Here is a 57,671-nt window from a genome sequence, read left to right on the forward strand (position 1 = left end):
GGAGCCCGCACCAATCCGCTTCGCCGGCTGGGTCTCCATGCAGAAAAACTCCTCTTCCGCCATCCCCAGACCCAGTCTGTGCTGGATTTTTCTGTTCCGCCGCCGGCCCTCTTTTTATCTGCGAAGCTCTATACATAGTTCCCCTTAGGCTTTTTATTTGTTAAAATAAGATGCCAGTAAGCATTTAAAGGGATTTCCCTTTAAAATCCCATAATATTGTAGTAGAGTGAAGTATGGAGGTATGTTGATGAAAAAGCTAAATTGTTTTGTATTTCTTTTTGTGGTTTTTGCAAGCGGCTTGCTGTCTGCCCAATCAAACAATCAACCAGATCAGCGGGTAGCGGACATGCTTAAAACCATGAATATAGACTATGTTATTACCGATAACGGCAACTTTGAAATAGAGTACGAACTTGCTTCTGGCAGAACTCAGTATGTCTTTATCATGTCAGAGACCCAAAAGTACCGCGGTATGGAAGTGCGGGAAGTATGGTCTAACGCAGGGGTGCTCGATGAAGACCCCGAGGTAGATCTTCTTTATGAGCTTATGCAAGAATCGGGAAGCAATAAAATCGGTGCCTGGGCGCTGGAAGAAAACGACGAAGGGATCCTTTTATATTATTCAATAAAAGCACCGGTCTCCCATACGGTGGAAGACCTGCGCCAACTTATCGCCTTCGCCGCCGAGGTAGCCGACAGCCAAGAATCGTATCTTTTTGAGGACGATGTGAATTGAGTCCTTTTAATCCTTCCAGGGGAAGATAAAGCTGCGGAGGGAACGGGTGCCGGTCTTTTCCCGGTCCTCTGCCAACAGCTCTTCCCAGGGAATGTGCCGGCGGTCTGCTTCCGGGTGGGCTTCGAGCCAGTCGTATTTAAGGAGTCTGAGCCTCAATGCTTCGTCAAGAAAGAGGAGTATACCCGCTGGCCCCGGTGCGAGAAAGGCAAGAAAAAACGAGAGCACGAGCAGCACCGTGTTGTGCAGGAAAAGAAAAATACTAAACAGGGGATTATCAAAAAAGAGAATAAAGCTTTTTTTCAGTATCTTTCCAGCCTTGTGATCCAGCCGAGCCCGGATTGGCAGCAGATACTGGAAGGTCATCAACAGGATAACAAGGGTCCAGAACACCAGTGATGCGGCAAAGAGGCCGACCATGGTCCCCAGTTTGGCGTAAAAGGGGAGGGCAATGTAAGCTAAAAGCAGCCAGAAGGCCGCAACTGCGCTGAGAAGCAAGGCTGTGGGGATAGCCTTTTTTATATTGGCAAAAAAATCAGCGAATCCAAAGGAGCTATAATCGGAAATACTTTTTACCGAAAGGGCCGTTGCCGTAAGGTAGACCACACACCAGAAACTTCCGAGAATAATTACAAGCAAAGCTACAAACGGTACATCTGCAAGTACTGTTGGGAGCAATATAGGAATTGCAGCAGAAAGGACAAAGCCCAAATTCACCAGGGCAATCCTAAAAAGGTTATCCCAGAGGTCGAAAAAGGTTTTCTTAATAAGGAATCCGATCATGGCTATACTATACGAAACAAGACTTAATTGGTCCAGCACTCATTGACCAAGAAGGCGACGCTGAGTACAATTTGATTAAGAAAGATTTTCAGGGTCGGGTGAGTTCATCAGTTTGATGGATAATTCCCTACCGGCGGTATAGCCCGCGACTTGACTGTTTCTGCGAAACAGCCAACTGAACCGGTGAAACTCCGGTGCCGACGGTACAGTCCGGATGAAAGAAAATCGAGGGAAAGAAGGTGCCGGCCGGACCTTCACTGTTGCCCATCGTTTTTTCGAGCAAATGATGCCCTGGATATCCTCCGGGGCTTTTTTTATGCCCTGGAATGTATATCCCATTTCGGAGGTTCCTCATGTTAGATACTAGAAAAGCACACGAAAAAGCACACTACAGTCTGCCTGAGGTGTTGTCGCAGACGCTCAACTCGCCGCAGTTGCCGCTAACGTCCAACTCGCTGCGGGCATCCCAGTCAAGACGAGTTTTTACTTGTTTGCTTGCTAGTTTCTTGCTGCTTTTTAGTTCCGTTATGACCTTTGCAGGCGGTGCTGCGGATAGTACCGGTAGAGGTAGTACAACAGGGACTGCATCCCAGTCAGGGCAGAAGACTAAATCCTTGGTAATCTTTGTGCCCGGTGTGGTTTCTGGAAGTCCCATATACGAAATGCTTGTCTCTGGTGTCAAAAAAGCGGTAGACGAAAAAGGCGGAGCAAATCTTAAAGTGGTAGAAGGTGGCTTTAACCAGGCTGAATGGGAATCCAAAATGACGAGCCTGGCCGCGAGCGGTGCCTATGATCTCATCATTTCGTCTAATCCGGCCATGCCTGCTATCTGCAAAGCTGTGGCCGATAAATTCCCCAAACAGCAGTTTTTGCTCTTTGACGGTCAGCTTGCGGGAAATACCCAAATCTATACGCTCCGGTATAACCAGCGGGAGCAGGCTTTCCTTGCAGGATATCTGGCAGCCCTGGTAGCAAAACAGAGTGGATCGGCCAAAAAGCTTGGTCTTGTGGCTGGGCAGGAATATCCTGCAATGAATGAAATTATTCTTCCTGGATTCCTCCAGGGAGCCCGTATGGTGGACTCTGGGTTCTCTGTAGACTTCCGTGTGGTTGGCAACTGGTACGATGCGGCGAAGGGGAGTGACCTGGCGGCCAGCATGATTCGAGAAGGCGCCACGGTTATACTTCCCATCGCAGGAGGAGCAAACCAAGGTGTTGTGCAGGCTGCTGCAGATGGGAATGCAAAGGTCGTCTGGTTTGATGTAAACGGCTACAGTATTAAACCCGGCGTGGTTGTGGGCAGTGCTATACTCAAGCAGGATAGGGCCGCGTATGAAAAGACCAAACTGTATTTGGAAGGTACCCTTCCTTTTGGTAAAGCCGAACTGGTTGGTGTTGCCGATGGCTATGTGGATTTTATTGATGATGATCCGGCTTATATCGCTGCCGTCAGTGAGGCTGTCCGAAAACAACAGGCCGAAATGGTTGCCCAGTTCCGGTCCGGCAAATTTTCGCTCCTAGAAAACGGAAAGGAAATCAGGAAGTAAGGCATGGAAATTCGCCTGCGGAATGTGTCCAAATATTTTCCCGCCAACGGGGTTCAAGCCCTGAATGGTGCCGATTTTGACCTAACGGATGGGGAAATCCATGCCCTGATTGGAGAAAACGGTGCAGGAAAATCGACCTTAATGCACATTCTCGCAGGTCACCTGGAGATGACCACCGGGGAGCTCCATATTGATGAAATCCCCTGCCGGTTCAGCCGGCCGGCGGAGGCTCTGCAGTTTGGGATTGGGATTGTTCGCCAGCATCCGGTCCTTGCACCGGGCCTGAAACTCTGGGAAGATGCGTTGCTGGGGCTCCCTGATCCGCCCCTTTTCCCCCTGGACAGGCGGAAGGGCCTTGGCCGCTTTCAGGAACTCTCTGACCGCTGGGGCTTTGACCTGGATGGAAATGCTAAGACCGAAAATCTTACCATAAGCCAGCGGCAAAAGGCTTCTATTTTAACACTTTTACTGCATCAAGCCCGGTGTATTATTTTGGACGAGCCGACCGCTGTCCTCACCCCCATAGAAACTGAGCGGCTCTTCACCTTGCTGCGAAAACTGAAAAGTGACGGCAAGGCTATTGTGCTTATTTCCCACAAACTGGATGAAATCCTTTCGGTAGCTGACCGAATTACGGTGCTCCGTTTGGGGCGTACGGTGGCAAGCATGCCCAGATCTCGCACCAGTGAGGCAGAACTCACTTCTTATATGTTTGGCCAGGACAAGGGGGATTCCCTGGATCTCCATAATACGAGCTTGGCAGCTGGCCGGCATACAGCTCGCATAAACTCTAACCAGGAACCACTGCTGCACGTGACGAATCTTTCGTCGGCTCAAAAAGATTCGGCAAGTCTCCGGGATCTCAGTTTTTCCGTATTTCCTGGAGAAGTCTATGGTATTGCGGGAGTCCGGGACAGCGGGCTTGAAACCCTGGAACTTGCGCTTACCGGATTTATCGCTCCCCAAGATGGCCACATCACGCTCAATGGAATTCCCGTACAGGGACGGGGGGCCCTTGCCTTCCGGCAAGCTGGCGCTGCCTATGTGAGCGCTGACCGTCTCGGTAAGGCTCTTGCTTTACGATTACCCATAATCGATTCCCTCATTGTTCATTCCCATAGGCGGTTTGTTAAAAAATGGCCTTTTATACCTGAGCTTTTGGATAAGCGGGCTATCAGAAATTGGGCTGCCGAGCTTTTCAGAATCAGCGGGATTCAAGGCCGTTTTGAAAGCCCCGCGGAAACCTTTTCTGGCGGCCAACTTCAGCGGCTCATTTTAGCCAGAGAATTTGCCGAGGAGCCATCGCTCATGGTTTTGGCCGAACCAGGCTGGGGGCTAGATGCATCAGGAAAGGCTCTGCTCTATGACCGGCTCTCTGATTATTTAAGACGGGGGGGAACGGTAGTTCTTTTTTCTACCGATGTGGATGAACTCCTGATGCTCTCCTCTAGAATTATGGTACTTCACGATGGCTATAATGTGTTGGAACTGCAGCTGCCTGAGGACTATGACCAACGGCTTTCACTGAAAAAACAAATATCCGCTGCTATGGTGGGGACTGGAGGTGTAGCTGCATGAAACGTGGCATGAAACAACATGGTACCAACCGGACAAGAGCCCTTTTGAGTGCAATGATTCCGCTGGGGGGCAGCCTTTTAATTGTAGGCATTATTATAATGGCTACCACTGAAGATCCGGGAAAAACACTTATCGATTTCTTTGCTGGTCCCTGGTCGTCTCCCTGGTTTATCGGTAATACCTTGGATCTGACAGCCCTACTTGCGGTGAGCGCTCTTGGAATTGCCCTTTCTTTTAAAGGGGGAACTTTTAATTTAGGAGGGGAGGGGCAAATGTATATCGGAGGCCTTGGTGCTTCGGTGGTGCTGCTTTCAGCCTCGTCTGTTCCTGGTCCCCTTATGCTGCTTATCGCAGCACTGGTAAGTATTTTTCTGGGTGCCCTTATGGGGGGAATATCTGGTCTCCTCAAACGTTTGGTTAAAGCAGATGAACTGATTACCAGTTTTTTATTGTCTGCAGCTCTGACTCCGGTAGCAGATTTTATCATCGCTGGTCCCTTGCGAGACAAGGCTGGAAATTTACTTGCTAGCCCGCGATTTGTTCAGGATCGGATTTTACTCAGACTTTTACCCCCATCGAATCTTTCTGTTTCTCTGCTTTTTGCAATTCTGTTGATATTTGCTTCCTATGTGTTGCTGTACAGAACTCCCGCTGGGTACCGTTTCCGGATTGCCGGTGCACATCCTGAGTTTGCCCATTTTGGAGGTTTTCCTGCTCCTCCATACTGGACGTATAGTATGGCTATTTCTGGTGCCTTACATGGGCTTACAGGCTTTTTTGCGGTAGCCGGAACCTATGGCCTTTGTCATCAGGGATTCCCCGGTGGTTTAGGTTGGAGTGGTATTGCGGTAGCTCTGATCGGCCGAAATGAGCCGCTGGGACTATTTCCCGCAGCTCTCATATTTGCTTGGCTTAAAGCTGGTTCTGACCGGATGCTCCTTGCTTCGTCCCTGCAGGTTGAGACTTCCGCTTTTGTGCAGGCTGTGATCATGTTGTTAGTGACTATAAGGATGCGAAAATGATACAGGACCTCTTGGTTTCTTCGGTTCCCCTTGTGCTTGCTTCCCTTGGCGGGCTTATAAGCGATTTTTCTGGATATCTTGCGGTGTTTCTAGAAGGAACGCTTAGTCTTGGGGCGTTTTTGGTATGGCTTATTGGGGTGCAAACCGGATCCCTTGCGACAGGATTTATCATAACCATCATTATCACCGGTTTAATTGGCTGGCTGCTTTCCCGCTTTATTGCCCTGACTGGAGCCAACCCTTTTATAGCAGCCCTTGCAGTCAATGTGGGCTCCCAGGGTCTCACAGAAACGCTCTCGGTGCTCTTTTTTAATACCAAGGGGGTGCTTCGTGATCCTCGTTTTCCTTCGGCTGATGGAATGTTGTTTTTCTGGATTGCTCTGATTTTAATAGGGACTGCCTCTTTTATTGTCTACCGCACACCCTTTGGTTTAAGGCTGAGGGCTTCTGGCAGAAGTCCCCAGGTTTTATTATATCGGGGGATAGATCCCCTTCGATACCGGGATATTGCTTGGACCTTGGCAGCCATGCTTGCGGCCTTTGCGGGCGGTGTTTTAACGATAAAAATTGGAGCTTATGCACCTGGGGGAACTACTGGCCAGGGGTGGATTGCCCTTGTCATTGTGTATTTGGGGTTCAGGCGAGTGTGGGGGGTAGCACTGGCAGCAATCGTATTTACATTTATTCAATTCCTCGGAATTGAAGCCCAAGCTGCGCTTGCTATTCCATCAACCCTTTTACTGGGGCTTCCTTCTCTGCTCGCCCTCAGCTTATATATTCTCTCTCAAGTATTGAGAAAAGAGTAAACAGAGTCGATAATTCATTAAAGCCGATGAAAACATCCTTGGATCTCCTGACCAGTCTGAGTCCTGCTCTTGTTTTTGCAACCGGTGGTTTTTTTCTCGCTCTACTCCTTTTTATCTTCCGTGCTGTTTTTGGAAGACGAATCCGAGGGCTTCGGCATATTGCCTTTGCGGATCTTATTATATCTCTCGCATTAGTTGGGCTTGTGAGTCTCGATTCGTCCTCTGAAACTGTGGGCTCTTTTATTTTATATCCTTTTTTGCTTTATGGTATTGCGCTCATTGGCTCCGGCTACGGTATTTTTTTTAACGAGTCCTTTAAATATAAGCTGTTGCTGTATATTCCAGTAATCCTTCTCCCTTTTTTAGAGTTTCTTTTTCTGTTACTTCGAACCCCTGTTTGGGTTAACCATGTGCTGTTATCTGGTTTTGTCAGTGTAGAGTTTTTGATAAGCGGGCTCATCATCATCCGCGAAGGACTATTGGTAAGAAATCATGTTGTAAAACCCCTTGCCTTAAATCAGACGGCTCTTGCTTCTGTTGTGGGATCTGTTTGTATAGCGGTAAGTTTTGTGTATGTGCTTCGTGCTGCGGGTTTTCTGTTCTCCGATTCTTATACAAGCATCCTTTTTATAATGACCGTAGCAGGTATATTGTTCAGCTTTGGTATTCTTATTCTGGGGGGAATTAAGCTTCAGGAAGAGCTTGCCCGCCGGGAGCTCAAACTTACTCAAGAACAGTATGATGTGCTTGTCCGAACAATTATCGATACGGTGCCGCAGGCGGTCATTTTAAAAAACAGACAGTCGGTTTTTGTGTTTGTTAATTCCTATTTTGCCATGCTTCATAATAAAAAGCCTGAGGATCTTGTGGGCCTTACCGATGCGGACCTGTACCCTCCGGAACTGGCTCAAAAGTACCGAGCGGATGACAGAATTGTGATGGAAAGCCGCTTGAGCCGAAGTTATATCGAAGAACATGTGCAGGGCGGTGATCGAACCTGGGTAGAAACGATAAAAACCCCTGTTCTGGATGCTTCGGGAGAAGTGACCGGTGTGCTTGTTATGTTCATCGATATAACATCCCGTATCCGGACCCAGGAGGCTCTGAAAGAAAGTGAATTAAAATATCGGGAGCTGAACGAACAGCTCGAAAAACGGGTAGAGGAGCGTTCCAGGGGCTTGCGGGAAGCAAAACGGGATCTGGACCTCTTTTTTGAAGTAACCCTGGACTATTTGTGTATCATCAATATGAACGGCTATTTTCAAAAGGTAAGCAAATCTTGGGTTAACGATACGGGCTGGCCGGAGCACGAGCTTGTGGGCGTATCCTTGTTTCAGTTTATGTATGCAGAAGATAGGGAGAGGGTGATAGAGGCTGCAAGAATGCTTGTCTCTGGAGTTCCTCTTAAGGATTTCCATATCCGGTTTAAGCGGGCCGACGGCAGCTGGATGATGCTTTCATTGTCCGCCGTAGGAGTTCCAGAGCGGAACCTGGTGATCGCCGCAGGGCATGATATAACCCAGCAGCTTGAAATAGAAGAACGGCTCCGGCAGGCCAGGATTGATGCTGAACAGGCGAGCAAGGCAAAAAGCCAGTTTATTGCCACCATGAGCCATGAGCTGCGCACACCGCTTAACGCAGTGCTTGGATACAGTTCTCTGCTAGAACCTTATATTCAGGATGAAAAGGGGCTTCGTTACCTGAAATCTATTGGCACCGCTGGCCGCTCCCTTTTGGCTATCATTAACGATATTCTTGATCTTACCAAGGCTGAGTCAGGACGGATTGAACTGGTGCCAATGCCCTTTGAAATACGGCTCCTGGCGGATGAATTGCTGGACATTTTTAGGTTTAATGCGGAAGAAAAGGGGCTCCTTGTTCAGATCCAGGTAACCGAAGCGGTTCCGAAAACTATTATGCTTGATCAAAACCGGCTAAGACAAATTCTCGTTAATCTGGTGGGGAATGCCATTAAATTTACCGATTCCGGTTCGGTGAGCCTTTTTATCGATGCAAAGCCGGAAGCAAGCTCTTCCCGGGTGCACCTTATTATGGAAGTGACCGATACGGGTATAGGTATTTCGGAAGAATTCCGGGCCCACCTTTTTGATCCCTTTACCCAGCAGGATTTTAATATTGCCCGTAAATACGGCGGTACCGGTTTAGGCTTAGCGATTTCTAAACGGCTTTTAGATCTTATGGGCGGAACGATTCACTGCGAGGCTCCAGAGCAGGGCGGAACTCGTTTCTGGATAGATATCCCCCAGGTTCCCGCCTCGGGCTCTGACGTACACTATTTTGTGAATTTCGGTCAGGGATTTGAGGAAAAAATTGAAACCGATCAAGACATGGTTCCTGTGGTGCAGCATCTGGATGCGTCCCTTACCTTGCTTATTGTTGGAACATCGGAAAATCGGAGGAGCTGGCTTAAGGAACTCTTGCAGGGGAAACATGTTAATGTGTATGAGGCTTCTCTGGATTCAGCCCAAACATACCCAATACAACAGGTAAACGGCATTATTTTTGACTTTCCTTCTGGCAAAAATCAGATTGAAGACGGTCGTGAGCTCATTAAAAAGTGGGTTCAAATGTATAAAACACCACTTTTGGTTATCAGCCATGCTAAAAAATCCGCCGTTGACCATGAAAATCTTTTGGGTGTTTTGAGTATTGGCGGTCTCGATTATGTTCAGGAACCAATAGATCCGGAAGAACTCTGGCTCAGGCTCATGAACCAAATTGAACTAAAGGGAAGCCGAACACGAATAGCCGCAGTGAACCGCGTATTGACCGAGACAACGAGCAGACTGCAGCAGTTATCGGTACAGGTGGATAAACTGGTCTCTATCGATGAGCTTACGGGGCTAGCCAACCGAAAAACCCTCTGGCGCTGGCTGGTGCAGGAAATTGGCCATGCAAAAGAAAAGAAGACAAGTCTAGCCGTTATGATGGGCGACATTGATCATCTCAAGCAGATCAACGATATGTACGGCCAGGGGCTGGGGGATCAGGCTGTGGTAGAATGCGCCCATCGTTTTGTTCGAGCGCTAGAGCCTCATGTCCTTATTGGTAGATGGTCAGGCGAAGAATTTCTTGCTATTCTAGGAGCATCAGATAAGGTGACTCCCGATGAGCACCTTGCGTGGGCAACAAGGCAGGCAGAAGAAGTGCGCGCCCAGGTAGTAGGGGAACCTCTTATTATTGGCAGGGAGCGAATCAACCTGTCCATATCAATCGGGCTTTGTCTTGTTGTTTGCGATGGCCCGAAAGATGACGAAAAACTGGCTTCTTCCCTGCTTAGGATGGTAGATGATGCTCTGTTCAGGGCAAAAACACGGGGCCGCAACCATGTAGAAGCCCTCAAGTTTATTCATCAGAGCGAGATGCAAGATCCTCCCACCGAAGGGTCTTCTCCTCGATAAGGGCGAGCACTGCGGTATATCGTTTCTGCGCTTCTACGGCAGCTTTTCCGTCTTTGATGAGTCCGCCATCGGGGGCAGCAAAAGACGCTTCCAACGCCGCTTTTTCATTTTCGAGAGCTTCTATTTCTGTTAAAAGCCGGTTGAGCTCCTGTTTTTCCTTAAACGTCAATTTAGTCGTTAGTTTATCTTTTTGATTTGCCCCGCTGCGCCGGTTTTCTTTCTCGATTTTATTACTCGGTGCAAGGTTTGTTGTTTTCTGCAGATTTTTCTGCCCTTCCTTCTCTTGGTTGGCCTGTTGGTCTCTCCACGTGCCGTAGGTGCCCACAAAGGATGTGATATTCCCCTGACCGTCAAATATCCAGAGCTTGTCTGTTGTGCCTTCCAGAAAGGCTCGGTCGTGGGAAACAATAATGATGCTGCCTCTAAACCGGCTCAGGAAGTCTTCGAGTAAGGCGATGGTATCTATATCAATATCGTTAGTGGGTTCATCAAACAGAAGCACATTAGGACTGGCGATGAGTAGTCGTACAAGCTGCAGTCGTCGTCGTTCGCCCCCTGAAAGTTTTTCTATCCGTTGAGACTGCATGGGCCGGGGATAACCAAAACGTTCAAGGAACTGTTCTGCCGTCAGTTCTGTCCCGTCATCAAAGGAAATCCGTTCTGCCGCTTTCTGCACATAATCCAAAATACTAGTCTGGCCGTTCATGGCCGCACCGGTTTGATCAAAATATCCGATAGCTACCGTTTCTCCCCGGATAATAGCGCCGCTGTCAGGATCGGCGGTGCCCGCAATAAGGTTAAGAAGGGTACTCTTGCCGCTGCCATTCGGCCCTATGATCCCGATACGCTCTCCTGCAGATATGGTATAGGAAAAGTTTTTTATAATTGGGCGACCCTCAAAGGATTTGTTCACCTGTTGTATTTCCAAAACTTTGCCCCCAAGCCGGCGTTGGGCTGTACGGAACGTTTCCGTTTGAGGGGAAGAAGCTTCCGGCCGGCCTTGGACAAGGTCCCGGATCCGTTCTTTGCGCTTTTTGTCCTTTCCGCCCCGAGCTTTGGGACCCCGTTTGAGCCATTCCAGTTCGACCCGTAAAATAGATTCCCGCCGACGTTCTCGGGCTGCATCCATAAGGTCCCGTTCTTCCAGCCGTTCCAGGTATTCGCTGTAGTCCCCCGGATATTTGGATACCCCCTGGCGGTCTATATCGATAATGACATTGCATACCGCGTCCAGGAACCAGCTGTCATGGGTAACCAGTACAAAGGCCTTGCCGGTTTGGATGAGTTTTTGTTCGAGCCATTCGATAGTATCTATGTCCAGGTGGTTGGTCGGTTCATCAAGCAAAAGAAGATCCGCATCGCTTGCAAGGCAGCGTACCAGGGCTACTTTTTTTACCATGCCGCCCGAAAGGGTCTCCATAGGGAGGCTGAGGTCCCTGATATCTAATTCAGAAAGGAGGGATGTAAAACGGTGTTCTACTGTGTAGCCGCCCCGTTCTTCCATTTCATGGTTCAAGGCGGTGATGAGTTCCGGTGTACTATGCGGATCCTGCAAGGCCCGTTCATAACGGTCAACAAGCTGAACCAAGGGATCGGCCGAACGGAATAGAAAGTCCCTGATACGATCCCCGTCATTCCATTTCGGGACCTGATCCAGTACGCTGACAAAGAGGTTCTTTTTTCTAATAATAGTTCCCCGGTCAGGTTCCAGATTCCCTGAAATTATTTTAAGAAGGGTAGACTTGCCTGCCCCATTGGGGCCTACAAAGCCGATATGTTCTTCCGGTTCTATGCTGAATGATACATTGGTAAATAGGGGTGTTTCCCCGACGGTTTTGCTAATCGAATCCAGTGAAATGAGCGCCATGCTTTAGTTATATCAGAAATTAATTATCTCGACAGGGGGGGATAATGTGCAGGGCTTGTGGTTGACCTGGGCTTAAGGGTGTCCTGACTGTCGCTTTTATATGGCCTGTGGGCGGTCAAGGACTTGTTTTTTGGCACCGCTTCCCTGGCTTCTGGAAAAAAGAACGTTTCCGATGTATAGTAACACCATGACTATTGACGATCCTGCGGTGGCAGTAAATCTTAAAGAACTTTCCCGAACTCTAGCGGCAGCATCGGATCCACAGCTTATAGAAGATTTTTTGAGAAGCCTTCTTACTCCATCTGAAACAGCGGACATTGCCGCCCGCTGGGCGCTGGTTAAGGCCTTAGACAACAAGGTCCCCCAGCGGGAAATTGCACGGGAGCTGGGGCTTTCGCTCTGTAAAATTACCCGGGGCTCCCGGGAGCTTAAAAAGCCTGATTCACCCTTCAGGAAAATGCTGCATATAACAGACCAGTTAGACCGGCAGGCTTGAAAAGTCCACGGCCTCTGTTGTAATCAGAGCGTGCCGACCTGAAATGATTTGCGGAAAAGTATCCGTCTGCCCCGTTCAAGCCAGACCACTACAATAGCAAGAACAAAGCGGGGCACCACTGCCCAGAAGAGGGGAACCCCTATGGCCATAAAGAGGAGCGTATCCTCCAGCAAGGAGTGGCTTACGCCCACATGGTGGTTAAAAAGGTCTCCCTCGGAAAGACTCAGTTTCCCAGACTCGACCCGTTCAATCATAATGGCCGACCCATAGGCCAGGCCAATGATGTTTGCCACGATCCACAGGAACCCAGTCGATGGCGGAAGCCCCAGAAGCCGCATAAAAGGCCCGGTGATGTTTCCCAAAAGCTCAAGGATGCCAAATTCTTCCATCACTTTTTGAGCTGCCATAAGAAGGCTTACGATGATGGCAATTTTTAATATCAACTGTCCCATCTGTATGGCCCATTGCTTAAGAATCTCTGGAATTTCCTGCAAACTCAGCGCCGCAGGCGGAGCTAGTTCTGCAGAAAGCCCCTGCATTTTGCTTGCCCCAAAGGCCGCAGGAAGGATATAATTCAAGATAAAAGCCGCTGCCAGGGCCGTGAAGATTCTGAGAAATACCATTTTGGTTGCCGATGACCCGGTTTTTCGCATCACCGTGCATTCCACAATCAGGTTGTGGGCGATGAGACACATGACTGCTAAAATGGTTATCTCCCGCAGGGAAAGCTGCAAGGTTCCAATAACGGCGATGGCAGAATAAATGTTGAGCAGAATGGCGCTTAAAAAAACTAAGGAGCTTTCGCCGGGCAGGCCCACAAAGTGCATGATGGGATCAAGCAGCCGGGATGCGGTAAAAAGTAAACCGGTTTTCTCGAGGGCCAAAACAAAGAGTGAAACGGGAACCATAATGGAGAGTAAAAACCGGATCGTGTGCAGAGAGGGTTTCCATGCCCGGCCTAGGGCTGAAAAAAAACGATGGACAACAGATTTTTGATCCATGGCTTGTATTAAGCGCCGAATATCGGCGAATTGTCAAGGTTGTTTTGACCTAAGAGGAGCAAAGGATAGTAAAATGGGAACTTTAAGCCGCATAACAGAGGGAAGACTCGGGTATGGCTTTGTAGAAAAGGACTATATCCCTGAAGGGTGCGATGAATACTGGCAAAGAAATCAGCAGGTCGGAGATTATGCAAAAAAGTGGCGGAAATTGCGGGCCGATGAAATAGCTATTCTTGTAAAAAACAATAACATCTGTGCAAACTGGGACGATTTCTTGGTAAGCGATCCCTTTAATCCCCATCTTATTCGCAACTCTCAATTTTACGGCCTTGTCCGCCTTGGTGCGGTCAGGGAAAACTTGCTCCAGTACCATGACTACAAAATTCCCGCCGGCATACGGGACAGTACCATCATCTCCTGCGACATCGGTGACGACTGCGCCATACAAAATTGCCCCTACATTTCCCATTATATCATCGGCAACCAGGTGATTCTGAGCCGGGTCGATGAAATTCAGGTGTCTAACCATGCAAAGTTCGGTAACGGCATACTGACCCCCGGAGAAAGTGAGGATATACGGATCTGGATTGATGTGATGAACGAGGCTGGCGGCCGCTCTATCCTTCCCTTTAAGGATATGATCAGCGCCGATGCCTACCTCTGGGCTGCCTATCGGGACGATGTTGAACTTGTTGCAAGGCTCAAGGAAATTACCCAGAATCAATATGGAGCAGGCAGGGGGCGTTACGGCACCATAGGTTCCTGGACCGTGATAAAGGGCTGCGGCATTATTAAGGATGTGGCTATCGGTGACTGTGCTTATATCAAAGGAGCCAACAAGCTTAAAAATCTGACCATACTCTCCAGCGAAGATGAACCCACCCAGATTGGAGAGGGTGTTGAACTGGTGAATGGTATTATCGGTTATGGCTGTCATGTGTTTTATGGCTGCAAGGCGGTCCGCTTTGTCATGGGACGGAACAGCAACCTCAAATACGGTGCCCGGCTTATTCATTCTGTCTTGGGGGATAACTCCACCGTCTCATGCTGCGAAATGCTTAACAACCTTGTCTTCCCGGCACATGAACAGCACCATAATAATTCGTTTCTGATAGCTAGCTTGATTCAAGGACAGTCTAATATAGCGGCAGGGGCAACCATTGGGTCTAACCATAACAGCCGGGCAAACGACGGCGAAATTCGGGCAGGCAGAGGTTTTTGGCCCGGCCTCTCGGTGACGCTGAAACATCCGAGCCGCTTTGCATCCTATGTGTTGATCGCCAAGGGCGACTACCCCTATGAGCTTGATATTCCGCTTCCGTTCTCGTTGGTAAACCATGATGTTGCCCGGGACCGGCTGGAAATTATGCCAGCCTATTTCTGGATGTACAACATGTATGCTCTGGAGCGGAACGCGTGGAAAGCAGTGAGCAGGGATAAACGGGTGATAAAGATCCAAAAAATAGAAACCGATTATCTTGCCCCTGATACGGCGGAAGAAATAATCCATGCCATGGAGCTTTTGGAACTCTGGACCGGCAAGGCTGCTGTGCTGAGGGGCGGTGAAAATCCAGAGACTTATACTGAAGAGGCTCTAAGCCAGTTCGGACTGAGTCTTCTTGCTTCCGCTGAAAACCGGATGAGCGGCCTTGATGTCTTTGCTGAGGGCCTTGAACGGCACAAACGGCCCGCCCTGGTGCTTAAACCCCGCAAGGCCTGGCGGGCCTATAACCGGATGCTCCGCTATTATGCCCTTAAATCACTGCTTGCCTATGCGGAACTCCATGCCGATGTCTGTCCGCGCGATCTATTTGCTGGATTGGACCAGGAGTACCGGAATAATGGAGCAAAACGGGAAAGGCTGTGGGTAAACCTGGGCGGCCAAATCGCTCCGGCTTCTCGGGTAGATGCCTTGCGGCAGGATATTAGAGAAAAAAAACTCACGAGCTGGGACGCTATTCATGATCGGTATGAAGCGATGGCCCAGTGGTATATCAAGGACGCTGCGCTCCATGCATGGGTGGTACTCTTAGAGCTTCCGCCTCTGGATGGCGAAGATCCCTTGAGCGCCGCAAGGCTCCTGGATGGGTCTGGTATGACTGCTCTCATTGACCAAGGCCGTGAAACCCGGCGTTGGATAGAGTCAGAGGTGTATAAAAGCCGTGCCAAGGACTGGCGGGACCAGTTCCGCAAAATCACCTTCCGCAATGATGATGAGATGATCGCGGTTCTCGGCCGGGTGGAAGACAACCCCTTTATCAAAATGGCTCAAAAAGCGACCGAGAACTTTATCAAGCGGCTCGATACCTTAGAACAGAGGCTGACCAACGCTGCTTCTAAGCCTCGTTCAGAATAGCCTCTGCCACGCGGATGCCGTCCATCGCCGCGGACATAATACCCCCCGCGTAGCCAGCCCCTTCTCCTGCCGGGTATAGCCCCCTTATCGGGGACTGGCAGGCCCCGTCCCGCAGTATCCGAATGGGGCTTGAGGTCCTTGTTTCTACCCCGGTAAGGAGGGCATCTTTCCTGTCAAAACCTGCAATAGATTTACCGAAGCGGTTTATGCCTTCCGCGATTCCGTTGGAAACAAAGGCCGGGAGACAGCGGTGCAGATTTGCCAGGCTCCAGCCCCTAGTGGCGCTTGGTTTAATTGCTCCAAGGGCGGTGCTGGGTCTATCTTCAAGAAAATCACTCCACAACTGTACCGGTAAAGCATAGGTTCGGCCAGCAATATCATAGGCGGCCTGTTCCCATTTTCTCTGAAACTCAACACCACCAAGGAGACCCGGAAACCCAAAGTCGTGGGGACTTACGGCTACTACAATGGCCGCGTTTGCGTTTGTTCCATCCCGGGCAAAGTCGCTCATTCCGTTGCAAACCACGCCGCCAGGTTCCGAACTTGCGTTTACCACGGTTCCTCCGGGACACATACAAAAGCTGTATACACCCCGGTCATCACTGGTGCGGGCCGCAAGTTTGTAGTCCGCCACCGGCAGGGCTGGATGCTTCCAAAAGCGGCCAAATTGGGAGCGGGATATCATTTCCTGAGGATGTTCAATCCTGATCCCTATTGCAAAGGATTTTTGTTCCATGGGAACACCACGTTTTTCAAGCATGGCAAAGGTATCTCGGGAACTGTGCCCGATTGCCAGAACCAGGGTGTCAATATCAATCCATTCAGTCCTATTGATGAGAATACCAGTGACTTTGCCGCCTTCTATGCGGATATCATCCAGCCGGCTTCTAAACCGGAAGGTTCCGCCAAGACGGATTATTTTTTTTCTGAGCCCCGCTACGACGGAGACGAGCTGATCGGTACCTACATGGGGTTTTGCCAGGATTCCGATTTCGCTTGGAGCTCCTGCGGCAATAAGTTCCCGAATAACTTTCCGGTTGCGGCCCTGTTCATCTTTTACCTGGGTGGTCAGCTTTCCGTCTGAATAGGTCCCAGCCCCGCCTTCGCCGAACTGTATATTCGATTCTGGATCTAGATCAGCGCCGGACATAAAGGAGCGCACCCGTGCGTCCCGGGTTTCGACCGGGTCGCCCCGTTCAATGACGAGGGGGGCGAGCCCTGCCTCTGCCAGTATAAGGGCTGCAAAAAGTCCGGCGGGCCCGGTGCCAACCACGACCGGCGCCGTACTTCGGCTCCGGCGGGGCTGGGGCACACGGTAGACCGGTTCAGGCCCCACAGGCAGCGCAACCGAGGCGGGAATAGTCCCCTGCCTGCTATGATCTACATCAACAAGCACTCCGTATACGAGTTTTATATGCTCCTTGTCCCGTGCATCCACCGATTTTCGTTCTATGTGCATGTCCCGGAGGGCAGCCGGGGCAATTTTAAGCAATTTGATAATCCGTTTCCGCAGTTCTGTTTCATCTGCGTCGAGGGGGAGATTTACTTGTGGAATTCGGTAAAGACTCAAAGGCAACTCCTTGCAGGCTTTAGCTGGTTATCTGGAAAAGACTTCAATGGGTTAAAGTTGCCAGAAATTAAAAAGCGCCGCATAATGGAATTATATGAAAAGTATCAGTGATTATACCAGTAGTACCTCCGCCATGGAGCTCTATACCTTTTTGGCCGAAGCGGTTGTAGAAGAGCGGATTCAGTCTTTTTCAACGTTGATGGAATGGGTAGCCCCCCTGCCGCGGGATGCCCGTTTTAACGCGGTGATACCCCGTATTTTTAAACTGATTCGAAAACTCCATTGGGGCTTTTTCCGCGATATCGACCCGGAAACGTATCCGAAAATATGGAAAGAGGTTGTTATTCCCCATAAGGAGTTAAAACAGTTTGGGGACCTGAAACGGAACCTGACGATTTCTGATGTTTATGTGGGGATTCTGGATCTTCACGGATATACCCGGTTTTGCGAAAAAAATAAGAACAACCTTTCCATGCTGCAAATGCTGGATGATATAATCCAGGTGGATCTCTTTAATATTGCAAAATCCTACAATGTGGTATTCCAACGCCGGCAGGGGGATGAGATGGTCCTTGTGGGCGCCTCTGCCTGTGATGTCCTGGCGGTTACGCTCCTTATTATTGATACCTTTGCAAAACGGCGGACCTTTAATGTAAAGGAACAGGCAAACCACCGGACGGGCTACAAGATTATTCTGGAGGAAATGCATGTCTCCGCTGGCATCGCGGGGGGCAAGAAATTTACCCCCTTTATCATCACCAAGGACGGAGACCTTTCTGGCGGTGTAATCAATACAGCTGCCCGTCTCCAGGGGAGGGCTAACGAACTCTCAGGCTCCCATTCTATGATTCTTGTGAGCCGTACGGTTTACACAAATTTCACCAACGAGATGAAAAATGCTCCCCATCCATTCTTTGTAAAAACCCCGATTAAGTTTTTTGATTCCGGCTGGATCAGCTTTAAGGGTATTTCGGTAGCGGTTCATGAGGTTCTTTACACCGAGCAGGATATGCAAAAACTGCTTTATGAAGCCCAGATGACTGATCTTTATCGGGCTATCGAAGGCGGGCTCTGGAAAGATGGTATTTATATTTCCCTCCTGTCCTTGCTTTCTAAGGTGCTCCGTACTATGCCCAAGCTAAAAATTGAAGTGACCGAACAGGGTTCCCTCCGGTGTCTTACGAACGAGGATATCATCAAATTTATTCAGGATACGCTTTCCACCTTCCGGATCACACAGGATTACCGGAAGGCGTTGAAAAACCTTGAAACACTTGTTGAGTACTTGGATGCAATTCCCCGCTTTGACCGCTTATGTCTCGAATATGCCCATTCGATTACCCAGGAATATAGAAAGATACTCTCCCGTTATGAAGCACGGATAGATACAAAAATTGAAGAGAAGGTGCCTACGGTGCTTCCTGCAAAATACCGTACCCTCTATGAGGAAGGCCGCCGGGGAGCTGAGATTTACCAAAAGCTTCAGGAGCGCCTGTACCAAACACTGACGCCCTTAGAAATATCACTCCTCTGGTCCAGTGTTATTGACAGCCTCCAGCAGCACCTGGATGTTTCGATACATTCAGGGAAAAAGTAAATTTAAACTTCTGGACGGCCATTTCTCAACTGCAAGCAATCGCGCCGCCTATTTTTTAACTCCATGGGTATTTGTCTACATTCTAAAAAACACTTGACAATTCTGATTTAGTGTATTAGTGTAATAATACACTATTTTGGAGGTGTTATGCTGGAAGTCAAGAATGTTGATTTTGGATATGGCAGGCAGCAGCTGTTTAATCATTTAAATTTGTCTGTGCAGCCGGGGCAGATTGTTGGTTTGCTCGGCCTTAACGGAGCGGGAAAAACCAGTCTTCTCAAGCTGATTGCGGGGGCCCTCTATCCCCATAAGGGTGAAATCAGTCTTTTCGGAAAATCCACGTTGCATCGGAGACCTGATGTTCTTGCGGATCTTTGCTTTGTTCCTGAAGATCCCTGGGGACCGGCTTTGACCCCTGAGGCTTGGTTTAGCCGATATGGGGTGTTTAGGCCGGCCTTTAACAAGGAGCTGTTTTATTCCCTTTTGGAAGAATTTCAGGTAGATAAAACCAAACTTATCTCCCGGATGTCCTATGGGCAGCGGAAAAAATGCGCCCTTGCCCAGGCTATGGCAAGCGGCAGCCGCCTTATTCTGCTGGATGAACCCACCAATGGCCTTGATATCCCCTCGAAAGCCCAATTCCGCCGTTCTCTTGCCATGGTAGACCTGCAGGAAACCATGTTCATCATTTCTACTCACCAGGCCAGGGACCTGGAAGCGGTGCTTGATCCTATTCTTATTATTCATGAGGGGAATTTGCTGTGCAGTTTCCCCGCCGCAGCGGTTAATGAGCAGTTTTCGGTTCGGCGGGTCGAACGCCTCGAAGGTCTGCCGGTGGTCTACGCAGAACAGGGGCCCCTTGGGTATCAGGCCGTATTGGCCGAACCTGGATCAGGGGCTGATCTGGAAATCCTCTTTACCGCGGCAATACAGAATCCTGTCTCATTCCGTGCCGCCTTAGAACCAAAGAAAACAGAGTCCGTTGAAAATTCAACCAAGGAGAATAGCTAAGATGCAAAAAGAACCCTTAAACCAATTCTATTCAGTGAAGCGATTATATTATCTTGTGCGGAACCGCCTTTTCGATGATATGGTTCCTATTCTTGTCGGTTCTGCGGCAGTCTTAGCCCTTAACCTGCTTTTGGTTATTGGATCAAGCCAATATAATATTGGCTCCGTAGAAAGCTGGGCTGCGCTCGGCGCGATTGCCGGTGTACTGCTTGCAGGGAACGCTTTTTCGAGAATGCATGATGGCAAGGCTGGTACAGAATGGATACTGCTTCCCGCAAGCAGCGCGGAAAAATATTCTGCCGCCCTGGTCATGTATCTTCTGGTGTATCCAGTCCTCATTTCAATTATTGCAGTTATAGAAACACTGATTATCAGTAGTTTTGGCAAAATACTCTATGGCATGCCCCTGTGGATTTATAATCCTCTTTCATGGGTACTAGTAAAGAATTATGGAAATTATGCCTTTTTTATACTGCTAGCCCTGGCAGGATCTGCCCGGTTCCGTAAATTCGCTATCGTTAAAACCGCCGCGCTCGTCCTCGGATTTGTGCTTCTTTCTTCGTTGCTTTTACTACTTGGAATCATGGTGGCAACACCAGAAGGCCGAATTATTATGATGCATGGCCTTCAGGGGAGTTCTATCCAGATACAGCGTTCCTTGGAGGTCGGAAAAGAAATGACCCTGAAGGTGCTCTACACCATCTTTACAATTGGTACCGCGGCCTTTGTATTGGGCTACGGATACGCGCTTGTATGCGAAAAGGAGGCTCGGGATGAAGTTCAATGAGGATCGACCCATCTTTGAACAGATTGCCCTGCTTCTCGAAGACCGTATATTAGCCGGATCTTTTTCCGAAAACGGCCGGCTCCCATCGGCCCGGGAACTTGCTGCATCTTTAGAAGTCAATCCCAATACTGCAACCAGGGCGCTCCAGCTATTGGCAGATACGGGACTCGCCTATGCAGAACGGGGTGCAGGCTATTATGTAGCCTCCGGCGCGGCGGAAAAAATTAGAACCGTGCGGAAGGAGCGATTTTTTAACGAAGAATTGCCCCGATTTTTTTCAATAATGAAGAGCCTCGGCATCCAGTTTGATGAACTAGCTCAACGATGGACTACATTTGCTATAGGGAGTGAAATTAAATGAGTGTGAAAAAACTTAGCAGCAAATTATTGCTGATTTATGGAGTATTTTGTTTTCTTACGTATATCGTTGCAATAGTACTATTTATTCGCTAGTTTTAGTGATTTTTTAATCCGGGTCTGCTCTCCCAGCGCCAGGCCTGTTTCCCTCCGTACAGGTTGGTAAAGCAGGATGGCGTCGGAACGGCGAAGGGTTCGGAATTGGGTTTCCCCAGGCAGGCCCTCTCCGAGCTTAGCGGAAAAGGGTATGCGGCCTTCGTCTCCGCAGAGTATAAGACGGGTCCTGCCAGCCTTGTTCAGCATGGGCTCTGACACAATCCGATAGGGCCCCCGCTGATCGGTGTCCCCTTTAGTTCCTCCAGCCGCTTCGGCAGTTGCGGTATCTTCTGTTGCGCTTGAATAATTCGCCGTATCCAGCGCTTTTGGGTGGCTTCCCAGGTTGTCCAAGGCGCGTGCTTCTGTCAGGTACACCGGGCTGTTGCCCAAATGGTCCTCTCGGCGGCTCATGACGAGGGCGGTCGTTTTTACCAGGTCCTTGTCGAGGCCGGTTTTCTTTGCCAGGTCCCGGACGGTCCGGGGCGGATTCCAGGCAAAATCGCTGTGGCAGGTCTGCTGCGATTCTTTAAAGGCCGGGCATGGCCGTTGGGTAAAGCAGGGCGCCAAAACCCGCCAGTCTGAAGCTACGAGCCGGTCCCGCAGCGCAAGGAGATCCCGTCCTGTTGCGAGCAGAGCCGGTTCCAGGATGATGAGTATCCCCCCTGGTTCAAGATGTTTTCCCAGTTTTGCAATAAAAGCTTCCCGTTTTTGGAGCCTCTCCGGAGTTTCTTTCCACAGCTCGTTGAGCATGTGGCCAATGGTGATGATGTGGTATTTCCCCGCAGGAATGGCGGATGTACCGGCCCACCAGGGGGCAATAGTTTTCATGTTGTACCCAGCCTGCTGGGCTAATGCTTGGGCATGCTTCAGAGCAAGCGGACTCTGATCGCAGGCCCTAATTTCAATACTGTCCGGAGAAATTCCCCGGAATCTCAGCCAGTCCGCTGTAGCGAGGCTGCAAGGGGCCGGCCCTGATCCCAGGTCCAGGATGCGAAACCGCCCCTCCGACATAGGTACAAAAGGAGCCCGGTTCTCTGGCTTTACCGAATGTGCCTCATAGGTCATATCAAGCATGCCCCAGGTCTGAGCGTAGGATGTAAACCAGTAAAAAAGCAGGTATGCACCAAGCCTCTGGCCCTCATCCATATAAGCGGAGCCTATGAGGGCCCGATCCCCCGTAAGGCCCCGCTGCAGGGCCAGGAGGTCCGCCGCGGCCCTTTCTAGTTCATGACGGCTGAGGGGACCATAATCCTGCAAAACAGAAGGCCGGCCTGTTATAGCAGGGTTTTTGTAATTTTTAATTCCTCCCTGCAAAACCCGCCATTCGCGGATGAGGCGCTCTTCCCAGATTGCCAGTTCAGCGGATGGTTTTTCAGGCACCGGCCCGTTCCTTTGCCCAAAGTTGAATCAGTTCCAGGATGGTTCGGGTGGATGCAACCATATCCGAAAGGGAAGCCCATTCGGTTCTGCTGTGGTAGTTGTGGCCCCCAGTGTAAACATTGGGCGTCGGAATCCCCATTTGGGTAAGCCGGGATCCGTCGGTGCCTCCCCGGATTGGTTTTAAGTAGGCCTTTACCGCTGCCTTTTCTGCAGCTCGTTCAAGCAGCTCCAGGACCTTGGGATGTTCATCAATCTTTTGTTTCATATTGATGTACTGCAGCTGGGGTTTTACTTCTACCCGACCGCCGGGGAACTGGGCTTCCACGGTTTTGCCGAACAGTTCCAGGGCTGCAAGCCGCCGCTCAATTTCCTTCTGATCAAAATCCCGGATATAAATTTCAAGAGATGCTTCTTCCAGGTCTCCCTTGATTTCTATTGGACAATAGTAGCCGTAGTAGCCGTCGGTTGCTTCAGGACTTTCCGAACGGGGAAGGAGCGTGGCATAGGTGGCGGCCATCATGGTGGCATTGGCCAGTTTTCCCCGGGCCTGTCCGATATGGATAGCCTTGCCATGGCAGAGTACATCAATCTTGTAGGCCGTAAAACATTCTACCTCAAGCTCTCCCGCAGGACCGCCGTCCAGGGTGTAAAAAGCCGTGGACTTAAAAGACGAAAGCGGAAACTCGGGGAGTCCCTTGCCGGTTTCTTCGTCTGGGGAAAAAACGATTTCCAGGGGGCCGTGACCAATCTCAGGGTGGGCCTGAAGGTAATCCAGGGCTGCCATGATTTCTGCAACACCCGCCTTATCATCGGCCCCCAGCAGGGTAGTTCCATCGGTATGGATAATGGTATCTCCGATTCGTTTTGCAAGGGCCTCGTCTTTTGCAGGATCCAGACTAACCCCGTCTTTAAGAGTAATGACTGACCCATCGTAATTAGTGGTGACGATTGGATGCACATCCTTGCCGCTCACATCGCTGGCGGTGTCCATGTGGGCCATGAAACCGATCGTTGGGGCCTCTTCGTATCCCGGTGTGGCGGAAAGCCGGGCAATCACATAGCAGTGCTCGGTGAGCTCTACCTGTGAAATACCAAGCCCTTTAAGTTCATCAACCAGCATCCTTGCCAGATCCCATTGACCGGGGGTGGATGGAGTTTCCGCAACATGACGGTCACTGGTTGTCCAAATCTGGACATACCGGGTGAACCGGGGAAGCAGACGGTTTACCATGTCGGTGTCCGCTAAGCGCTTTGTAAAATTGTTCATGTCTATACTATGCGTATTTTGTATTCCCTCGTAAAGGCCCTGCCGATTTCCGTTTTATGCCCATATTTAGGCATGGAGGCAGATTTTCTTGCCTCTTTTGGTCATCAATCTGTATATTATTATCTATAATGAATATTCCTAAATATCCTGAATTTGTGCCAATCAGTCTGGAACTAAAAGAAGATTTATATCCGCGGCTTAACATGACCGCCGACGGGGTTTCGGAATTTACCTTTTCTAACCTTTATCTCTTCCGAAAACGGTACAACTATCAATTATCCCACGATGACAATACCATCATCATTTCGGGCGAACGGGAGGGTAAAAAATTTTTTATGACCCCCTGTTCTATACCCTCCCGGGATGTAATAGAAGATCTTTTTGTGCACCATGATTATTGGAAAAATCTTTCCGATTCAGTGCTTTGTGCGAACTGTATTACCTTGCAGGATCTTAGTATTACAACCCTGGAAGATCGGGATAACTTTGATTACCTGTACCTCAGAAAGGATCTGGCAGAGCTTTCTGGGAAAAAGTACCATAAAAAAAGAAACTTGGTGAATGCGTTTATCAATTCCTATACCTACGAGGAACGGCCCTTAACCGCGGAACTCGTTCCTCAGGCGCTTTTTGTGCTTGATGAATGGTGCAAGGAAAAGGGCACCGAAGGAGACTATGTGGCCGCCAAGGAAGCTCTGGAGCGGTTTGAATACCTGGGGCTCAAGGGTGCCATGTATTATGTGGATAATAGGCCTGCGGGCTGGTGTCTGGGAGAAAGCGTGGCTAAGGGCCGCATGTTTGCCGTTCATTTTGAAAAGGGCCTTGAGGTTTACAAGGGGATTTACCAGTTTATTAACCAGGCTTTTGCCTCGTCGCTGCCCAAACATTTCCTTTACATTAACCGTGAACAGGATCTGGGCGATGAGGGGCTCCGGCAGGCCAAAATGACCTACCGGCCCTGCGGTTTTGTTCGTAAGTATGTGGGAAGGCGGGGCTAGGCTAAACTATGCTTTAGAATTACAGCGCTACTCTAACCCTTAATTGTTCATCAATATAAAGTCCATATTACTCTGACGGCTCAAGCTGGCCATTTTCATAATGGTATACACGGTCCCGTTCCATTAAAAAGTACATTGAGTCCGGGGCGTTCTTTTCCAGGGATGTCCGAAAGGGCTCTGGATTAAGCGAGTTGTGGGGAAAGAGGTCCCAATGGGCGGGAACCACATAGCGGGCCTGGGCTGCGCCGGCAAGTCGGCTTGCATCCCAGTGCGAAAGGTTGCCGTAGCCCGCATTAATACAAACAGCCATGACGTTGGGGCCGGTTCCGCCATTCCATTCTGCAATTGTCTTGCAGACTTCTCTGGACGCAAGTGTAGGTAATAGATCGCACCAGGCAGTGTCCCCCGTATTCCAGAAGGTGCTGCCGTCGCTAAACCGGATAATATAGCCCACATGGTTCAGGTCTGTTCCGTCGGTTGGCAGCGCAAAGGTAGCTTTAATCCGAATGCCCCCTTCAAATGGACTTTCACTGCTCCGCCGTATTTGTTCCGCCGCGGCAAGCATGCCGGGTTTGCTGTAAAAGGTTATTTCTTCTCCCGGATGTATAAGCCTGAGCCGTTCCGCGCTGATGCCGGCTTTTTCCGCCGCCTTAAGGGCATCCCGGGGGCCTGCAACGCGTATGTGGCCTTTGCCTGCCAGGGCCCGCAGCGTTTCCGGGTCCGCGTGATCGCAGTGAGAATGGGTAAGCAATACCAGGTCCACATCCAGGTTCTCTGGGGCAATCGGCGGCGGAAAAAGCCGGCTTTTAGGTGTCGGCGTTTTGTCTTTGCCTCGGGAGGCACACCAGTCGCTCAAATAAGGATCGATGGCTATAGAAAAGCCTTGGCTGTCCATCAATATAAAAGAATTCTGTCCGAGAAATCGAATGGAAAATCCGCTCTTTTGTATCATTCTGGCTAAAGCTCCTTAAGTGATAGTGTAATGCTTCTCTTTATAATATCAAGATTTATAATTAAAAAAGCAACCATTTTCCTTGCTAAATCTCCATTTTGGTATATACTGTCATTGCTATGGCATATACGATACTTGTTATCAATCCCGGGTCTACCTCCACCAAGGTTGGTGTGTACCGGGACGAAGAAACGGTCTTTTCTTCCGGTGTTTCCCATTCTGTAGAAGCCCTTGCTCAATTCGATACAGTGGCAGACCAGATGGAGTTTCGCGAGAAAGCTATTTTGGAGTTGCTCGATGCTCACGTTATCGATCATAAGGCTATTGATTGTATAGTAGCCAGGGGCGGACTGGTACGCCCTCTGCCTCATGGGACCTACCGAGTCAACGATAAAATGAAGGAGGACCTCCGCACGGCCTGTTACGGAGGTCACGCTTCTAATTTGGGTGCCCTCATTGCGGATGATCTGGCAACTAAACTGGGTGTTCCTGCCTATATAAGTGATCCGGTGGTTGTTGATGAACTGGACGATGTGGCGCGTCTCACAGGCATTAAGGGTATAAAGCGGCGCTCTATTTTCCATGCCCTAAATCAGCGGGCTGTAGCCCTCCGGTATGCAAAGTCCAAGGGTTTACGGTATGATGACATAAATCTTATTGTTGTCCATATGGGCGGCGGTGTGACCGTGGGTCTCCATCGGCGAGGCCGGGTAACGGACGTGAATAATGGCTTAGACGGCGAAGGTCCCTTTACTCCCGAACGGGCTGGTACAATCCCCGCAGGATCTCTGGTGAGTCTCTGTTTCTCCGGTGAATACAGTGAACACGAAATCCGAAAAATGCTGACCGGCCATGGGGGTTTTGTAAGCCTCTTGGGCACCAACGATATGAGGGAAGTGGAACGTCGGGTCAGCGAAGGGGATCAGGAAGCGGCTTTGGTCCTTAATGGTTTTATATACAGGGTTGCAAAAGAAGTGGGATCCTTGGCTGCGGCGGCGGACGGAAAAATAGATGCCATCCTGCTAACCGGCGGCATTGCTCATGATACCAATGTCATCCAGGGAATAACAAAAAAGGTGTCGTGGATTGCCCCGGTGGAAGTATTCCCCGGCGAAGGCGAATTGGAAGCACTCCGTGATGCAGGACTTCGGGTCCTGCGGGGAGAAGAAATTCCAGTAGAGTATTAGAGGAATGGATATGAAATCTATCGCTGAATTGATCCAAAAGGCGAAAAGTCTGTCTGCGGAAAACGGCCGGGTTCAAATAGCTGTTGCGGCAGCCCAGGACGAAGAGGTTTTGGTTGCCGTGGAAGCAGCCCGTAAGGACGGATTTGCGGATGCGGTTTTAATCGGAAACACCGGGCAGATAGAGTCTATTGCAAGGGCTAAAAATATAGATCTTTCTTTTTATAAGCTTGTTGATGAGCCTGATATCGTCCGTTCTGCCGCTCTTGCGGTGGATTATGTGCGGCAGGGAAAGGCAGCTTTTGTTATGAAGGGAATTCTTGATACTTCGGTACTTCTTAAGGCTGTTTTGAACAAAGAAACGGGGCTGAATGCAGGCCGGCTCGTGAGTCATGTTGGGGTAGCCGAGTCAGCCAATTACCATAAATTATTTCTCATGACCGATGCGGCAATTAACATTGCGCCGACCCTGCAGGAAAAAATGGATATTATCCGCAATGCGGTGGATTGTGCGCGGGCCCTGGGCATCGAAATGCCTAAGGTGGCGCTTTTGGCCGCGGTCGAGAAGGTAAACAGCGACAAAATGCCCTGTACGGTCGATGCTGCTATTCTGACCCAAATGAACCGCCGGGGTCAAATAAAGGACTGTATTGTTGACGGGCCTCTGGCTTTGGATAATGCTATCAGCGCCGAATCAGCCCGGATAAAGAAAATCGAAAGCCCCGTTGCAGGGGATGCGGATATCCTGGTGGCGCCGGACATTGAGGCCGGAAATATCCTGTACAAGGCTGTCATTGACCTGGGCGGGGCTAAGGGGGCAGGGCTTGTCATGGGGGCTGGGGCACCGGTGGTCTTGACAAGCCGGGCCGATAGCGCCGAAACAAAGCATGCCTCTATCGCCTTGGCGGTGCTGGTTTCTTTTACCATGAAAAAGAAATAATCAGAGCAGGACGGGCCTGATCCGGTTGTAGTACTGAAATCATAGGCCTGTCTAAATAGTTCCATAAGGAGGCCCTATGGCTAAGAGAGGCAAGGTTGTCATTGACCGGGAAATGTGCAAGGGATGTTATCTCTGCGTCCGTGCATGTCCTTCCAAGGTTCTTGAACCAGACACAACACCTAATGCAACAGGAACATACCCTTCCTTTGCAAAGTATATGGAAAAATGCATAGCATGCGGCAACTGCTATCAGGTATGCCCCGATGTCTGCATCGAGGTGTATGAACTGGAAGGAGACGAGGCATGAGCGAAGGAAAACGCTTAATGAAGGGGAATGAGGCTATTGCGGAGGCCGCTATGAGAGCGGGCTGTACCGCTTATTACGGCTATCCGATTACTCCCCAGAACGAATTAACGGCCTACATGGCCCGGCATATGCTTGCCCGAGGCCGGGTTTTTATCCAGGCGGAGAGCGAAGTGGCCGCCATCAACATGGTATATGGTTCCAGTGCTGCGGGTGCCCGGGCAATGACCAGTTCCAGCAGCCCCGGGGTGAGTCTTAAACAGGAAGGTATTTCCTATGCAGCGGGGGCGGATATTCCCCTTGTATTGGCTAATGTGGTCCGGGGCGGCCCCGGTCTGGGTTCCATAGCTCCCAGCCAGGCCGACTATTTCCAGTCGACCCGGGGAGGCGGCCATGGAGATTATTATACCATCGTGCTGGCCCCGAAAAGCGTGCAGGAAGCAGCGGACCTGACCTATCTTGCATTTGACCTCGCCGACACCTGGCGGATTCCGGTGATACTCCAGGCCGACGGCATGATTGGACAAATGATGGAAGGGGTAGTGTTGCCTCCTGAGCGGGATCTCAAGGATCTTCCCAAACGGGACTGGGCCGTGGGCCATCAGGCACTTACAGGCCGCGAAGCACGGCATATTTCGTCCCTGGATCTCGTGCCGGAAAGTCTCGAGGCCAAAGTAAAAGCCCGTTTCCAGCGCTACGAACAGATTAAAGCCAAAGAAGTCCGCTATGAGTTAATCGGCGAAGATGCGGACCTTTACATGGTCGCCTATGGTACCTCCGCCCGGGTTTGCCTTGGCGCAAAAAAACTGGCGGATAAGGCAGGAATTAAACTTGGGCTGTTCCGGCCGATAACTCTCTGGCCTTTCCCAGAACAGGCCCTTTCAGAGCTCGCTAAAAAAGGTAAGCCCTTCCTGACTGTCGAAATGAGTATGGGACAGCTTGTTGAGGATGTCCGGCTTTCGGTTCTCGGCCGCGCACCAGTTCATTTGCTGGGCCACTGCGGTGGAGTCATTCCAACGGAAGAAGAGGTCTTCGCTGAGGCGAAGCGTATCCTCGGGAGGTAAGACATGAAAAAACTCTACGGACACCCCGAGAGCCTGAAAAAGGTTGCTACGAAATATTGCGCCGGCTGCGGCCATGGCGTAATACACCGGCTCATTACCGAAGTTATCGATGAAATGGGCTTGCAGCAGCAGGCAATTATTACCAATCCGGTAGGTTGTTCTATTTGGGCGGATCTTTATTTTGATTTTGATTCAGTCCAGCCGCCCCATGGGCGTACTCCCGCGGCTGCAACAGGGATTAAACGGGTGCTGCCTGATCACCTTGTGGTTTGCTACCAGGGTGATGGGGATCTGGCTGCCATCGGTACCGCTGAAATTATTCATGCGGCAAACCGGGGCGAAAAATTTACCGTTATTTTCGTTAATAATGCGATTTATGGTATGACGGGAGGCCAAATGGCCCCCACCACCCTGGTTGGGCAAAAGGCAACCACCGCGCCCCTGGGGCGGGACCCGGTGGAGGCCGGTATGGGCTATCCTATTCAGGTTTGTGAATTGCTGGCTACGTTAGGTGGAACAAGATATCTTGCCCGCGGCGCGGTGAATACACCTGCTAACATCCGAAAGACCAAGCAGTATATTAAAAAAGCATTCCAGGCCCAAATGGCAGGTATTGGATTTACCATGGTAGAGATCCTGTCCCAATGCCCCACCAACTGGAGCATGGAACCGGCTGAGGCGGTGGATTGGCTCGAAAAAAACATGATTCCCTACTATCACCTCGGGGAAATTAAAAACGAGCTCGAAGGGGCTTCTGCGGGGGCCGCCGCAGCCAGCGTTGAAGTCGGAGGCGCTGTTGCAAAGGGGGCTGCACGATGACAGAAAAATCCTTTTTTGCCGGTTTTGGCGGCCAGGGGATCATTTCCCTGGGACAAATCTGGGTGTATCTTGCTATGGAAGAGGGTAAAAATGTTACCTTTTTTCCCTTTTATGGGGCCGAAAAACGGGGCGGTATTGCCCGGGCGGGGGTTATTGTTTCTGACGAAGAAATCGCGAGTCCCTTAGTAACCGTCCCTGATTCGGTGTTGGTTATGAACCCCGATTCCCTTCCCTTATGTGAAAAAATGGTGCGGCCCGAGGGTCTTATGGTCATCAATTCCACGATTGTGAAGGATGACCCAGGCCGGAAAGATATTCGGGTGGTCAAAATAGATGCCCAGGGAATAGCAGAAAAGATCGGAGACGCTAAGATTGCCAATATGGTAGCCCTTGGAGCCCTTGCAAAGCTTACCGGGGCGCTTAAACTGACCGATACGGAGCGGATCTTAAAAAAGTTTTTCCCCGAGACAAAGCACAAGTTTGTCCCCATGAACCTGGAAGCGATCCAGGCGGGGTATCAAGCGGTTTAGGGAAAGTTTACGGGGCGAGCCCCGCGAAATTGGTTCAGTTTTTTTCGGGGCGTGCCGCGATTGGCGCAGGTTGTTGAAATGCGTTAGGCGTTTCAACAACCTATTTTGTCCCCACAACCTTCCAGACCCGCTCGACCCGTTTGAGGTTGCTGCTGGTCTTGAGTATGAGTTTATACTGGCCGGTTTCGGTCAGTATGATCGGATCAATCTCTACCGATGCTCCAGCCTTAATGGATACCCGGTCCTGTCTGATTGTCTTGGATTTAGCGGGATCAAGATCCATTTTATAAAAGAGAATCTCAAAAATACCATCTTTCCCGGTTTCATTCCTCACCACAAATTGAACGCCGCTTCCCACTTGGGCCGGAATCTTATCAGTATAGATAAGGACTTCATTCGTAATGGCGAACGAAATGGTATCTACGGGAATTTCGTTTTTAACCGGTTCCTGAGCCGGAGAGCTGTTTTCAGGTTTCTGAGCAACACTGTTTTGCGCCGAATTGTCCGAGATAAAGCTGCGGACGCCGATAAGCCGTGGACCGAAATAGGAATCATTCAGGGAAGAAATCATAACACCAGTGCGGGGCCCCTGTGAGACCGCATGGACCATCTGGTTTTTATCGATAAGGAGTGCCACATGACTGGGGAAGCCGCCAGAGGTATCAAACACGAGGATGTCCCCGGGCTGCGCCTTTGCAAGGGGTATAGCAAGTCCAATGGCCCAAATCTGCCTGGACGAACGGGGAAGCGTTATTGCAGCGGCTTCCCGGTATACATAGCCGACAAACCCAGAACAGTCAAAGGCCGTGGGAGAAGATGCGCCGTACATGTAGGGGACCCCTACATATTTCGTGGCTGTCGTAACAATAGCTTTACGAAGCGAAGCTGTATCAATGGCAATCGCCAGGAAGGGCGCTATAAATATGAGCAGTATAATATGGAGTGTGCGATATCGCATGAGCAGAGCCTCAGTTATATAATATACACCGGTTTCTACCAGATTCTTTAGCTCTGTACAAGGCTTCATCGGCACATGAGATTGCTTCCCGAATATCTGTTTGGATTGTTGTGCAGTGAATACCAATACTCACGGTGACCGCAACTTCAGGATTTTCATCAAAATGAAGATGCTGAATATGATCCCGAATTCGTTCTGCTACCGCCAAGGCTATTTTCTCATCCGCCCCAGGAAGAACAACCAGAATTTCTTCTCCGCCATAGCGGCAGCTGATATCCTGGGTTCGAAAAGCTTCCTTGCAGGCCCCTGCTATAGCAACTAAAACGGTATCACCAAACAGGTGGCCGTAATTATCGTTAATGTGTTTAAAATGGTCGATATCGATTAAAAGCAGCGCAAATGTTTCATCTGGGCGGTTCTCTAATAAAAACCTATTTATCCGTGCATGGAATGAGCGCCTGGTGGGCAGTCCGGTAAGCCAGTCGGTAGCCGCTTCCTGTTCGCTTATTCTGTGCCGTAATGCATTGGCAAACGCAACCCCTGCTTGTTCAGCAAAGAGCAAGGCATTGCCAATCTGATCTTTTGTAAAACAATTTTCTTTTTTTGAATAAAACTCGATGCATCCAATCAGTTTGTTTCTTTTAATAATGGGTACTCCCAGAATATGTCGGTAAGGTCCGGAAGCTGGGGCAAATACCTTTGGGGTTGGATCTGGTTTAATGAATGACTGGAGCAAAAGATTAGGAATACAGGCGGGGTCCACGCCTGATTGGAATCCGCTGGCTGCAAGCAATATGACCTCATCATCTTCCAGTACCCGTACCGTGGCTGCATCAAAGGTGAGAATTCGAGAAGCCTGGTATATCATTTGCTCAGCCGCTTCATAGGGGTCCAGGGTAGTGCTCAGAATGGTAGCCGCATTCCTGATTTCTTCTGAGCGCTGTAATAGCTGGCGGTAATGGTCGAGCTGTTTTTTTACGGTTTCCAGCTGCAAGACCAGGTCGGTAATATCCACATCCCAGCCTATATAAAGCCGGGGTGTTTTTTGTTCCGAACGTTCAAGAACGATAGCCCGGTGCCGAATGGTATGGTATTCCCCTGACCGTGCGCGGATTCGGTATTCTCCTTCCCACAGGTCGTTTTCACCCTTAACAAGGCGTTCATGAAAGCTTTTTGTCTTTTCAAGGTCTTCAGGATGCACCACCTGGAGCCATGAATCGTGCTTCATGTCCCGGTCAGAATAGCCTAAATTTTTCCAGATAGTGTTCGGAATTGCTTCGCCGCTTTCGTAATTTTTAACAAAAACTCCAGAACCTTTAAGAAGAGTTAGCAGATATGGAGATTTTAGAATCTTTTGTTTTAATGATAATTTTTTAATATGTAATGGTTTAGCCATAGTTTTTACATTATAAATCTTATTTTCAGTATGTAAAGATGGAATTTAAAATTATAATAATATTATGCCAAAACTGAAGTTATCGATTCGTAAAAAGCTGCTCCTCTTTTATATCGCTTCTATCAGTGCGGTGGCGATGCTGGACCTCTATGTACAGTTTGTTACCTACCATGGTGTTCAGGAGTTCGATTTCCGGCTTAACCGATACCATCAAATACACCGTCTCAGATTGGATTTAGCCCAGCAGTTTCAGCGGATTGAGCGTCAGCTGAGAGAAGGCAATATTCCCGATGAATCCCAAATAGATCAGGAGCAGCGAGCCCTCTATTATACCCTTTCCCAGCTTGAATCCCATGAGAGTGAAAGTAAAAACGTTTATTTTAATTTACGGGCTACCCGGCGGGGGCTGGATGCCTATTTTATACAGCTGGGAAAGGGTATTGCAGCCCGAGGCCACAAGGATGCCACATGGTACCAGGATATAGCTGCTGCAGGGCGAATTGCTGCTTATGTGGATTTATACCTTGCGACAACGCTTTCCGATGCAATGCAGGCCGGTTCTGATCTGTATCAGATTCTGGTGGGACGTATCCACCGAATCAGGGCTGCTACGCTGGGCCTTTTGGGAGTCTTTATCATCCTCTTTGGTTTAGCCGCTATTGCCTTCTCATCTGCCATAGCTAAGCCAATCCATCGGCTTGCAGAGGCTTCCCAGCGAATTGCGCAAGGAGACTTGGATGTCCCTGAAATTAAAACCGCTACCGGAGACGAAATAGATACCCTGGCAAGTGCATTCAATACCATGAGTCAAAATATAAAACGGATGGTTCAGGACCTTCGGGATAAAGCAGAATTGGAACGAAAACTGCGGGAGGAAGACCTGGCTCTTAAGGAAGCCCAGTTTATCAATCTGCAGGATCAAATACGGCCCCATTTCCTGTTTAATGCAATTAACACGATTGCCAGGACCGCTCTTTTTGAAGGAGCCCGGGAAACAGAGCAATTGACCCTTGCACTGGGGGCTTTGTTTCGCTATGCCCTCGCGTCCCCCCAGGTTTTGGTTTCCATCGAGGAGGAAGCTTCTATTGTAAGTGAATACTTGAAATTTCAGTCTCTTCGATTCGGTAAGCGGCTGCAATGGAAAGTGAACATACAAAAAAGCGCTCGGTCAGTGCTTATTCCCCGCTTTACCTTACAGCCCTTTGTAGAAAATGCGGTAAGGCACGGTATAGAACCTCTGGAGCAGGGAGGGAGCGTGGAGCTTACCATAAATCGCAGGGGTAATATGGTATATGCTAAAATAAAGGACACCGGAAAAGGGATGTCTTTCAATAAGATTGATAAGCTGCATGAAGGACTTGGAATCAGCAATGTCCGAAGACGCCTGCAGATCTGTTACGGTGATCGGGCCTCGTTGCAGATTAAAAGTACTTTAGGACAGGGGACCACCGTATCTGTTGCTTTTCCGGCAGACACAACAATGGAGGTGCATCTCGGATGACTGAAATAGCGGTTCTTGTCGCAGATGATGAAGAATTAGAGCGAAGGGCTATAAAAAAAATACTCGGAGAAATGAACGGATTATCCTTAGTTCTCTATGAAGCTGAAAATGGCCGGGAGGTTTTAGAGAGAATTCAGCAAGCCAAAATCGATATTGTATTGCTTGACATAAGGATGCCGGGCTTGGATGGTATCTCCATTGCGAAACAAATAAACCTCTTGCAACCCGCTACCCACATTGTGTTTGTGACTGCCTTTAGTGAATTCGATTATGCCCGGGAGGCGATACGGCTCGGTGTACAAGATTATTTGGTAAAACCGGTATCCAGAGAAACAGTGCAGGAAACCATCGCAAAAGTAATACAGCATATAAAGACAGAACACCAAACAGCTCATTCAAGCTTTGTCTCGGAAAGTCTCTTGCTGCAGGAATTGGAAATCGATATTGGAAAGGGCCGCCTTTCGGACGAGAAACTGTTAGCCTATGCTGAATACAGGGGAATGAAAAAAAGTCAGACCTATCTCATTGCTGCCGATTTAGGCTGTTTGGCTGGAAATAACAAGATTGTACAGGAGAATCTGGTAAAAAAAATAAAAATATATCTTAACAATAGTTTCGATACTCCCGGAACCATAGTACTTGGCAGTGAAACGGAGGATATACGCCGATTTTATGCGGTTCTATTATTCAGTGAGCCTGTGAGTGAAGCAGCGTTGCAGTCGAAATTCCATTCTATTGTGGATCAAATTAAAAATCAGCTTGGCATAAAGCTTAAATTTACAGCCATGGAATGGAAAGGCGGCAGTATTGGGGACTTGTTTATGGAGCTGTGTAATTACAGTTCTTTGGCAAGAGATGCATTGCCGCTATTGGTTGTCGATCCTGTAGCGGGGCTATCGCAGGAACATGCGAAGGGTAAACTTGCTAAAATTATGGGATATATGCGGCAGCACCTCGCTCAAAATATTTCACTAAAGGAAGCTGCATCAGTGGTCGGACTTTCGCCTTTTCATGTAAGCCACCTGTTTAAAACCTATCAGGGTGAAACTTTTGTGCAGGTGTACACCCGTTTGCGAATAGAAGCTGCTAAAAATGTGCTGAGGGATGGCCGGTATTCTATTAAAGAGGTGTGCAGCATGTTGGGCTATAATGATCAGGCATATTTTTCACGGGTATTTAAAAAGCATGAAGGAATTAGTCCCCAGGAATATCTAAAAAAGTATGAATAGGATAAAGACCGAAACAGCAAAAAAGTACAAATAAAAGCAAAATCTTTGTAAGTTCTGCTTTTCAAAGCCTCCTATCATTAATAGTGCCTGACTAATGGAACAGTTATATTGAAACTGCACTGTTCCAACAGTGAGGAAAAACCGTTTTTAGGAGGATTGTATGAAGAAGTTGTTGCTGGTCATTTCTGGCCTCGCCCTCGTTGTGTCCATGACCTTTGCAAGCGGTACCCAGGATCAGGGTGCGGCTGCGGGAGCTAAAGAAGTAAAGCCTATTGTTCTTCGTTTGGCAGAAACCCATCCTGCAGATTATCCCACAACGAAGGGTGATATGAGATTTGCCGAGCTGGTCAAAGAACGTACCAACGGTAGGATCATCATTGAGGTCTATCCCAGTTCACAATTAGGTCAGGAGAAGGCTGTTATAGAACAGGTACAATTCGGAGCCATCGATTTTACACGGGTCAGCATTTCTCCCCTGGCATCTTTTGTGCCCGTATTTAATGCTCTGCAAATGCCCTATCTTTATCGTTCAGAAGAACATATGTGGAATGTTTTACTCGGTCCTATTGGAAAAGAGCTGCTTGCATCTCTTGAACCCTCCGGCTTTATAGGTATTGGCTGGTTTGAGCCGGGAGCCCGCAATTTCTATAACTCCAAGCGGCCCGTCTACAAGCCGGAAGATCTGGCGGGGCTTAAAATCCGGGTCCAGGAAAGTGAGCTTATGGTTGGTATGGTACAGGCTCTGGGTGCAGCGGCAACTCCCATGCCTTATGGCGAAGTATACTCGGGCTTACAGACTGGTGTTATAGATGGAGCAGAAAACAACTGGCCCAGCTATGAATCGACCAGTCATTATGAAGTGGCAAAATACTACACCCTCGACGGGCACACCAGGGTTCCGGAAATCATTATCGCCTCTAAAATTTCCATGCAGAAACTGTCCAAAGAAGACCAGGAAATCATAAAACAGGCTGCATTGGATGCAATCCCCTATCAGCGGCAGCTTTGGGCTGAGCGGGAGAAGGCTTCGGAAGCAAAGGTCCGGGCCGGTGGCAGCATTATCATTGAAGTAACAGACAAGACTCCCTGGCAGGAAAAAATGAAAGCCCTCTATGCAAAGCAGCCTAACGATGTACAAGCCCTAATTAAACAGATTCAGGACGTAAAATAATACCTACAGAAACAGGGCCGGTAAATGCTGGCCCTGTTTTTTAGCTCACTGTGAGGTTTATTCATGCAAAATCGGATAATAGCTTTTTTTAACACTATTCATATTGCGTTGGTCTACTTGGCCCAGATCCTCATGATCGCTATGGTGCTTATCATTTTTATAAATGTGGTTCTCCGCTATGTATTTAACAGCGGACTCATGTGGTCGGAAGAGGTGGCCCTCCTTCTGGCGGTGTGGTTCATTTTTATCGCCATGATTATTGGAGTAAAACAGGATCTGCACATCAATATATCAGTACTGCCTAAAAGGATCTTGACCCCAAAGGTATTGTTTTTGCTTAACAAGACAAAGAATCTCGTTGTGCTCTTTATTGCGACAGTAATGTTGGTAGACGGTTTTAAGCTGGTCCAATTTACCATGGCTTCTATAATGCCTGCAACAAAACTCCCTGCTGGTTTATTGTATGCCATCCTGCCGATCAGCGCGATTATCATGATCTATGAGTCCCTTATGGATTTATTTAATGTTGATACAAACGATCATGCCGTTGATGCCTTTTTATCCGGGAAAGGAGACTCCCATGCCCGATAGTACCATAGCAACCATACTGTTATTAGGCCTGTTTGTGTTCCTTATGATTATCAGACTGCCCATAACCTTTTCGCTTATTTTTTCATCTATCGTGACCGCTGTCTATCTTAAAATACCTCTCATGGCGGTGGTACAGCAAATGGTTCAAGGTGTGAGATCCTTTAGTCTATTAGCAATCCCGTTTTTTATTATCGCCGGAGAAATGATGGGCCAGGGTGGTATCTCCCGGAGGCTTATTCTCTTTTCAAACCTCCTGGTGGGCCGTATTCGTGGCGGTTTAGCCCAGGTGAACTGTCTTGCGAGCATGTTCTTTGGTGGTATTTCTGGTTCTGCCGTGGCGGATGTTTCATCAATTGGTACCATCCTTATTCCTATGATGAAACAAAAGGGTTACGACGATGATTTCTCCGTAGGTATTACCGTTACGAGCGCCTGTCAGGGTGTTATTATTCCGCCGAGCCATAACATGATTATTTATTCCCTCGCTGCAGGGGGCGTTTCGGTTGGGCGGCTCTTCCTGGGCGGATTTATTCCTGGTGTGCTCTTGGGAGTAGGCCTCATGATCGTGAGCTATATATTCGCCATAAAACGGAACTACCCGAAGGAACGTCGTTATACCCTTAAAGAAGCCCTGCAGATTACCAAGGATGCGGTACTAGGCCTTTTAACTGCGGTTATTATCATTGGCGGGGTTATTTCCGGAGTATTCACCGCTACCGAATCGGCAGCTATTGCCGTCGTGTATGCGTTTATAATCACCTTTTTTGTGTACCGGGAAATACCCTTAAAAATGTTTCCCCGCATCCTGTACAACTCCCTTAAAACCCTGGCAATGGTCATGGCCCTCATTGCAGCAGCAAGCGCCTTTGGTTGGCTCATGGCTTATCTGAGGATACCCGCAAAGGCTACTGAAGCGCTCCTTTCGGTAACCCATAACAAGGTGCTGCTGTTGATTCTCATTAATGTGTTACTTTTACTGCTTGGTATGATAATGGATATGGCTCCTCTGATTCTGATCACCACACCAATTTTATATCCTGTTGCCGTCGGTTCCCTGGGGATGTCTCCGGTTCATTTTGGTATTATGCTGATACTGAATCTTGCTATTGGTCTGACGACCCCTCCTGTAGGTTCCGCCTTGTTTGTTGGTTGTGCTGTGGGTAAGATTCGGATAGAACAGGTCGTAAAGACCATGCTCCCCATGTGGCTGGTTATGTTTGCTGTTCTAATGCTTATCACCTTCGTCCCGGAAATAACCATGTGGATTCCGGATATGCTCATGCCCCAAAAATAAGTTCTTTATAACGATAGCAGTCTGTCAGGTGGTCGTTTACGAGTCCTGCAGACTGCATATAAGCATACACGATGGTGGGCCCGACAAAGCTGAAACCTTTTTGGACTAGTTCTTTTGAGATTTTTTCGGAGAGGGCCGTTTGTGCAGGGATTTCAAAGAGCCTTTCCCAATGGTTTATAATTGGCTGTCCATCTACCCAGTTCCAGAGCCAATGAGAAAACGTGACTCCCTTTTCCTGCATTGTAAGAAATGCTCGGGCGTTCGTGATGGCCGACTCAATCTTTCTTCGGTTCCTGATAATCCGTCCATCCTGCATAAGCCTGAGTATGTCAACATCGGTGTAGCGGGCTATCTTATCTGGATCCAGGTTGTCCATAGCAGCCAGGTACCCCTGGCGGCGCTTCAGTATGGTGATCCAGGAAAGGCCTGCCTGGGCCCCTTCGAGTACCAGGAGCGAAAATAGGGCTTTATCATCCCTGAGGGGAGTGCCCCATTCGGTATCATGGTATTGTTGGTAATCCCTGTCCCCGAGGCACCAGGGGCAGCGAAATGGTTCATGCAAGTCCATGACCGTACTGTAGCAGATAAACAAAAAAAGAAAAGCAGCATGATTGAAAATGCCGCCCTTGACAGCTAAAATTGGTGGTATTATAATTGCCAACGATGGCAATATGGAGACAAGAAAGTGCCAACAATCAATGATGTAGCGCGGAAATGCGGTGTTTCTACCCGGACTGTGTCGCGGGTTTTGAATGACCGACCCAATGTACGGCCCGAGGTCCGGCAGCGGGTTCTCGCTGCGGCGGACCAGCTTGGGTATCGGCCTGACCCTAATGCACGGGCGCTTAAATCGGGCCGCAAACAAGTTGTCGGTATTGTGGCCAATTCAGTATCCAGCGATACTACCCTTCACCGAATCGAAGTCATTTCAAAACTTTTTGCCACTTCCGGCTATGCGGTCCTCATGCAGTTCGCCGAATCCCCTGAAATGGAAGATACTGCTATTCGCAGTATTGCCCCCCGCTGCGACGGTCTTGTGATCTTCTCTAACTTACATTCTGCCCATGCGCCAGCCTTGCTGTGGCTCGATTCCCGTCATATCCCCTTTGTGGTGGTTGATCCGCCGGTGGACATTACCTTTCCGGCGGTTCACATAGACCGTCGCAGCGGGTACCGCGAAGGGGTCCGTTACCTTGTGCAAAAGGGACGCCGAGAGCTGCTTCTGGTCGTAGAAAGTTTTCGGGCCTCAGAACGGATTGCAGGTTTTATGGAGGGCCTTGAACGGGAAGGACTTCGGTTCCGTTCTTCCCGCATCATCCATTCAGCTAAGGGCTTTAAGGGCGGCGCCGATGCGGCATCCCAGGTTTTAGAACTCATCAAACAGGAACATATTGATGGAATTCTGTGCCACAACGACAAGATTGCCCTCGGTTTGCTGGGAGCCCTGCAAAAACAGGGCATAGCGATTCCGGAACAACTGTCCCTCATCGGTTTTGACGATGACGGCTATGATGCCTATATAAATCCAGCCCTTACCACCATTGCTCAGACCGGCGGGGATGTGGGGGCCTTTATTTATGAACAATTAAAAAATGCCATTGAATATGGGACCACGATAGAAAGCAAGACTTTTGGAACTGGGCTCGTGCTGCGAGCTTCAGCCTAAAATATGATAATTCGGGCAGTGGTAATTATTCAGCCGCCCGGCTAGGAGGTAAGTATGGGAAGCAGGGAAGGTACGGCCGATATTGGGCTCATCGGGCTCGCCGTAATGGGAGAAAATCTTGTTCTCAACATGGAAAGCAAGGGGTTTGTGGTAGCAGTATACAACAGAACCGTTTCCAAGGTTGATGACTTTATCCAGGGCCGCGGCGCCGGAAAGCGTATTATCGGCGTAAAAAGCCTCGATGCGCTCGCCGCTGCGCTTAAGCGTCCCCGGAAGGTTATGCTGATGGTTAAGGCAGGGCAGGCGGTTGATGAAACTATTGAACAGCTGCTGCCTGTACTTGAGCCGGGGGATATTATTATCGACGGCGGCAACTCTAATTACCAGGATACCATGCGGCGGACCAGTTATGTGGAGTCCAAGGGACTTTTGTATATTGGATCCGGTGTTTCTGGCGGCGAAGAGGGGGCGCTTAACGGTCCGTCCCTTATGCCCGGTGGTTCCCCTGCAGCCTGGCCCCTTATTAAACCCATTTTCCAGGCTATTGCAGCCAAGGTCGAAGGGGGCATACCCTGCTGTGACTGGGTTGGAGAAAACGGTGCAGGCCACTTCGTAAAAATGGTTCATAATGGGATTGAATACGGTGATATGCAGCTCATCAGCGAGACCTACTGGCTTATGAAACACTATGTCGGGATGAGCCACGAAGAAATGGCCGATGTTTTTGATGAGTGGAACCGGACTGAACTGGATAGTTACCTTATCGAAATTACCCGGGACATACTCCGTTATAAAGACAGCGACGGCAGCCCCTTGGTGGAAAAAATCCTTGATGCGGCGGGCCAGAAGGGAACCGGTAAATGGACCGGTATGACCGCTCTGGATTTTGGCGTGCCGCTGACCCTGATTGTGGAGGCTGTCTTTGCACGGAGCCTATCGTCCCAGAAAGAGGAGCGGAGCCGGGCGGCTGCTTTGTTTACCAAGCCTTCATTGCCCCGGGAGCCCCTTACCGGAGACGCAGGAAAATCTTTTATTCAGGATTTAAAGCAGGCCCTCTATGCGTCTAAAATCGTTTCTTATGCCCAGGGCTACCTTCTGATGCGGGAGGCCGCCAAGGCTTACGGATGGAAACTCAATTACGGCGGCATTGCTCTTATGTGGCGAGGGGGCTGCATTATCCGGTCCGCATTTCTCGGCAAAATCAAGGAAGCCTTTGACCGGAACCCTGAGCTAGAAAACCTCCTGCAGGACCCCTTCTTTAGTTCCGTGGTGGATAAGGCCCAGGCTTCCTGGCGCCGGGTAGCGATGACCGCTTTGCAGTATGGGCTTCCGGTGCCAGCCCTGACCAGTGCTCTTACCTATTTTGACGGCTACCGGAGCGAAACCTTGCCGGCAAACCTGTTGCAGGCCCAGCGGGATTATTTTGGTGCCCATACCTATGAACGGACTGATCGCCCCCGGGGCGAGTTTTTCCATACCAACTGGACTGGTCGGGGCGGCAGTACCAGCGCAAGTACCTATACGGTCTAGTGAATGAGGAGGAATAAAAATGGCTCAATTGCAGATAAAATCCGCGGAAGGAACGACCCATGATTTATTGGCCCTGGGAGCCCTTGTTACACGGCTTGATCCAGGGATCATTCCCTTTTCGGAAGCAAACCACTACGACCTCTATGTGTCAGGGGGCGAGTATAATGTGGCGGCGAACCTCTCCCAATGTTTCAGAATGCGGACCGCTATTGCATCCGCCATGGTCGACTATCCTATCGGTCAGCGGGTGGAAAATGCGGTCAGAAAGGCTGGCGTAACACCCTATTATGTGCGTTTTCCCCATGACGGTGTGAGGGGTCCCAATATAGCTACCGTCTGGAGCGACCGCGGCCAGGGAGTGCGGGCTCCGGTCGTATTTTACAATCGATCCAATGAAGCAGCGGGGTATCTAAAACCAGGAAGTTTTAACTGGTCCGAATTATTTGCAAAGGGCATCCGCTGGTTCCATTCTGGAGGGATCTTTTCCGCCCTTTCAGAAACCACGCCGGCCCTGGTTGTAGAAGCAATGGAAGCAGCCAAGAAAGCCGGCGCGGTAGTTTCCTTTGATCTTAACTACCGGGCAAAGCTCTGGGCTGTCGCTGCAGCTTCCCGGGGGCTTTCTTCTGCCCAGGCTGCTGAACAGGCTTCTCAAACTCTGAGGGAAATTGTCCGCCATGTAGATGTCCTTGTAGGTAACGAAGAAGACCTCCAAAAGGGCTTGGGCCTGCCGGGGCCAGAAGTAGAGAGCAAAAATAAGCTTGATCCATCAACTTTTTTTGGCATGATGGAAAGCGTGGTCCGTGATTTCCCAAACATTAAGGCTGTTGCCACAACGCTCCGGGAAGTACATTCTACCAACCGCCATTCCTGGGGGGCTGTTCTCTGGCTGGACGGAAAAAGCTATATATCCCCTACCTGTGAATTGGATGTGTATGATCGGGTAGGTGGTGGCGACGGTTTTGCCGCAGGCCTCTTTTATGGTCTTATGGCCGGGAAGAGCCCAGAAGAAGCGCTGCGGATTGGCTGGGCCCATGGGGCGCTCCTTACCACAACACCGGGTGACACGACCATGGTGAGCCTTGAACAGGTAGAAGCCTTTGCTAAAGGAGGCTCGGCCCGTATACAACGGTAATTTTTTGCAAATTCCTCCTGAATAACGTATATTATAAATGAGGGATCAGGTGTTTTCTCCCTGTATCCCCTCAAGGAGGATTGTATGGCCCTAGAAAATTCAGGTGTGGTTCCTGGGCCTGTTGGACTCACTGTTCCGCCTCCCCAAGAAGATTTTACCCCCGCAGAGCCTGCTCCGGAACCGGAAGTACCCCCAGAACCTCCACCTGCACCATTACCGGTTTATCAGGGAACCGTGGTTGACAAATCGGTTTAGCTTCCATCTTGACATTGTTGCATAATATTGCAACAATGAGATGAAAGGTGAGGATGCTATGACCGAAGAGGAACAGAAGCGCTGCGAATTAAGGGCTCAAATGTTCAAAGCACTAGCCCATCCGTTGCGCATTTATATGCTTGAAAAAATCAAAGAACGACCCCGGTGTGTCTGTGAAATGGCATCAGAGTTAGGGGTTGATAAATCAATTGTTTCAAAATACCTGACACAGCTTAAAAATGCCGGTATTCTAGAAGTTAAAAAAAGGGGCACCCTGGTAGAATATCACCTAGCTGCCCCCTGTGTGCTAGAACTAGCTTCCTGCGCTGAGTCTTCAGTCCTCGAGATCCGAAAAAAGCGCTTAATGATTTAGAGATGCGGCTCCTCAAAAGCTTCTGGTAAGGTCTTTACAAAGTCCCGTATTTCATCTCTAACACGGCGATAGATATTCAGCACTTCTTCTTCACTTTTTGCGTTTTTTGCCAGAGCGGGCGGATCTTGAAATGAATGGTGTATAACTTTTGCCTTCCCAGGGAAGCGGGGGCAAACCTCTGCGGCATGATCACATACAGTAACTACATAATCAATGCCCTTATCCAATAGTTCTGTGACCAATTTAGATCGATGGTTAGAAATGTCGACCCCAGCCTCAGCCATGACACGAACCGCAATTGGGTTAAGACCATGGGCTTCTACACCGGCTGAAAAAACTTCAAATAGATCACCTTTTAAGTGCCTGGCCCATCCTTCAGCCATTTGGGATCGGCAGGAATTGCCGGTACAGAGAAACAGTATTTTCTTTTTTTCTGTATTCATAAAATATGCTCCAAAAATCGTTTAGTCCGGTCTTCCTTTGGATTAGTAAAAAACTCATCCGGGGGAGCGGATTCTATTATTTGTCCCTGATCCATAAAGATTACCCTATTTGCAGCAGCCCGGGCAAAGCCCATTTCGTGGGAAACTACAAGCATGGTCATGCCCTCTTTTGCAAGGGCCGTCATGACATCAAGAACCTCTTTTATCATTTCCGGATCCAGTGCGCTGGTTGGCTCATCGAAAAGCATGACCTTGGGATTCATAGCCAAAGCCCGCGCAATAGCGACCCGCTGCTGCTGTCCTCCGGATAGCTGATCTGGATAGGCATGGGCCTTGTCAGAGAGCCCTACTTTTTTAAGAAGCCGCAGGGCTGTTTCCTCTGCTTCTATGGCACTTATTTTTTTTACTGTGGTCGGAGCCAGGGTAATATTTTGCAGTACCGATAGGTGGGGAAAGAGATTAAAGCTCTGGAAAACCATGCCAACCTCTTCTCTAATTTGGCGTATATCAGCTTTCTCATCGGTTACGCAATCCCCATCGATATAGATGGTGCCGCTGTCCAGCCGTTCAAGCCGATTTACACTGCGAAGCAACGTACTTTTTCCCGAACCAGAGGGGCCAATAATAAGTACTACTTCGCCTTTGCTAACATCCAGATCTACACCCCGCAGGGCTTCTACTTTGCCGTATGTTTTACGGGCTCCACGAATACTAATGAAGGGTTCCACGATGCCTCAACCTTTCTTCCATGATTGCGACCAAGCGCGAGAAGAATAATGTCATAACCAGATAGATAAGGGCAATGACCGTATAGCTTTCAAAGTACCTGAAGGAAGTGGACGCAAATTCCCGTCCGCGACGCAGCAGGTCCGCAACCGCCAATATCGAAACCAGCGATGAATCTTTGAGCAGGGCGATAAACTCGTTGCCGATAGGCGGCAGTATCACCTTAATAGTCTGGGGAAGGATGACTTTTTGCATCGCCTGAGCTCTGCTGAGACCCAGGGCTAATGCGGCTTCCATCTGTCCCTTGGGAATTGACTGAATCCCTGCCCTAAAAATCTCAGCCATATAAGCGCCGTAACAGATAGACATGGCCAAAATAGCCGCAGCGGGACCGCTCAGTTTTACCCAGTTTCCCAAGGCATAATAGATGTAAAAAAGCTGTACCAATAGGGGAATGCCCCGAATTACTTCCACATAAACGGTGGCTATTCTATTGATAATTGTGACCTGGGAAATGCGGCCGAGACCGGCTATGAGGCCGATAAAAAGGGCAAAAAAGATCGCTGCTATAGTTACACCAAAGGTAACCATGAGTCCGTCAGGGACAAAGGATAGTATCTTTACATAAGGGTCCGGAAAGAAGATGACCAGAACCGCGAGTATCGCCAGGGCACCGAAAAACGATATGTTCCACGCCGAAAGGGCACCCCGCTCCCCTTTCTGGGGTATCAGGGTACCGTCGGTTACGTTGATGTGGGTCGGAAGAGGAATAAGATCCTCTTCCTGCTTCGGTTCGGCTTTTTTGGATTCCCTCGTGTTAGATGGTGGAATTATTAATGGAGCCATTTTTTTGCTATTTCTTCCAGCTTGCCGTTAGCTTTAATTTTTGCGAGCCCATCGTTAATGAGTGAAAGAGTTTTAGTATCCCCCTTGCGGACCGCAATACCAAGCCATTCGTCAGTAAAGGGTTCGCCGACGATCTTAAGCTTATCCTTGAATTTGGGGTTTTGTAAGGCAAAGTCCGCAGCAATCGGATTGTCCGCCACTACACCGGCGATTCTGCCGTTTGCCAGGTCTTCGAAAGCCAGGCCTACTTCGTCATAGGTTGCAAGCTGTATGCCGCTCACCTTTTGAATTTCGATGGCGCCGGTAGTCCCTATCTGGGCTCCAACTTTTTTGCCTACCATGTCTTTAAGGGTGCTCACCCCATTAAGCGTTTTTTGCACAACCAGGACCTGTCCTGCATTGACATAGGGTTCGGAAAAGTCCATAGTTTGCTTTCGTTCTTCGGTTATGGTGACCGATGAGCAGATTGCATCATAGTTCCCTGCTGCAAGACCTGCAAAAATGCCGTCCCAGGCAGTATTCCGGATTTCCACGTCGAATCCCGCAGCTTCGGCTATGGCCTTCATCATTTCTGGGGCAAAGCCAACAATGTTTTTATTTTCATCAACAAATTCCATGGGCGGCCATGTCGCATCGGATGCAATAACCAGTTTAACCCTTTCAGCAGGTTTTGTTGTCTGGGGCGCAGCAGATTCTTTTTTTTGACAAGATAGTACAAATCCAGTCAGGCAAAACACCGATAGGAACAAAATACCCGTAGGAAACAATATTCTTTTAGACACGGAGAGCCTCCTTGAGCAAAGATAGTCTTTATAATAGTAGGAACTGTATATATTGTCAATTTAACTGCATTTTTATACATTCATAAACAGATTGAAATGATTGGCTTGCAGGATGGGCCCGTACTCGATACACTTACAATATAAGAAGGAGCTGGAATGGATTTTTCTTCTACCCGTTCAAAGGAAATAAAGGTCAGTTTCAGGGAAGCGGTAATGCACTGTCTCCCCCCAGATAGCGGCCTGTATGTGCCTGCTTCCATGGTAGATTTACGGCCCTTTTTCCTCTATATGGACAGCGAAACCTCCTATCCAGAATTGGTGGCTACGGTAGCTCCTGTTCTCCTGCAGGGTGAGTTAAACCCGATTTCTGCTGCCCGGGTTGCTGAAAGCGCCTTTAGTTTTGAACCAGAGCTGAAACTGCTCGATTCCAATTTGTCGGTTCTGGAACTCCATAACGGACCGACCGGAGTATTTAAGGATTTTGGTATTGCTTTTTTAGCCGCCGTCATGGAAGAGCTTTTGAAACCTTCCGGTTACGCAATGACACTAACTGCCACCACCGGCCATACGGGAGCCAGCGTAGCCCATGCGTTCCAAGGGCGTGCTGGTATTACCGCGGTGATTCTGTATCCTCAAGGTCATGTACGGGGGCTTGATCCTGCAACCTTTGTAAATAACGGCGGCAATATCCTTCCGATTCAAATAGAAGGGACCTTTGATGATTGCCAGCGGCTTATCCGCGATGCTTTCGAGGACCGGCCTTTTGCGGATCGTTATGGACTCACAAGTGCGAATACCATCAATGTGGGTCGGCTTCTGCCTCAGGCGTTCTATTTCCTGTATGCATTTATTAAAATTAAGAAAGAACTGCATGGGGACCTGCTCTTTAGCGTACCTTCCGGTAACTTTGGCAACCTGATCGCAGGGCTTTACGCCTGGAAATTCGGGCTTCCTACAAATGGCTTTATCGCTGCCATGAATGCCAATGATACCTTTGGTGATTTTTTCCGGGGCCAGTCTTTTGTACCCCATACACCGATTCGGACCTTGTCCCGTTCCATGGATGTCGGGAACCCCTCCAACTATGAACGGCTTGCTGCTTTTTATAACGAAGCTCCGGCGGTCATGAAGCATATGGTGTATTCTGAAAAGGTTAATGATGAGGCTACTCTGGCTGCCATGGAACGGGCCTGGAAACGCTATGGCATTCACCTTGATCCCCACGGTGCGGTAGGTTTCGCTGCGGCGGAACGGCTACTTTCAGGTGATATCGAAGATGGTCATGTGGTGGTGCTTTCAACCGGGCATCCTGCAAAGTATTCGGATCTGGTTAAAAAAGTAACTGGAAAGGAACCGGTAACTTCCGAGACACTTCACAATTTGCAGAAAGAGACTAGTCCGGTGGCGGTGATTCCTGCCCGCTTGGACGCACTTGAGTCGGCTATCGCTGGAGCACTGTAGGGTGAGCCTATTTCATAATTTTTTACCATCCGCTCTGCGATATGGGTTTTTGACATTTCGCAGGTAATTTTGGTACGCAGCGGCACTCTCGTAGTAATTATCGAGTCCTTTAAATGATGATGCCTCATCGCAGCGGTACAGTTCGAGGAGAGTCGGAAATAGAGGTGATTCCAAAGTTTCCTGGGTCCTTTGCAGCGGCAATCGGGGCAGCGCTGCGGGCATCATGTGGTTGCGGACCAAATACTGAACTTTTCCAATGGTAGATTCGCTGTAACCAAGGCGCTCAAGAAACTTTTTTGCCAGATCCGCTCCCAGTTCTGCGTGTCTATCGAAACGGCGGCCGCCGGAAGATTCTGCAAGGCTTTTACCTGAATCATGGAGGAGCAGTCCTAAAGAAAGAAGAAGGTCTGCTTTTTTTCGGTGCCGAAAGGTTTCCAATGTATGGCGCCACACGTTACCTTCGGGATGAAACTCCTTGGAATGATCCGTACGATCCATCATGGCTAGCTCGGGCCATAATAATGCCATAAGGCCTGTTCCCATGAGCAATGAAAAGCCCAGGTCCGGCCGATTGGATGTTAAAAGCAGCTCAAGATAGGTTCGCTCCATTTCAGCTGGTAACTTTTGCGGTTCTGCCTGAAGGACCACCTTTTTTAACAGGTCTGTTACGGGGTCGTGAAAATAGTAAGGACTTTCCAAAGCGCTGTATCGAGAAAGCATAACCGCAGTTTCGAGTACCAGGTATGGACCGATGTCCCGCTGTTTTGGAGAGTTGGCGTTTATATCCAGCCAAGGAATATTGTTAACCGTCCTTTGTTCTGGATTAAAAAACGCCTTTGCCATTTCTTTCAGAACCGGATACAAACCGGCATTATCGATAAAAACCTGCCTGCCTTGATCAAAGGCTACGTTAAGAAGGGAATGCTCAAATACAGGGCTGTTATGGTTTTCTGCGCAATAAAAATAATATCGATGCTCTCCTAAGTCCGCCGCCGCATCCGCGATGATGGCGCCGGGGAAACGGAGGTTTTCAAACAATCTGCTGAGCTCTGGAAGATCTGCGGTTGTTTTAACAAAAGTAACAGGCCCTGGCGGTATATTAAAATACCGATCCAGGGCACTGAAACCAATTAATTCTGCAGTCCATCCCGCTTCCAGCAGTTCCCGGAAGGGGCTTTTCATAGCTATTTCTGATCTGCCTTTGGTTTTGCCGCCTGAGCCTTAGGACTCTTCGGCTTTATACTGGCTGTCTTAGCTTTTGATTGAAGGGCCTGCAGCAGGGCCTCTACTTGATACCCTGAGCTATCAAGCGCTCCAGCTAATTCTTGGTAAATCTGGGCCACCAGTTCAAGCCGTTTGGTCCATTGACTTGTGTTTAGTTTAGAAGGATGAGGTACAGATACAACAGTCGCTGTATCTGTCTTTGTAGTTCCCTTATTCCGTGGGGGAATGGCTGCGTCATCAGACTCGATAGCCGCAATTACTCCTCCGTAGAGCAGGACCTGTTCAAACCGTTCTTTGGTAAACCACAAAATGTCATTAAAGAGGTTAACTCCCAAAAATGCCTTAGAATCATCTGTGTTGAACAAATTGTGTGCGAGGGACAGACTTACCGATGGTCCCTGGAACAAGCTTGGGTCTTTGCTCATTGTTCTGCTTAAGATAAGCTTGAGCAATTCTACCACACGGTAACTTTCATCGGCGGGGAATCCTGCTTCCTGATAGCTTTCACGAAGTTTTCTGTCCAGGCACCAATGATCTACAAGGCGTCGGCCGTCATCTCCTGAAGCCTCTTGTCCGATGATGCCCCGGCTCAGTGCTAATACCAAATAACCTGCAAGATAAGCCGAAATTCGTGGTTCCTGGCTTAATGTTTTATAGATCGAATCAAGGTATGTTTTCCCAGCACTATGAAGGGCTGCGGGCGGTTTTTCAAAATATTCACCAAGTTTGATGAACCGCTGCATGGACTGGGCAAATTCATTCCATACTTCTTCGGCTTCCAGGGCACTGTATTGCTGGTTCCGTTCAAAGGATTCATACCTGCCTGAGGCGCCATCGAGGTATTCACGGGCTATTCTGATGTACCGTAATGCTGGTTCCCGGAGGGTTTCTATAAATGGAGCAGCCTTTGGAGTTTTTTGGTCAGGGTTAAAGAAGGCATAAAAGCCGTTAAAGTATGAGGGTTTTACCAGTTCTTTAAAAGCGCTATAGAGGTCCCGCAGGAAAAGATCCTGGAACGCTGCATGAAGGTCTGGAACGCCGCGGCCCGCCAGTTCTTCGTTGAGCCGTCTCCAATGACCAAGATTGTTATCTTCGATTTCATGTATATCTAAGAAAACCTGGGATTGATAGCCGTCCAGTGACACGAAAAGGCCTTGTTCAGAAATGTCTTTGCTGGATCTAATAAACCAACGGTCTGAGCGCTGCTCCCGCAGCAAGGTAAATGAATTGGGCTTATTGCTGAGTCCAAGGGCCTGGGCAAGGTTCCTTTGCAGGTTAACCTTAACTCCTCCAGGATCTTTCTGACTGCTGGGAACCGCATTGCGAATCCAGCCTGAAGCCCTGTGGAAGCTGTTGTTATAAAAAACCAGTGCCCTCTCTTCTCCCAGCCGGTTTGAATAGGCAAAGACATTCTCGTTCACTGAACCGTCGGGGGTATAGAGGTCGTAAAGAGCAAAGTTTTCGCTGCCTGCGAAAAGACGTCGCTTTTTAAGGAGTGGGAAAATCTCCCGCTCATGCCGGGCTATCAAGTCCTGGTCTGGGGCTTCTTCCCGGTAGGCCCTCCGGTACTCCATGCCATATTTTTCTTCAAAGCCTTCGATTTGTCCGTGGCCGAACATGGGGAGTCCGGGCATGGTCGCCATGAGGGTACAAACGCCGAAATACTTATCTCCTCTGCCGAATTGTATTGCCGCCGTTTCTTCATCGGGGTTGTTCATAAAGTTAACAAAACGCTGGAGAATCTGGGGATCAAATTCCAGGGTGTTCTTTATAGTTGCCCGGTATTTGGCATTTTCCTCCATTTTGAGCATGTTCATGAAAGCCGAATTGTATACCCGGTGCATTCCTAATGTGCGGACAAAGTAACCTTCCATCATCCAGAATGCTTCAGCCAACAGGAGTGTATCCGGTGCTTCTACGGCGCAGCGGTCGACCACTTCCCGCCAGAATTCATTGGGAAGACGTTTATCAAATTCTTCTTTCGTGAGCCCGTATTCTGCCCTGCTTGCAATGTCTCCTCCTGACCCCGGTTCGGGATACCACAGCCGCTGTATGTGTTTTTTTGCCAGCGTCATGGCTGCGTCGAACCGGACGATGGGGAACTGTTTACAGACCCCGATAATGGTTTGAATGACCGCTTCTCGTGCTTCGGGATTCAGGAAGTCTATCTGGGCTGTATCATTCCAGGGCATCGACGTTCCATCGTTACCATGATAGATGTACCGGGTGTCTCCGGTACGGAAATCTACCCGTTTAAATACCACCGCCGCGTCCGAACGGCTGTAATAATGGTCTTCGAGATAAATACCAATACCTTCCCGATTTGATAGATTTTCTCCGTTAAAGGTATAGCTGGGGAAGGGAGAATGGCGGAGCTGGAGGAAGCGATCAGGATGTTCCATGACCCAGCGGGAGTCTATACCGGTGTGGTTCGGTACCATATCTGATCCGAGCCGTATTCCCCGCCATGCACAACGGTTCCTCAGGTTTTCTAATGCTTCCCAGCCGCCCAGTTCAGAGGCAATGTCATAATCATACAGGCTATATGCGCTGGCCGCTGCTTCTGGATTGCCGCAGCGCCGCTTTATTTCGCGGCTTGCCTGGCTTCGTTCCCAGAGTCCTATGAGCCACAGACCGGTAAAACCCCTCCGGGCTAACTCGTCCAGCTCTTCGTCGGGTATCTGATCCAGCCGGTGTATGGGCCTGTTGTATTTTTTTGAGAGCTGGTACAGCCAGACCAGGGTGCTTTTGGCCATAAGAACCGTACGGGGCATCCATTCCCGGTCTTCCGAAAACCGTTCGTATTCATGTTCTAATTCATTGTAAATATACGCCCTTGTTGGCCCGGGGCCCAGACCAAAGAAGCTGGGTTTTTCCTCTTCCTTTATAACATCGAGACTGGTTAGGAGCCGGATAAGATATTTTCCAATCAGGAGACCCCACTTTTTCCTGATGTATTCGAGCTGGCCCGTCAGTGAATAGGGTTCAGCCACGGCAGGGCTCCGCAATAGGTCCCAGAGATTCTGGTCATCGGGACCAAAGTGGGGAAGGGTGGCCAAGTGGGCCTTTATCACTTCCACTGCCCGATTGTATTCAGTAGCGGCGCTTAAGGTTTTATCGGAGAACATAAAAGCAAAGGGTTCAAAGGCGGGGTTTTCATTGGCAAGCCTGAGGAGTATCAGCTCTTCCAGGACTAAAAGCCGGTTCGGTATCCCTTCTTCGCTGTCCGCAAGGTAGTCTTCTATAGACTGTTTTCCTTCATATACCGATTGGGGAGGGAAAAGCTCCACAAAGGTATGGATGAGTTTATCCAACTTTTTTGTGCCAAGCTCTTTTTCCAAGGCTTGCATGGTGGTCTGTAAAACCGTAGGACAGGCCTTTTCCCGATACAGGGCTGTTACATAGTGGAGAATTTCGTCGATTAGGCCCATGGCATTGAGTTTGCCTGCTTTTATGTACCGCTCGGGGTGTATTTCCGGATTGATCGTACTGTTTATTTTCTGGGCAAATTCCCGTACCGTTTTAAAGTCGGCGAATATTACATTGCCGCGGATTGCAAAAAGAGCTTTGTCTAGTCCGTAGGTATCCCGAACATCCTTAGCCACATGAAATTCTCTGGTGGCATAGAAAGTGTCTGCTCGGAAATTACTTCCGGGTATCCCGGTACTAGCAGGGTAATCAAGACCACTATTCTGCATTCGCAGATAATAAAGCTGTATTTCCAGTTCTTTCATAGTTCTGTCCTTTTATAAAAGAATTTATAAGTATGGCTCAGCGTTTAGATGTAAGATCCTTACAGCTCTTAATGAGCTCCTTATCTGCTTGCAGCTGTTCTATTGTGCCAGGCAGCCGGTATGTCCAGTTAAAATCGTTGACACTTCCAGGCACATTGATGCGTTCATCCTTAGGATTCGGTGAATACCACCGCGGGGATAGATGCAACAAATCCTGGATTTGGAATATGCAGAATCGGGATGTCGATTTTATAATGTGACCCAAGAGAATGCGGGCCGTATCTGGATTATACCTGTCTTGCAACGATGGTTCGTTAAGAAACTGCTTAAACTGTTCCCGGTCGACTTCGTTTTCCCACCATTGCCGGACCGTGGATGTATCATGAACTGCGGGAGTACAAACAGAAAGTTCTGGATATTCATTAAAAGGAATATAGGGCTCTCCCCATTCTCCCCAGCGCCGGGTCCACCGGACAATTTTAAGGCCTAAAATTCCCAATTCCTGTAGAACTTTAGGGACGCAGGGGGGAATCGCTCCTAAATCTTCTGCGCAGGGAATCATACTGGTAGAAGATGTAAGGACCGACAAAATGGTACGTCCCTGATCTTCCCATAATTGTTCCGATTCTCTGCGTTTCTGTTGTATGAGACTGTCCAGATTCCGTCGTTCCGTCTCGGATAAGGTAGGAAATGCCCTGGTGTCCCAATATGTCCAGGTTGGGCAATAGGTCCCGTCTCCCTGGGGTACTAAAACCCTGTTTCTCCAAACCTTCTGAAAGTATTCTTTAAGGAGGGGATGTATATCGAGCTGTTCAATATCAATTTCCCCCGTAATTTCGTTTTTAAAAAGCCAGAGTTCTTCGTTACCAATCTGGTTCAATGCTTTAACAGCTGCCTTCCGTACTGCCGCCTCGGTCGCAGGGTCTCCCTTCATAGCTTCATACATTTCTGAGCTGGGAATATGGGGTTCAGAAAGCCAGCGAATTCGGGCGCTGTCGAATCCCAGATTCATAAGTTCCTCTGTTGTTATAGGTACCGAAGGAACAAAACGGCCAAGGGTGGCTGAAATATCACGGCGGGAGCTCGACCAGATACGAAAGAATCCCAGCACATGGTCTATTCGGTATGCACTGTAGTAGCGGTCAGCTAGTCTGAGCCGGTCGATCCACCAGGAATAGCCAGCCTTTGCTAAGGTTCCCCAGTTATAAGTAGGGAACTGCCAGTTTTGTCCCAGAGGATTAAGCGGTTCAGGAGGCGCCCCTGCGGACAGATCCCGGTTAAAAAATTCACTATGGGCCCAGACATCTGCCGAATCTTCGTTCATCAATATGGGGATATCCCCTTTGAGTATGAGGCCCATGTCATTGATTATTTTTGCTGCCTGGCGGAATTGCCGGTCCAGAGCTTCCTGTACCCATACCCAGAAAAGATGCTCTTCGTGATATTCGGGATTGTTCCAGAAGCTATCGAGGGTTTTTGCGTCTATGTCTCTGAATTGCTTCCATTCTTTCCAATGGGCTCCGTGGTTAAGATCCTTGAGCCTGCGGTACACTGCATAATCTTTTATCCAGGGATTTTCTAAAATCCATGAATGGAGGGGTTGGCCTGCTTTTGCTGCAGCAAGGATGTCATGTTTCTTTTTATTAAAGATATCTCGAAGCAAGGCTAATTTTGCATCCTGCAAGGGGCCGTATGCAAAACGATCGAGCCCTTCGAATCGGTCCTTTATTTCTTGTAATTGCTTTTCAAATCCGTGGCTTTCCGGTAAGTCTCCGATACGGAGATAGATGGGATGGAGTGCAAAAGCGGTGAGTGCGCTGTACGGCGAACTCTGGAACCCAGAATCGTTGACCGGTAACAGTTGAATCAGCTCTACTCCAATAGCCTTACAGAACTGAGCCAATTCTACCAAATCAGGGAATTCTCCAACCCCAATACTCTTATTGCTTCTAAGAGCACCGAGCGGAACGGCAATCCCTGTGAGCCTTTTTTTTGGGTCTAAAATACGCATACCCCCTCCCCTATGGTGCAGAACATTGTATGTGCTCTGGTATTATACCATGAGTATAGATATGGTAAACCGGTTTTGTAAATAAAAATATATCTGTTTTATAGAAAACCCTTGCTCCAGTGCCATATGGGGACAGAAAGTTCTGAAGAAAAGGGATTTGTCCTGGTAAAATCGGGGAGCCATGAATCATCGGAGACCAGTTCCTGATAAAATCCATCCTCTATATCGAATTCTTCCAGCCACCCCTGGAGCGTATCGTATTCTTTATCATTTACAAAACGGTTAGGAAGTTCTCTGGCATACCGGTTCTTGGGGCTTTTGATGGGAGTGTATTGGGTCATGAGAGAGAGAAGGGCTTTGCCCTTTGCGTGTTCGGCAAACCATGCGAGTACTGCCCGGGTATCTTGCAGTCGGTCAGGCAGTACCAGGTGGCGGATAATAACCCCCGATTCCAAGACTAGGGGCCAGTCTGGATCGATTGGTTTTACCTCCTCTGCAGCTCGGACCGCAGCTCTGCAGGGGCCATATCGGAGCTCCTTTTGCTTGATCATCTCAGTAATTGCTGCTGTAGCTGTCGCTGGATAGTCGGGAGCGTTAAAATACCGGCCTGAAAAATCGCTGTCTAAGGTTTTTAAGTCCGGCAGATATACATCGATCATGGTTTCTGCCTGTTTAAGTGCATGGACCGATTCATAACTCGAAGAATTCCATAAAATTGGAATTGTAAGCCCCAGTTCTCGGGCCCGCGTAATACTGTGCACCAAAGCGGGAATGGCATGACTTCCGGTAACTATATTGATGTTCTCCGCTCCAGCTTTTTGCAGTTTAAGGCAAATCTGGGCACATTCATCGGCGCTGACAACCTTACCCATGCCGCTGTGAGAAATCTGCCAGTTCTGGCAAAAAGCGCAGCCCAAGGTGCAGCCAGTGACAAAAATAGTCCCCGAGCCGCCAAGGCCGGTGAGAGGCGGCTCTTCGCCCCGGTGTATGTTGGCAACAGCAATACGGAGTTCAGCGCTTTCTCCACAATAGCCTCGCTGCCCGCTCCTGCGATTAACTTGGCAGTTGCGGGGACAAAGTGTGCAGGAAGTATAAAAATTATCCAAGTACATAATGTTCCTGATAAATGGCATAGATCTGCTCACGTTGTGTAGTGAATATTTTTATGAGTTCCGGATTAAAATGGGTCCCAGCCTGCTCTATAAGCATTTCAAGAGATTTATCTATTGGAAAGGCTTCCTTGTAGGGCCGCTTTGTAGAAAGGGCATCGAAAACATCTGCTATAGCAACAATCTGCCCTTCTATGGAAATATCCATACCCTTTTTGCCCTGGGGATAACCCGAACCATTCCACCACTCATGGTGGTCAACGATAATGTTATAGGCTGTATGAAGGAGACCGAATCCAAGCTGGTTTACGAGCTGTTGGTTGGCGTTTTTTATTAACTTCCCTCCGATCAGTGGGTGTTGTTTCATGACAATCCATTCTTCCGCTGTTAATGGTCCCGGCTTAAGCAGAATAGAGTCGGGAATGCCAATTTTACCTAAATCATGGAGGGGCGCATATTCTCGGATTTCGTCTGCTTTCTGAGGTGTGATCTGGCCCTCTTCCCGGAGCACATCGGCGATCAAGGCAGAGTAAAGGGAAACCCGGCGGGTATGATCCGCGGTCTCATCGTCTTTAAATTCAACAATATTAACAATTCCATCCCCAAAGACAGAAAGGGTTTTTTGAAGCGCATAGGAATAAAACACCCGGGAGCGGATAATATTAGACACAAGGCTGGCAAATTTACCCATTTCATCGGTATAGATATCCTGCTGGCGATGAGCAAAAAACAAAAAGCCAAAGAGCCGTTGGTTCACCATGATAGGAACAGTTAGATTTGAACGAATTCCCTCCTGCAAAAGCAGCCGTGAAGATAACGTATCCTTTTCAGTCAGCCGGTTAATGATTCTGAAGGGTTGCCGTTGGTCTATAATTTTTTTGAGCGACGTTTCAGAAAGATCCTGCTTGAAACCCTTTTTAAGAAAAACTGGATAATCGCCCCTGACTGTGGCATGAAATGCCACGAGCTGGTTTTGGTAATTATGATAGATAGCCAGAGAGAACCGATCGCAGGGAAGAATGTGCTGGTATTTATCTGAACAGAAAACAGAGCCAAATTGGTCTATAAAGGATTCTATGGAAAAACTGAGATCCATCGTGAGGAGTTCCTGAATCAGGTTCATCAAATCCAGGTTGAGCTGGAAGAAATTCCCCATATCCTGAATTTCCCTATAATAAGGGAATGATTGTATTGATTTATGACCCTCTAGATTGGTGTCTCCGATGAGTAGTACCTGATGAAAATGCAACAGCATGTTTTTTGAAGCGATCAGGATTTTATTGATATATCGGTCGGTAATAATAAAGAGGAGCAGCATGAGAAAAAAGAAGGGGGTAATGGCAATAATTCCAACATGAAAATATTGTAATAATTTTAAAAGTTGTTTGGTTCGTACATCCTGAATCTTAGCAATGACTGCCCTCGTTTCGGTTTGGAGGGCCATGATATCCTGGGCTTTTTTGAGTTCACCTAATCGATTCTGAGGGACATATTTATAAATGCCATCTATAGTTTGGTCTTCTATTATCCCCTGGGAAAAGACCTTATTCAGGCTGCTGAATATGGTGCTGGTATCTATCATAAGGCGCTGGTAAGATTCTGCTGAGCTATAGAGAAATATAAATAAGGCCATTATAAACACAAAGGCCCCAACGGCGATAATAAGCTGTACACGGAAATATGATCCGATTGATTTCATGTGTTTTACCCATTAACCACTATAATGCATCATCCTCATAGATGTAAATGCAAGTTGTCTCAAGCTATGGTCT

General features: G+C 48.9%; 49 protein-coding genes and 1 riboswitch. Of the genes, 30 read left to right on the plus strand and 19 right to left on the minus strand.

What is annotated here, in order from left to right:
- The first annotated feature begins 247 nt into the window (after nucleotides 1–247).
- The gene (locus tag Q7P68_RS01615) at nucleotides 248–736 is read left to right on the plus strand and encodes a hypothetical protein (protein WP_304221978.1); all 489 of its coding nucleotides are present in this window, start codon (nucleotides 248–250) and stop codon (nucleotides 734–736) included.
- Nucleotides 737–742: 6 nt separating this feature from the next.
- Here the strand turns inward: Q7P68_RS01615 and Q7P68_RS01620 are convergent, their stop codons facing one another.
- Complete coding sequence (locus Q7P68_RS01620; protein WP_304221981.1) at nucleotides 743–1,516, minus strand: hypothetical protein; 774 nt, start codon at nucleotides 1,514–1,516, stop codon at nucleotides 743–745.
- Between the two features lie 80 nt (nucleotides 1,517–1,596).
- A riboswitch (FMN riboswitch) is annotated at nucleotides 1,597–1,746 on the plus strand.
- Between the two features lie 297 nt (nucleotides 1,747–2,043).
- Here Q7P68_RS01620 and Q7P68_RS01625 point away from each other — a divergent pair.
- The 5 genes from Q7P68_RS01625 to Q7P68_RS01645 are packed head-to-tail and all read left to right on the plus strand — an operon-like array spanning nucleotide 2,044 to nucleotide 9,891.
- A complete protein-coding gene (locus Q7P68_RS01625) occupies nucleotides 2,044–3,063 on the plus strand; it encodes a BMP family ABC transporter substrate-binding protein (protein WP_304221984.1) in 1,020 nt (339 codons plus the stop codon).
- A gap of 3 nt (nucleotides 3,064–3,066) precedes the next feature.
- Nucleotides 3,067–4,641: an ABC transporter ATP-binding protein gene (locus Q7P68_RS01630; protein ID WP_304221986.1), complete on the plus strand. Its 1,575-nt coding sequence runs from the start codon at nucleotides 3,067–3,069 to the stop codon at nucleotides 4,639–4,641.
- Complete coding sequence (locus tag Q7P68_RS01635; protein WP_304221989.1) at nucleotides 4,638–5,663, plus strand: ABC transporter permease; 1,026 nt, start codon at nucleotides 4,638–4,640, stop codon at nucleotides 5,661–5,663. The genes Q7P68_RS01630 and Q7P68_RS01635 overlap by 4 nt, the downstream gene beginning before the upstream one ends.
- A complete protein-coding gene (locus Q7P68_RS01640) occupies nucleotides 5,660–6,469 on the plus strand; it encodes an ABC transporter permease subunit (protein ID WP_304221993.1) in 810 nt (269 codons plus the stop codon). Before Q7P68_RS01635 ends, Q7P68_RS01640 begins: the two co-directional genes overlap by 4 nt.
- Nucleotides 6,470–6,495: 26 nt before the next feature.
- A complete protein-coding gene (locus Q7P68_RS01645; RefSeq protein WP_304221996.1) occupies nucleotides 6,496–9,891 on the plus strand; it encodes a diguanylate cyclase in 3,396 nt (1,131 codons plus the stop codon).
- Here Q7P68_RS01645 and Q7P68_RS01650 read toward each other — a convergent pair.
- On the minus strand, nucleotides 9,836–11,758 hold the full coding sequence (locus tag Q7P68_RS01650) for an ABC-F family ATP-binding cassette domain-containing protein (protein WP_304221999.1): 1,923 nt from the start codon (nucleotides 11,756–11,758) through the stop codon (nucleotides 9,836–9,838). The two genes, Q7P68_RS01645 and Q7P68_RS01650, sit on opposite strands and share 56 nt — an antisense overlap.
- A gap of 187 nt (nucleotides 11,759–11,945) precedes the next feature.
- Between Q7P68_RS01650 and Q7P68_RS01655 the strand changes: the two genes are divergently transcribed.
- Complete coding sequence (locus Q7P68_RS01655) at nucleotides 11,946–12,254, plus strand: Trp family transcriptional regulator (RefSeq protein WP_304222002.1); 309 nt, start codon at nucleotides 11,946–11,948, stop codon at nucleotides 12,252–12,254.
- 23 nt (nucleotides 12,255–12,277) lie between these two features.
- Here the strand turns inward: Q7P68_RS01655 and Q7P68_RS01660 are convergent, their stop codons facing one another.
- The gene (locus tag Q7P68_RS01660; RefSeq protein ID WP_304222006.1) at nucleotides 12,278–13,255 is read right to left on the minus strand and encodes a transporter; all 978 of its coding nucleotides are present in this window, start codon (nucleotides 13,253–13,255) and stop codon (nucleotides 12,278–12,280) included.
- A 73-nt stretch (nucleotides 13,256–13,328) separates the two neighbouring features.
- On the opposite strand from Q7P68_RS01660, the gene Q7P68_RS01665 reads away from it, so the two are divergent.
- Nucleotides 13,329–15,611: a DUF4954 family protein gene (locus Q7P68_RS01665; protein ID WP_304222008.1), complete on the plus strand. Its 2,283-nt coding sequence runs from the start codon at nucleotides 13,329–13,331 to the stop codon at nucleotides 15,609–15,611.
- Here the strand turns inward: Q7P68_RS01665 and Q7P68_RS01670 are convergent.
- Nucleotides 15,592–17,181, minus strand: coding sequence for an NAD(P)/FAD-dependent oxidoreductase (locus Q7P68_RS01670; RefSeq protein WP_304222010.1), 1,590 nt, complete (start codon nucleotides 17,179–17,181; stop codon nucleotides 15,592–15,594). The two genes, Q7P68_RS01665 and Q7P68_RS01670, sit on opposite strands and share 20 nt — an antisense overlap.
- A 94-nt stretch (nucleotides 17,182–17,275) precedes the next feature.
- On the opposite strand from Q7P68_RS01670, the gene Q7P68_RS01675 reads away from it, so the two are divergent.
- The 4 genes from Q7P68_RS01675 (at nucleotide 17,276) to Q7P68_RS01690 (ending at nucleotide 20,937) form a co-directional block, all read left to right on the plus strand.
- Nucleotides 17,276–18,778, plus strand: a complete 1,503-nt coding sequence (locus Q7P68_RS01675; protein ID WP_304222013.1) for a nucleotidyl cyclase domain-containing protein — start codon at nucleotides 17,276–17,278, stop codon at nucleotides 18,776–18,778.
- Nucleotides 18,779–18,925: 147 nt separating this feature from the next.
- Nucleotides 18,926–19,789 carry an ABC transporter ATP-binding protein gene (locus tag Q7P68_RS01680; protein ID WP_304222016.1) on the plus strand — a complete coding sequence of 288 codons (864 nt, stop codon included), beginning with the start codon at nucleotides 18,926–18,928 and terminating at the stop codon, nucleotides 19,787–19,789.
- A gap of 1 nt (nucleotide 19,790) precedes the next feature.
- The gene (locus tag Q7P68_RS01685; RefSeq protein ID WP_304222019.1) at nucleotides 19,791–20,576 is read left to right on the plus strand and encodes a hypothetical protein; all 786 of its coding nucleotides are present in this window, start codon (nucleotides 19,791–19,793) and stop codon (nucleotides 20,574–20,576) included.
- On the plus strand, nucleotides 20,563–20,937 hold the full coding sequence (locus tag Q7P68_RS01690; protein WP_304222022.1) for a GntR family transcriptional regulator: 375 nt from the start codon (nucleotides 20,563–20,565) through the stop codon (nucleotides 20,935–20,937). Before Q7P68_RS01685 ends, Q7P68_RS01690 begins: the two co-directional genes overlap by 14 nt.
- Before the next feature lie 77 nt (nucleotides 20,938–21,014).
- Here the strand turns inward: Q7P68_RS01690 and Q7P68_RS01695 are convergent, their stop codons facing one another.
- Both Q7P68_RS01695 and pepT read right to left on the minus strand, forming a co-directional pair.
- Nucleotides 21,015–22,409 carry a small ribosomal subunit Rsm22 family protein gene (locus tag Q7P68_RS01695; protein WP_304222025.1) on the minus strand — a complete coding sequence of 465 codons (1,395 nt, stop codon included), beginning with the start codon at nucleotides 22,407–22,409 and terminating at the stop codon, nucleotides 21,015–21,017.
- On the minus strand, nucleotides 22,402–23,676 hold the full coding sequence (gene pepT / locus Q7P68_RS01700; protein WP_304222027.1) for a peptidase T: 1,275 nt from the start codon (nucleotides 23,674–23,676) through the stop codon (nucleotides 22,402–22,404). The genes Q7P68_RS01695 and pepT overlap by 8 nt, the downstream gene beginning before the upstream one ends.
- Before the next feature lie 128 nt (nucleotides 23,677–23,804).
- On the opposite strand from pepT, the gene Q7P68_RS01705 reads away from it, so the two are divergent.
- Nucleotides 23,805–24,674, plus strand: a complete 870-nt coding sequence (locus tag Q7P68_RS01705) for a DUF2156 domain-containing protein (protein WP_304222029.1) — start codon at nucleotides 23,805–23,807, stop codon at nucleotides 24,672–24,674.
- 67 nt (nucleotides 24,675–24,741) lie between these two features.
- Here Q7P68_RS01705 and Q7P68_RS01710 read toward each other — a convergent pair whose 3' ends face one another.
- Nucleotides 24,742–25,626, minus strand: a complete 885-nt coding sequence (locus Q7P68_RS01710; protein WP_304222031.1) for an MBL fold metallo-hydrolase — start codon at nucleotides 25,624–25,626, stop codon at nucleotides 24,742–24,744.
- Between the two features lie 119 nt (nucleotides 25,627–25,745).
- Here Q7P68_RS01710 and buk point away from each other — a divergent pair, with 119 nt between their 5' ends.
- The 6 genes from buk to Q7P68_RS01740 all read left to right on the plus strand — a co-directional run bounded on the left by buk (nucleotide 25,746) and on the right by Q7P68_RS01740 (nucleotide 30,467).
- Nucleotides 25,746–26,813 carry a butyrate kinase gene (gene buk / locus Q7P68_RS01715; protein ID WP_304222034.1) on the plus strand — a complete coding sequence of 356 codons (1,068 nt, stop codon included), beginning with the start codon at nucleotides 25,746–25,748 and terminating at the stop codon, nucleotides 26,811–26,813.
- A gap of 10 nt (nucleotides 26,814–26,823) precedes the next feature.
- Nucleotides 26,824–27,750: a bifunctional enoyl-CoA hydratase/phosphate acetyltransferase gene (locus Q7P68_RS01720; protein ID WP_304222037.1), complete on the plus strand. Its 927-nt coding sequence runs from the start codon at nucleotides 26,824–26,826 to the stop codon at nucleotides 27,748–27,750.
- 76 nt (nucleotides 27,751–27,826) lie between these two features.
- Nucleotides 27,827–28,057, plus strand: coding sequence for a 4Fe-4S dicluster domain-containing protein (locus tag Q7P68_RS01725; protein WP_304222040.1), 231 nt, complete (start codon nucleotides 27,827–27,829; stop codon nucleotides 28,055–28,057).
- Nucleotides 28,054–29,118 carry a 3-methyl-2-oxobutanoate dehydrogenase subunit VorB gene (vorB, locus tag Q7P68_RS01730; RefSeq protein WP_304222043.1) on the plus strand — a complete coding sequence of 355 codons (1,065 nt, stop codon included), beginning with the start codon at nucleotides 28,054–28,056 and terminating at the stop codon, nucleotides 29,116–29,118. Before Q7P68_RS01725 ends, vorB begins: the two co-directional genes overlap by 4 nt.
- 3 nt (nucleotides 29,119–29,121) lie before the next feature.
- Nucleotides 29,122–29,937 carry a thiamine pyrophosphate-dependent enzyme gene (locus Q7P68_RS01735; protein WP_304222046.1) on the plus strand — a complete coding sequence of 272 codons (816 nt, stop codon included), beginning with the start codon at nucleotides 29,122–29,124 and terminating at the stop codon, nucleotides 29,935–29,937.
- Nucleotides 29,934–30,467, plus strand: a complete 534-nt coding sequence (locus tag Q7P68_RS01740) for a 2-oxoacid:ferredoxin oxidoreductase subunit gamma family protein (protein WP_304222048.1) — start codon at nucleotides 29,934–29,936, stop codon at nucleotides 30,465–30,467. The genes Q7P68_RS01735 and Q7P68_RS01740 overlap by 4 nt, the downstream gene beginning before the upstream one ends.
- A 100-nt stretch (nucleotides 30,468–30,567) precedes the next feature.
- Here the strand turns inward: Q7P68_RS01740 and Q7P68_RS01745 are convergent, their stop codons facing one another.
- Together Q7P68_RS01745 and Q7P68_RS01750 are read right to left on the minus strand one after the other, a co-directional pair.
- A complete protein-coding gene (locus Q7P68_RS01745; protein WP_304222051.1) occupies nucleotides 30,568–31,494 on the minus strand; it encodes a C40 family peptidase in 927 nt (308 codons plus the stop codon).
- On the minus strand, nucleotides 31,436–32,821 hold the full coding sequence (locus tag Q7P68_RS01750) for a sensor domain-containing diguanylate cyclase (protein ID WP_304222053.1): 1,386 nt from the start codon (nucleotides 32,819–32,821) through the stop codon (nucleotides 31,436–31,438). Before Q7P68_RS01750 ends, Q7P68_RS01745 begins: the two co-directional genes overlap by 59 nt.
- A 64-nt stretch (nucleotides 32,822–32,885) precedes the next feature.
- On the opposite strand from Q7P68_RS01750, the gene Q7P68_RS01755 reads away from it, so the two are divergent.
- From Q7P68_RS01755 to Q7P68_RS01775, 5 genes are all read left to right on the plus strand, one after another.
- Nucleotides 32,886–34,322: a sensor histidine kinase gene (locus tag Q7P68_RS01755; RefSeq protein WP_304222056.1), complete on the plus strand. Its 1,437-nt coding sequence runs from the start codon at nucleotides 32,886–32,888 to the stop codon at nucleotides 34,320–34,322.
- Nucleotides 34,319–35,551: a response regulator transcription factor gene (locus Q7P68_RS01760; protein ID WP_304222059.1), complete on the plus strand. Its 1,233-nt coding sequence runs from the start codon at nucleotides 34,319–34,321 to the stop codon at nucleotides 35,549–35,551. The genes Q7P68_RS01755 and Q7P68_RS01760 overlap by 4 nt, the downstream gene beginning before the upstream one ends.
- Before the next feature lie 160 nt (nucleotides 35,552–35,711).
- A complete protein-coding gene (locus Q7P68_RS01765) occupies nucleotides 35,712–36,722 on the plus strand; it encodes a TRAP transporter substrate-binding protein (protein ID WP_304222061.1) in 1,011 nt (336 codons plus the stop codon).
- 63 nt (nucleotides 36,723–36,785) lie between these two features.
- Nucleotides 36,786–37,313, plus strand: a complete 528-nt coding sequence (locus Q7P68_RS01770) for a TRAP transporter small permease (protein ID WP_304222062.1) — start codon at nucleotides 36,786–36,788, stop codon at nucleotides 37,311–37,313.
- Nucleotides 37,303–38,607: a TRAP transporter large permease gene (locus tag Q7P68_RS01775; protein WP_304222065.1), complete on the plus strand. Its 1,305-nt coding sequence runs from the start codon at nucleotides 37,303–37,305 to the stop codon at nucleotides 38,605–38,607. Before Q7P68_RS01770 ends, Q7P68_RS01775 begins: the two co-directional genes overlap by 11 nt.
- Here Q7P68_RS01775 and Q7P68_RS01780 read toward each other — a convergent pair.
- Nucleotides 38,591–39,175, minus strand: coding sequence for a DNA-3-methyladenine glycosylase I (locus Q7P68_RS01780; protein ID WP_304222068.1), 585 nt, complete (start codon nucleotides 39,173–39,175; stop codon nucleotides 38,591–38,593). The two genes, Q7P68_RS01775 and Q7P68_RS01780, sit on opposite strands and share 17 nt — an antisense overlap.
- Before the next feature lie 117 nt (nucleotides 39,176–39,292).
- Between Q7P68_RS01780 and Q7P68_RS01785 the strand changes: the two genes are divergently transcribed.
- The 5 genes from Q7P68_RS01785 to Q7P68_RS01805 all read left to right on the plus strand — a co-directional run bounded on the left by Q7P68_RS01785 (nucleotide 39,293) and on the right by Q7P68_RS01805 (nucleotide 43,563).
- A complete protein-coding gene (locus Q7P68_RS01785; protein ID WP_304222070.1) occupies nucleotides 39,293–40,273 on the plus strand; it encodes a LacI family DNA-binding transcriptional regulator in 981 nt (326 codons plus the stop codon).
- A gap of 54 nt (nucleotides 40,274–40,327) precedes the next feature.
- On the plus strand, nucleotides 40,328–41,803 hold the full coding sequence (gnd, locus tag Q7P68_RS01790) for a decarboxylating NADP(+)-dependent phosphogluconate dehydrogenase (protein WP_304222072.1): 1,476 nt from the start codon (nucleotides 40,328–40,330) through the stop codon (nucleotides 41,801–41,803).
- Between the two features lie 19 nt (nucleotides 41,804–41,822).
- Nucleotides 41,823–42,935, plus strand: a complete 1,113-nt coding sequence (locus tag Q7P68_RS01795; protein WP_304222076.1) for a sugar kinase — start codon at nucleotides 41,823–41,825, stop codon at nucleotides 42,933–42,935.
- 84 nt (nucleotides 42,936–43,019) lie between these two features.
- Nucleotides 43,020–43,190: a hypothetical protein gene (locus Q7P68_RS01800; protein WP_304222078.1), complete on the plus strand. Its 171-nt coding sequence runs from the start codon at nucleotides 43,020–43,022 to the stop codon at nucleotides 43,188–43,190.
- A gap of 40 nt (nucleotides 43,191–43,230) precedes the next feature.
- Nucleotides 43,231–43,563, plus strand: coding sequence for an ArsR/SmtB family transcription factor (locus Q7P68_RS01805; RefSeq protein WP_304222080.1), 333 nt, complete (start codon nucleotides 43,231–43,233; stop codon nucleotides 43,561–43,563).
- On the opposite strand, the gene Q7P68_RS01810 is transcribed toward Q7P68_RS01805, so the two are convergent.
- Genes Q7P68_RS01810 through Q7P68_RS01825 form a run of 4 tightly spaced genes read right to left on the minus strand, consistent with a single transcriptional unit; the run spans nucleotide 43,560 to nucleotide 46,360 of the window.
- Nucleotides 43,560–44,006 carry an arsenate reductase ArsC gene (locus Q7P68_RS01810; protein ID WP_304222081.1) on the minus strand — a complete coding sequence of 149 codons (447 nt, stop codon included), beginning with the start codon at nucleotides 44,004–44,006 and terminating at the stop codon, nucleotides 43,560–43,562. The two genes, Q7P68_RS01805 and Q7P68_RS01810, sit on opposite strands and share 4 nt — an antisense overlap.
- Nucleotides 44,003–44,734 (minus strand): amino acid ABC transporter ATP-binding protein, encoded by a 732-nt coding sequence (locus tag Q7P68_RS01815; protein WP_304222083.1) that lies wholly within the window; start codon nucleotides 44,732–44,734, stop codon nucleotides 44,003–44,005. The genes Q7P68_RS01810 and Q7P68_RS01815 overlap by 4 nt, the downstream gene beginning before the upstream one ends.
- Nucleotides 44,718–45,578, minus strand: a complete 861-nt coding sequence (locus tag Q7P68_RS01820) for an amino acid ABC transporter permease (RefSeq protein WP_304222085.1) — start codon at nucleotides 45,576–45,578, stop codon at nucleotides 44,718–44,720. Before Q7P68_RS01820 ends, Q7P68_RS01815 begins: the two co-directional genes overlap by 17 nt.
- Entirely contained in the window at nucleotides 45,566–46,360 is a 795-nt protein-coding gene (locus Q7P68_RS01825; RefSeq protein ID WP_304222087.1) for a basic amino acid ABC transporter substrate-binding protein, read from the minus strand. The genes Q7P68_RS01820 and Q7P68_RS01825 overlap by 13 nt, the downstream gene beginning before the upstream one ends.
- 156 nt (nucleotides 46,361–46,516) lie before the next feature.
- Here Q7P68_RS01825 and thrC point away from each other — a divergent pair, with 156 nt between their 5' ends.
- Nucleotides 46,517–47,821, plus strand: coding sequence for a threonine synthase (gene thrC, locus Q7P68_RS01830; RefSeq protein WP_304222089.1), 1,305 nt, complete (start codon nucleotides 46,517–46,519; stop codon nucleotides 47,819–47,821).
- A 12-nt stretch (nucleotides 47,822–47,833) separates the two neighbouring features.
- Here the strand turns inward: thrC and Q7P68_RS01835 are convergent, their stop codons facing one another.
- From Q7P68_RS01835 to Q7P68_RS01855, 5 genes are all read right to left on the minus strand, one after another.
- Nucleotides 47,834–49,003, minus strand: a complete 1,170-nt coding sequence (locus tag Q7P68_RS01835) for an HD domain-containing protein (RefSeq protein WP_304222091.1) — start codon at nucleotides 49,001–49,003, stop codon at nucleotides 47,834–47,836.
- Nucleotides 49,004–49,005: 2 nt separating this feature from the next.
- Nucleotides 49,006–52,779 (minus strand): alpha-amylase family protein, encoded by a 3,774-nt coding sequence (locus Q7P68_RS01840; RefSeq protein WP_304222093.1) that lies wholly within the window; start codon nucleotides 52,777–52,779, stop codon nucleotides 49,006–49,008.
- 37 nt (nucleotides 52,780–52,816) lie between these two features.
- Nucleotides 52,817–54,790, minus strand: a complete 1,974-nt coding sequence (locus Q7P68_RS01845; RefSeq protein ID WP_304222094.1) for a 4-alpha-glucanotransferase — start codon at nucleotides 54,788–54,790, stop codon at nucleotides 52,817–52,819.
- Nucleotides 54,791–54,888: 98 nt separating this feature from the next.
- Nucleotides 54,889–55,902 (minus strand): radical SAM protein, encoded by a 1,014-nt coding sequence (locus Q7P68_RS01850; protein WP_304222096.1) that lies wholly within the window; start codon nucleotides 55,900–55,902, stop codon nucleotides 54,889–54,891.
- A complete protein-coding gene (locus Q7P68_RS01855; RefSeq protein WP_304222098.1) occupies nucleotides 55,889–57,598 on the minus strand; it encodes an HD-GYP domain-containing protein in 1,710 nt (569 codons plus the stop codon). Before Q7P68_RS01855 ends, Q7P68_RS01850 begins: the two co-directional genes overlap by 14 nt.
- Between the last annotated feature and the right edge of the window lie 73 nt (nucleotides 57,599–57,671).

It is taken from the genome of Gracilinema caldarium, from assembly GCF_029265695.1.
In the GTDB taxonomy this organism is placed as follows: Bacteria; Spirochaetota; Spirochaetia; order Treponematales; family Breznakiellaceae; genus Gracilinema; species Gracilinema caldarium_A.

Bases quoted from the DNA above. Each gene is read 5' to 3' on its own strand.
- Q7P68_RS01625 (WP_304221984.1), top strand. From the start codon at position 2,044: ATGACCTTTGCAGGCGGTGCTGCGGATAGTACCGGTAGAGGTAGTACA.
- Q7P68_RS01675 (WP_304222013.1), top strand. From the start codon at position 17,276: ATGAAAAGTATCAGTGATTATACCAGTAGTACCTCCGCCATGGAGCTC.
- Q7P68_RS01780 (WP_304222068.1), bottom strand. From the start codon at position 39,175: ATGGACTTGCATGAACCATTTCGCTGCCCCTGGTGCCTCGGGGACAGG.
- Q7P68_RS01650 (WP_304221999.1), bottom strand. From the start codon at position 11,758: ATGGCGCTCATTTCACTGGATTCGATTAGCAAAACCGTCGGGGAAACA.
- Q7P68_RS01820 (WP_304222085.1), bottom strand. From the start codon at position 45,578: ATGGCTCCATTAATAATTCCACCATCTAACACGAGGGAATCCAAAAAA.
- Q7P68_RS01705 (WP_304222029.1), top strand. From the start codon at position 23,805: ATGAATATTCCTAAATATCCTGAATTTGTGCCAATCAGTCTGGAACTA.
- Q7P68_RS01710 (WP_304222031.1), bottom strand. From the start codon at position 25,626: ATGATACAAAAGAGCGGATTTTCCATTCGATTTCTCGGACAGAATTCT.
- Q7P68_RS01765 (WP_304222061.1), top strand. From the start codon at position 35,712: ATGAAGAAGTTGTTGCTGGTCATTTCTGGCCTCGCCCTCGTTGTGTCC.
- Q7P68_RS01665 (WP_304222008.1), top strand. From the start codon at position 13,329: ATGGGAACTTTAAGCCGCATAACAGAGGGAAGACTCGGGTATGGCTTT.
- Q7P68_RS01750 (WP_304222053.1), bottom strand. From the start codon at position 32,821: ATGGCTAAACCATTACATATTAAAAAATTATCATTAAAACAAAAGATT.
- buk (WP_304222034.1), top strand. From the start codon at position 25,746: ATGGCATATACGATACTTGTTATCAATCCCGGGTCTACCTCCACCAAG.
- Q7P68_RS01775 (WP_304222065.1), top strand. From the start codon at position 37,303: ATGCCCGATAGTACCATAGCAACCATACTGTTATTAGGCCTGTTTGTG.
- Q7P68_RS01615 (WP_304221978.1), top strand. From the start codon at position 248: ATGAAAAAGCTAAATTGTTTTGTATTTCTTTTTGTGGTTTTTGCAAGC.
- Q7P68_RS01660 (WP_304222006.1), bottom strand. From the start codon at position 13,255: ATGGATCAAAAATCTGTTGTCCATCGTTTTTTTTCAGCCCTAGGCCGG.
- Q7P68_RS01685 (WP_304222019.1), top strand. From the start codon at position 19,791: ATGCAAAAAGAACCCTTAAACCAATTCTATTCAGTGAAGCGATTATAT.
- Q7P68_RS01645 (WP_304221996.1), top strand. From the start codon at position 6,496: ATGAAAACATCCTTGGATCTCCTGACCAGTCTGAGTCCTGCTCTTGTT.
- Q7P68_RS01635 (WP_304221989.1), top strand. From the start codon at position 4,638: ATGAAACGTGGCATGAAACAACATGGTACCAACCGGACAAGAGCCCTT.
- Q7P68_RS01630 (WP_304221986.1), top strand. From the start codon at position 3,067: ATGGAAATTCGCCTGCGGAATGTGTCCAAATATTTTCCCGCCAACGGG.
- Q7P68_RS01720 (WP_304222037.1), top strand. From the start codon at position 26,824: ATGAAATCTATCGCTGAATTGATCCAAAAGGCGAAAAGTCTGTCTGCG.
- Q7P68_RS01745 (WP_304222051.1), bottom strand. From the start codon at position 31,494: ATGAAGCCTTGTACAGAGCTAAAGAATCTGGTAGAAACCGGTGTATAT.
- Q7P68_RS01850 (WP_304222096.1), bottom strand. From the start codon at position 55,902: ATGTACTTGGATAATTTTTATACTTCCTGCACACTTTGTCCCCGCAAC.
- pepT (WP_304222027.1), bottom strand. From the start codon at position 23,676: ATGAACAATTTTACAAAGCGCTTAGCGGACACCGACATGGTAAACCGT.
- Q7P68_RS01810 (WP_304222081.1), bottom strand. From the start codon at position 44,006: ATGAATACAGAAAAAAAGAAAATACTGTTTCTCTGTACCGGCAATTCC.
- Q7P68_RS01725 (WP_304222040.1), top strand. From the start codon at position 27,827: ATGGCTAAGAGAGGCAAGGTTGTCATTGACCGGGAAATGTGCAAGGGA.
- Q7P68_RS01655 (WP_304222002.1), top strand. From the start codon at position 11,946: ATGACTATTGACGATCCTGCGGTGGCAGTAAATCTTAAAGAACTTTCC.
- Q7P68_RS01755 (WP_304222056.1), top strand. From the start codon at position 32,886: ATGCCAAAACTGAAGTTATCGATTCGTAAAAAGCTGCTCCTCTTTTAT.
- Q7P68_RS01795 (WP_304222076.1), top strand. From the start codon at position 41,823: ATGGCTCAATTGCAGATAAAATCCGCGGAAGGAACGACCCATGATTTA.
- Q7P68_RS01845 (WP_304222094.1), bottom strand. From the start codon at position 54,790: ATGCGTATTTTAGACCCAAAAAAAAGGCTCACAGGGATTGCCGTTCCG.
- vorB (WP_304222043.1), top strand. From the start codon at position 28,054: ATGAGCGAAGGAAAACGCTTAATGAAGGGGAATGAGGCTATTGCGGAG.
- Q7P68_RS01800 (WP_304222078.1), top strand. From the start codon at position 43,020: ATGGCCCTAGAAAATTCAGGTGTGGTTCCTGGGCCTGTTGGACTCACT.
- Q7P68_RS01835 (WP_304222091.1), bottom strand. From the start codon at position 49,003: ATGAAAAGCCCCTTCCGGGAACTGCTGGAAGCGGGATGGACTGCAGAA.
- Q7P68_RS01770 (WP_304222062.1), top strand. From the start codon at position 36,786: ATGCAAAATCGGATAATAGCTTTTTTTAACACTATTCATATTGCGTTG.
- Q7P68_RS01620 (WP_304221981.1), bottom strand. From the start codon at position 1,516: ATGATCGGATTCCTTATTAAGAAAACCTTTTTCGACCTCTGGGATAAC.
- thrC (WP_304222089.1), top strand. From the start codon at position 46,517: ATGGATTTTTCTTCTACCCGTTCAAAGGAAATAAAGGTCAGTTTCAGG.
- Q7P68_RS01640 (WP_304221993.1), top strand. From the start codon at position 5,660: ATGATACAGGACCTCTTGGTTTCTTCGGTTCCCCTTGTGCTTGCTTCC.
- Q7P68_RS01690 (WP_304222022.1), top strand. From the start codon at position 20,563: ATGAAGTTCAATGAGGATCGACCCATCTTTGAACAGATTGCCCTGCTT.
- Q7P68_RS01760 (WP_304222059.1), top strand. From the start codon at position 34,319: ATGACTGAAATAGCGGTTCTTGTCGCAGATGATGAAGAATTAGAGCGA.
- gnd (WP_304222072.1), top strand. From the start codon at position 40,328: ATGGGAAGCAGGGAAGGTACGGCCGATATTGGGCTCATCGGGCTCGCC.
- Q7P68_RS01740 (WP_304222048.1), top strand. From the start codon at position 29,934: ATGACAGAAAAATCCTTTTTTGCCGGTTTTGGCGGCCAGGGGATCATT.
- Q7P68_RS01855 (WP_304222098.1), bottom strand. From the start codon at position 57,598: ATGAAATCAATCGGATCATATTTCCGTGTACAGCTTATTATCGCCGTT.
- Q7P68_RS01840 (WP_304222093.1), bottom strand. From the start codon at position 52,779: ATGAAAGAACTGGAAATACAGCTTTATTATCTGCGAATGCAGAATAGT.
- Q7P68_RS01680 (WP_304222016.1), top strand. From the start codon at position 18,926: ATGCTGGAAGTCAAGAATGTTGATTTTGGATATGGCAGGCAGCAGCTG.
- Q7P68_RS01805 (WP_304222080.1), top strand. From the start codon at position 43,231: ATGAAAGGTGAGGATGCTATGACCGAAGAGGAACAGAAGCGCTGCGAA.
- Q7P68_RS01735 (WP_304222046.1), top strand. From the start codon at position 29,122: ATGAAAAAACTCTACGGACACCCCGAGAGCCTGAAAAAGGTTGCTACG.